We start from the raw sequence: 57,671 nt of genomic DNA, 5'->3' as shown, positions 1-57,671 counted from the left end.
GAACGGCAGTACTTCAATCCCTTAGACAACAAATTGTAGAGCATTTGTTAAACTTACCGATGAAGATTCATCAGGAAAAAGGCAATGCAGGACATTGGCTCACACAAACAATTGATGTAATGGAAATCACTTATACTCATCTAATGCCAAATGTGATGAAAGAAAAAATTAACTTGTTTCTAATTTTACTGTTGCTATGTTTAATCGAGTGGCGTGTTGCGATTCCGTTTGGCCTGCTCTTATTTTTTCTTTTTCGTTATCAAAAGAAAATTGAAAAGAAAATGCAATTTTACGGCACACAGCGAAAGCTTCATTTCGAACAAATTCGTAAACATACCTTGGAATATTTAGAGGGAATTGAATCGATATTTTGTCAGGGCACACCCGTTGTAAGAAATCGCTTAACTGCTAGCTATAAGGAATTTTATCAAACAAGCATTCAAACAGAACAGCAAGTTGCACCTTATTCTACACGTTTTTATATGGCCTTAACCTTTATGTATATTGGAAGTGTAGTTGCTGGATTTTGGCTTATTAGTCCTCAACAGCTTAGTAGTCTAGTTTTATATGAGATTATTCTTTTTTATCTGTTACATACAGCTCTTCAACTTAAGGAGGCAAGTGATGGTCTAGCTTACTTTACAGCCGTTGAGAAAGAATTAGCACAATGGCTAAAACAGCAAGTAGCTGAAGATAAAAATGGAACAGCTTTAGAAGCTGATGTTACATTATCTAGCTTTACATTCCAAAGAGAAAACTATTCGCTTCAACTTCCTATAGCAAGGCTATTAGGTGGTGATCATATTATGATTACTGGTGAAACTGGGGCAGGTAAAACAACGGTTTTCCAGTTAATTTATGGCTTGCTAGCAGATGCCAATATTTCTATTAACAATCAGTCAGTTACTTCGATTTCTCCAACGGTCAAAAGCAAAACAATCCATTTTGCATTGCAGCATATGCCTATTTACAGTGGGACTGTAAAACAATTACTTATTTGGGCGAATCGCGATGCAACAGAGGCGGAAATGATACAGGCTTTAAAAGCTATGAAGGTGGACTTTTTAGGTGACGATCCACTTGAAAAATGGATTGGAAAAGGGGGCAGGCAATTATCCGGTGGTGAGCAGCAACGGATTCGCTTAGCACAAGCTTATTTAAGCGGTGCAACGATTTATTTGATGGATGAAATGACGAGTGCATTGGATCAGGCTACAGAATTAGAGATACTAGAAGCATTTTTAACACATAAAAAGCTTGCGATAGTGTTATTTATCACACATCGTACAGCTATCAAACCTTACTTTAATCGTTTTTTCACTATTGAAGATGGAAAATTTCGAGAAAAGCAGGAATTGACTTTTTAATTGAAAATGATTATCATTATCGATTTAAAGACTAACTAGTAAATTAGGTGTAAAAAATGAATACTTCTATAATAGATGTTTATCTTCCACATTTTCCTATTTTAAGTGACAAAGAAGTGAAAGTGCTTACGATTCCAAATGAATATGGAAATGGTGAATTATTATTCTTCACATCTCTTAGTGGCTTTGAGGTGATTGTGTCGTCATTTAATTTTATGAAACCATACTGTTTTCCTTTTCACTGGTCGAATCAATTAATTGAGCTAGTCATCCCACTAAAAGGACAGCGAGAAGTGCAAATGCAAGACAAAATAATGCTCGTACCTTGTGACAACTCTTATTTAAATTATTTACAAGAGTTTGAAGGGGAGGCTTATTTAAATACGGGTGACTTTTTAAGTATATCAATTTGTATCCCTATTAAATGGTATGAGAATTGGGTTCAGAAGCAAGGATTCTCCTCGCTACAATTTCATGAGATGATCCAGCAGCAAATGATTTCACGTTTAGAAAATCCCATAACAGCCAGTTTAATCCGTCAGGCAAAGCATATTAAGCAGTTGCTATTTCAGCCTAGAATCGACGAATTAAAAATTGAAGTTGCCATTTTACAATTAATTGATATGTATTTTACACAGCAGTTCAAAATGCTACGCTCCATTGGTACCTTACGCGCAGATGAAGTGAAAAAAATTCAACTGGCCCAGGATATTTTGGTGAATTTAATGGATAATCCACCATCAATCGCCGTTTTAGCAAATCAGATTGAATTGAATGAACAAAAATTGAAGCAAGGTTTTAAAGAAGTTTATGGTCAAACACCATATAAACATTTAAAAGACGTACGAATGCAGCGTGCATATTACTACATTACAGAAAGGCATATGAGTGTGACAGAAACTGCTCTGACAGTTGGCTATCAAAATATTAGCTATTTTTCACAGCTCTTTTATGAATATTTTGGAGTCAATCCATCCCAATGCTTAAAGGAGAAATAGACAAATGAAAAAGTATTTATTATTCATCGTGTTAACGCTTATGTTAGCAGCATGTAAAACTAACGAAGCTAGCACTTCTGAGGCAACAACGGATACAAAAGCAGAGGAGACATCAGAAACACGGATTGTTGATTTATCAGGATCGACAGAGGAATTTCTAAAGTTAGGTGTAACCCCTGTTGCAAGTGGTAACGTAGATATGGCGGATCATACTCAGTTTGCTCCGTTAATTAGCGAACTGCTAAAGGACACAGTCAATGTAGGATGGTATGGTCAACCAGCTAGCCCAGAAGTCGTAAGTGGTACAGCACCAGATAAAATTTTTATTACTCAAAGACAAGAAAGTATAAAAGAAAGCTTAGAAAAAATTGCACCTGTAGTGGTTGTTCCTCATATGTACTATGAGTTTGAAGAGCGATTCCGTTTTATTGCTAAAGAGGTAGACAAGGAAGAAGAGATGGAAGCTTGGTATGCTAATTATAAAGAACAAGCGGCAGAGCTAGGTGACAAAGTAAAAGCTAAAGTTGGCGCAAATAAAACATTTATGGTAATGGAAGCAACAGCTAAAGAACTTCGTGTTTATGCTTCTGCCGGTTTAGCGGATTTATTATTTGAAGATATGCAACTTAAAGCAGACGAAAACACACCAGAACCAGATGGCTGGGGCGGTAAGGTTGTAAGCTTAGAAGTATTATCACACATTAACCCTGATTATATTTGGATGATGAAAGATAATCATGAAACGGTTATTGATGGATTAGACCTATGGAAAAATTTAAATGCCGTGAAAGCAGGAAATGTATATAGCATTCCGAGTTCACAAAACTATAATGAATCATTCAGTGCGTTCGGTCGTGAAAATCTATTAAAAGTAATTGAAGAGCAAATGTTAAAGTAAAATGTCTTGAAAGAGAGTGGTTTTTATAATGGCAGTACTTACGATAGATCATGTTGATATAGGCTATTCCTCATCCCCCATCGTAAAGGATTTAAGTGTTGAAATACCAAAAGGTAAAATTACTACACTAATTGGTCCTAATGGTTGTGGGAAATCCACATTATTAAAAGCAGTTGCACGATTGCTAAAAATCCAACAAGGTGCAGTGTATCTGGATGGGAAAGCTTTGCATGAAATGAATACAAAAAGTATCGCAAAACGTATGGCCATTTTACCACAGTCAGCGATAGCACCTGGGGGATTAACCGTAATAGAGCTTGTGTCATATGGTCGTTTTCCATATCAGAGTGGTATAGGGACATTACGTAAGGAAGATTACGATTATATTCACTGGGCTATTGAAGTAACGGGCTTGAAAGAATATCAAGATCGATCGATTGAAGCACTATCTGGTGGACAAAGGCAACGTGTCTGGATTGCGATGGCACTTGCTCAAGGAACCGATATTTTAATATTGGACGAGCCGACAACTTACCTCGATTTAGCGCATCAGCTAGATGTGCTATTACTTTTAAAAAAGTTAAACGAGGAAGAAGGGCGCACAATTGTCATGGTATTGCATGACTTAAACCACGCGTCACGCTTTTCAGATTTTATGATGGCGATTCGAGATGGACAACTTGTTGTTAGTGGGAGCCCGCACGAAGTCATGACAGAGGAAAATCTAAAAGAAATTTTTAATATTAAAGCATATATGGCCGTTTGTCCATATAGTAATAACCCAATATGTTTAACCTATCATACGGCCAAAATGTAAATTTGGTCCAGGTATAACTAAAAAGAGTGGAGTAGATTTATGGAAGTACCAAATCTTGAACAGACAAAAAACATACATAATCGAGCGTATCCATTGCGTGCAGTTACGGCATTGGTTGTCGGTATTATAGGGCTTGTGATAGTAATCGCTTTATCGATCTCATTTGGAGTAGCTGATATTTCAATTGAAACGGTTTGGCAGGCAATATTTTATTATTCTGCTGCGCTACCAGAGCATCAGGTAATATTTGATATTAGAATACCTCGGGTAATTGGTGCTGCATTAGTAGGTGCTAGCTTTGCAGTTGCCGGTGCAATTATGCAAGGGATGACTCGTAATCCATTGGCTGATTCAGGTTTACTTGGGCTAAATGCAGGAGCAACATTTATGTTAGCTATTTGCTTTGCATTTTTCCCTAATACCCCCTATATTTACTTGATTTTATGGTCGTTTTTAGGGGCAGGCTTAGGTGTAGCAATCGTTTATGGGATAGGCTCGTTATCAAAGGGCGGTTTAACCCCTATGCGTTTGGTACTAGCAGGAGCAGCTGTAAGTGCATTATTAGGTGCATTAGGCGAAGGAATAGCTCTTTACTTTCAAATTGGTCAAGATTTAGCATTTTTTTATGCTGGTGGAGTTTCAGCTACAAAATGGAGTAATCTCCAAGTACTGATTCCATGGCTTCTACTTGCCTTTATCGGAGCACTTATATTGTCGCGCTCAATTACCCTTTTAAGCTTAGGTGATGAAATTGCAGTTGGACTAGGCCAAAAAGTAGGTGTCGTAAAATTCTGGGGCCTACTTATTGTTTTAGTATTGGCTGGTGGAGCAGTTTCAGTTGTTGGAGCTGTAGCGTTTGTTGGATTAATCGTACCACATTTGACACGATACATTGTTGGCTATGATTATCGATGGATTATTATTTGTTCTATAGTTTATGGTGCGCTATTAGTCGTGTTGGCAGATTTTTTGGCACGGATTATTAACCAACCATATGAGGTGCCGATTGGTGCGCTCATTTCATTAATTGGTGTTCCATTTTTCCTTTATCTTTCTCGTAAAGGTGGGAAAGAACTATGAGACAACTTTATTTAACAGAGGGTCAGGAAGTGGCTAAAAAACGACATAGCCGTATAGTAATGTTTTTTCTAGTACTTATTATTATCGTTTTTATGATAAGTCTGAATGTAGGGGTATCAAAGCTTTCAGTAGGTGAGGTAGTTAAAACGCTATTTAATCAGGGAACTGCTCATCAAGAACTTGTTTTATTTGATTTTAGATTGCCTAGGATGCTAATCTCGATTTTAGTTGGAATGGGATTAGCAACAGCAGGTGCTGTTATGCAGGGAGTTTCCAGGAATGCTTTAGCTGATCCAGGGATTTTAGGGATTAATGCAGGTGCAGGACTTGCTATTATGCTATATATTTCATTTTTTCCAGCTACAGCAGATGTCCCTGTATTCGCTTTGCCCATTATCGCGATTATTGGAGCAGCAGGAACCGCTTTGATTATTTACATGTTGTCCTATAAACGACATGAGGGTATTTCACCTATGCGACTACTTCTAACAGGAATTGCAGTAGCAGCAGGGATTAGCTCGTTGATAATTGTCTTAACATTAACGCTTACCCCCGATAAGTATCAATTTTTAGCGACTTGGTTAGCTGGTAGTATTTGGGGGTCGAATTGGAAGTTTGTCATGGCGTTACTACCATGGATTTTGATTCTACTTCCACTCATTTATGTTAAGTCAAATGTGCTAAATGTCCTCAATCTAGGTGATTCACTTGCAACAGGATTAGGCACCTCAATCGAACGTGAGCGCAGATGGTTGTTATTAGCTGCTGTTGGTTTAGCAGCGTCTAGTGTGTCTGTAAGTGGTGGTATTGGCTTTGTCGGTCTAATTGCTCCACATGTTGCCCGACAATTAGTTGGTGCAAAACATCAAATTTTGTTGCCAGTTGCTGCTTTGGTTGGTGCATTATTAGTTTTAATTGCAGATACAATTGGTCGGGCAATTTTACAGCCTTCAGAGGTACCAGCAGGGATTGTTGTTGCAGTTATCGGTGCACCATATTTTCTTTATTTGTTAACTAGATTAAAAGAGTGATAGAAATGCAAAGTATAAGCGGGAGCGTCCAAAAGACAGACAGCTCCAAATATTTCTAGATAACTATCTGTTTAAGGATTTTGCTTCTCATTCGTTATTTTAGCAGGCTCTACCCGTAGTTCCTGTTACATTGAATATATGGTGGATATAGGCATTGTTAAAAATAAAAAGTCTCCTTATAATTAGAGCTAAGGTACGTAGTTCTGTCCATCACCTAATAACGAGGAGATAAGTTATGAATATAGTTCAAGCAAACACTATTTCACCAGCTATTAGAAAACTACTTTCTTTTGCAACTTCGGATGAAAAAGTTCAACAAGAGTATGAAAAATATATACTTTTATCGAATAGGACATTGTATAGCATTGAATTCGAAGGTGAAATTGCTGGTTGTATTGGTATAGAACAAATCAGCTTATCAGAGTGCGAGATTAAGCATATTGCTGTATTAGCTGATCAAAGAGGAAAAAACATTGGGAGTAAAATGATTAATTTTATAGCAAGTAAGTACCCATCAATTGTTGCTGAAACAGATTATGAGGCCGTAGATTTTTATCGACGCTATGGTTTTTTCATAACTAGCCTAGGAGAGAAATACCCAGGTGTAGAACGCTTTCTATGTCAATTTAATAAACAATGAAAAAACCTGCATTGCTTTTCCTAATGAAAAGCAATGCAGGTTTTTTATGATTTTGGATTAAAAACCTTTTGGTCAAGAATGTTTAATGCATTATGAATGTCATCTAAGTCTTTTTTAGATGCATGTTGAATAAGCTGTTGAAAACGCTCTTCTATACAGGCAAATGCTTCTCCCATTATTTTTTCTCCATCCTCTGTAAGGCAAACATAGTGCTTTCTTCGATCTTCGGTATCACTAATTTTTCCGATAAATTTTCTTTCCTGTAATTTACGTAATTCACGGCTTGTATTAGGTAAGGACATATGCTGACAATCACTAATTTCAGTAGGCGTAACTGGTTGGCTTACTTTTATATATTCTAGAATTTTATATTGTACAGGTGTAATATTATCGATTTTAACGTTTTGAGTTAGTTCATGTGTTACTTGATGTACCGCTGTTGTAAATGCTACAAACTGATTAAATAATTCTTTTTTGTCCAAACGTGACCACCTCTTATTGAAAAGATAACAAAAAACTTATCTTAAAACAATTATCATTTGACAACTAAAATCAGGCAGTTTATTATTTAGTTATCAAATGATAAGTAATGGAGGGTGCATGATGAACACATTAATTATTTATACATATCCCAATCATAAAAGTTTGAATTATGCTTTTTTACAGGAGGTTAAGAAGGGCTGTAATGACAATCCTTTCATAAAGGATATTCAAGTACTAGACTTATACGAGGAGCAATTTGATCCGCTTTTAGTATTCCATGAACATAAACGCCGTCGTGATATGTTTCGTGATCCAAAACTTGAGAAATATCGAGAACAAATTAGGTGGGCTGATAAAATCGTTTTTGTTTATCCGATATGGTGGGGAAGGCCACCAGCAATGCTTCTAGGGTATATTGATCAATTGTTTTCGGCCAATTTTGCTTATAAAGATAAAAAAGGACTATTTCCTGAGGGGCTTCTTAAAGGAAAATCAGTGGTGTGTATTTCGACAATGAAGGGGCCAACAAAATATCCACTATTATGGCTAAATAATGCTCATAAAATATTAATGAAAAGAGCGTTATTTAATTTTGTTGGCATTAAACAAGTGAAGTTTTTTGAATTTGGCAACATGGAGAGTGGGAAGGGGAGACAAAGCAGAAGACTCGAAAAAGTTTATCAATATTTTAGAAAAATAGTTTACTAGTTCATCTGCCTAATAGACTCGTGCGGACGAAGATTGAATCTTCTATTCGTTTGCACGAGTCTGATCTATTTCTACTGGCAGTGTTACAAAAAACGTTGTATATTCAGCAAGCTTGCTTTCAACAGTAATGGTTCCGTTATGCATATCGATGATTTTTTTCACAATAGATAGTCCTAAACCACTGCCGCCATTCTCAGCCGTCCTTGATTGGTCAGCCTTATAAAATCGCTCAAATACATGCTTTTGTTGTTCCGTTGTTAAACCGATACCATTATCACGAATGGCAATAGTGATCGTGTCCATTTGTTTTGTCATTGATATTGTAATAGTGCCAGTAGTTGGCGTGAATTTAATGCTATTGCTTAGTAAATTCATCCATACTTGATTCATTAAATCTTCATCAGCCATTAGCGAAATGTTTTCTAATTGCATATCGATGTCGATATTTTTAGCTAGCCAATTTGGTTCAAGTGCTAGTACGACATTACGCAATTGCTTATCAAGTCGGTAATGCCTTGGCTCGAAGGGGTGGTGTTGTGATTCTAACGACGTTAGCTTTAGTAAATTGTCACTAATTTTTGATAGTCGATTACTTTCCATCTCAATGATTGTTAAATAATGCTGTCGCTTATCCTCAGGGAGGTCTATGTTTTTCAATGCTTTAGCAAAGCCGTTAATAGATGTTAGAGGCGACTGAATTTCATGAGATACATTCGAAATAAATTCTTGGCGCATTCTTTCCATTTCGCCTAATTCGACTGCCATATGGTTGATGCCATGTATTAATTGACCAAATTGATCTTCGTCATCTGCTTTAAGATCTAATTTGACAGAGAAATCACCTTTAGCAATCCGGCTTAATGCATCTACAATCGTATTCCAATAGTTCCGTTGTCTTTTTAGCCCAATTAAAAAGGTGATGATGACTGAGCAAGCAAAGAGAACAAAAACACCAACTACGGTCCATAATTGAAGCCAGAAACCTTGTGGATGTTTGCCTAACCAATCATAAATCCAGGACGTTATGTGGTAGGAAATAAAGGCAAAGACGATGCTAATGATAAGAAGAAGCATTAAAGTTAAAAAAAGCTTTAAAAAATTTTTTAGTCTTCTCATGAAACAAGTTCCAATCGATAGCCTAGGCCGCGAATTGTACGAATAGAAAATCCGCTTGTTTCTTGAGGGAAACGTTGACGAAGTCTTTTAATGTGAACATCGACTGTTCGTTCATCACCTTCATAGTCGTATCCCCAAATTTCTTCGATTAGCTGTTCACGTGAAAAAGTTTTTCCAGCATAGCTTGCTAACGTAAATAATAGTTCAAATTCCTTTAAACGAAGTGTTAAAGATTCACCGCTATACAAGACTTCATGTGTATTACGATTTAACTTAATATTGCCGGCTTCCACAAGTTGAGATAGGGAAATATGGTATCTTTTAAGTATTGATTTCACACGGACGATCAGCTCTGCAGGCTCAAATGGTTTAACAAGATAATCATCTGTCCCAAGATGAAAACCCTTTACCTTTTGCGAGGTTTCTCCCTTTGCGGTTAACATTAAGATTGGTAGATTATCATTAAATGAACGAATTTCTTCGCATAATTCCCAGCCATCCATATTTGGCATCATAATATCCATAGTGGCAAAAACTGCCCTCGTGAAATTCGTGCAGGTAATGTTACTTGGAACATTTTCTTGCAAATGGTTAAAAACGCTGGTGCTGTACAACAACCTAATCCTATTACGGATAACAATAAATATCGTGTTTTAACAGGCACATACAGCACAATTCAAGCTGCAGAAAATGTACTTGATGTATTAAAGCATCGCTTTGGTTGGGTTGCGTATATTGAACCTGACGGCAAGTTATGGCGTGTTAAAACTGGTACATTTACAGGTGCCGAAGCTGCAAAAGCAGGAGTAAATAAAATAAAGACGGCTAAACTTGCCCAAATAGCAAATATTGTAGCTGCATAACGAAATAGACCAAGATAGCTATATGCCATCTTGGTCTATTTTCATTTCATTTAACATTTGCTTACGTTCTAAAATCAATTCCATAAACTCTTCTAAATCTTCTTCTAAAGCTGAAACCTTGATAAAACTACGTGCCCTAGAGCGGGAGGTATAGGGGCCGTACAGAGTATACCACAGACGGAAATACTTACTTAACCACAGGGGGACTTAGTGGACAGAAATTAGAGATTTTAAGAAGTGGCTTGATGATGGTGGTTGGCGGTAACAAGCGAAAAAATTGTGACAAAAAGGGTAATATTTGTATTTTATTTAAATAATTACAAATTTCGACAACATTTTCATTTTAATTTTGTTATGGTTATATTGTTCTATTAAATGCAACTTATTAATAGAGAAAACAAATGTAAAAGGAGAGTTAATTATGTTTAAATCAAAAATTGCAAAAATGGTGGGATCACTGGCTTTATCAGGAGCTATACTAATTCCTTCAGTATCAGCGAGTGCATGGACTGAGTATGTTTATGTTAAGGACTTATATCCGGATGCTGTAGATTTTATATTTGTAAATAATGGTTCAAATGACAAGTATGTTATAGTTCAAGAAAGAGGATATGATGGTAGAATATACGAAACAAAGGTAAAATGCGATAAAATGATTGGTAATAAGTGTCAAGTAGCAGTTGAAAGATAGTTCAAAATGTATTAAACATTTGAAGTAAAATATCTAGTGAGGAATGAGTTCTGTATTGTACAAACTCATTCCTTTTAATTTGGTTTGATAAAATGATACTAAGAGCCCCGTCACTAGATGGAGCTTTTAGTATTTATTAGAATGTATAAATGCAAAAAGCCGCATTGACTTATCTCGTTGTTGCCACAGCTGGTGAAGACACAGTGCTGACGTATGCTAATCAAGCACTGAAAACACAAGTTGAAAAATTATTATTAAGTCACCAAAATAAAGACCAGGCGCTCAATTGAAAGTGAGCACCTGGTCTTTTTTTGTTTAATATTCTCTTACTTCAAATGAAGCAATCTTATCATGTACGATATATTCGGTTACTTTTTTATAAGGAGAAATAGTTTTTGTGAATTTGAATGTCGAAGTACCTTGAGAACTTTCAAACCAATTTAAGTAATTGTTTAATACTGCATTAGTAACATCATATTCTTTGGTAATACCGTTCACCAAAGTGATACTAAGAATAGCACTTGATGATTCATTATTTGGTTTTTTAACGATAACTGTAGCAGTTGCAACTAATTCCGTATTTTCAACCTTAGCAGTGATAATTGCTTCGCCTTCACGAATAGCTGTTACAATACCGTTCTGGTCTACAGTCGCAATTGATTCATCACTTGAAGACCAGATTACTTTTTTATTAATAGTGTCTTCAGGCAGGACTGTAGCAGCGAAGGTAGTGGGGCCATTCGGTGTTGATTCATTTAAAACGAATATCTGCGATTGGTTTGAACGTGATGTAGAGGAAACTTTTGGACCGGATGATATGGAGTTTGAAATTGTTGGTCGAAAAGGATATGCCGGAACAATCGCTCAGTTTGAGGATGAGTTCGGTGATGGAACCAGGTACGGAGATAGCAAAGCTCACGAGGATACAAAAATAAGAGTCTTATTAGCTATACATCGTTATTTAGGACGTTATAGCCCACATATCGAAAAGGTAAGCTTTGTAACAGGTCAGCCAATAAAACGGCATAAACAGGCGGAGAAAGAATCGATATTGAAATGTTAAAAGGAAATCATGAAATAAAGGTGAATGGTAAACGCAGAAAAGTATTTATTGAACAGGTGGCCGTAGCTGCTGAAGGTAGTGCAACATTTTGGGCACAACCAAGGATGGTGTAATCCGAACAATCGATATTGGTAGTGGAACTGTTAACGCAGCTACAATAGTTGATAAAAGGCATATTAATAACGCTAGCACCACGTTTAACTTTGGTGTTGAAACAGTTGCAAATAAAAATGACATCCAAAAGATCGCTAGGGGAATCATACGCAATACAACCAAACTGAAATGGGATAAAAAAGACAAAATATTGATTTGTGGAGGTATTACAGAAGGAATCACACCATATATAATAGAACACTACAATAATGCAGAAATCATTAATCCAACAATACATCGTGGAAATGGGGTGACAACTTTACACCCTGTCTTTGCAAATGCTGTTGGGTTTTACGCAATAGCGAAGGGGGCATTTGGATGAGTAACGAAGGTAGGAAGAACAAACCTGTTAGCTTCAACATTACAGATGAACATGATCTTGCACTATTGAAACATGCTGAACAAATCAACCCACTGACTGAAAAACCGCGAAATTTTAGTAAGTATGTTAAAAGGCTAATTGAAGAAGATATGAAACGTGGTCCAGAGAGTGAAATAAGGATAGACAAAAATGAGCCAGTATTGCACGAAGATGAAACTTACTCCATTGAAACAAAAGAAGCTATGAACAGTTTTATATAAAAAAAGAAAGTCATTCATTAGAAAAATAATGAGTGGCTTTTTATGATTCATGTAAATATTAAGTGATTAGGTTTTACAAATTGCACAAATACTAAAGCATGGACATCGAGACATTACAGTTTATAGCTATTTCCTATTTCAAAAAAATCAAAACAAATTGTGACTTTATAAAAATAATCCATTACAAAGAAGAGAAAGGAAATTATGCGTTTTACGGCTTTTACAAATGTAAACGAGGGATTGGGTTAAAGAAAGTTATTTTAACTGAAGACGGAGATGTTATCGACATTTTTTCGCTCTAATATGGAGAATTCTGTCGTAAATTGTAGATACCTCGACATTCCAATATATTACTTCCAGTGCTACCATTAAAATAACAAAAAACCACATCCCAAGTTGCACCTTGAAATGTGGTAATATTCGAGTGACATTCACCCATAAACCAACATTAATTATAAATCAAAACAATTGTAATTAAAAGTGAATGTCTTCATTTTAGGGAGGCAAATGATGGAAATAACAACAAATGAACTACTAAACACATTAAAAACTTTTTCAGAAATATTTAATATACCACCACTTGATTCAAATGATATTGGGCTTTGGTGGGACCAAGTAGTAAATGATATAGAAGTAGAGTTGCTTTATTTATTGTATGAAAACAATGTATTAGGGCGTTGTGATAATGATGTCTTAATATTCATGAACAATCTACTTATAAATCGAATTAATGATCTAGAGATAGTGGTTAACTAAAAATTACATAAAAGTATAAAAAGTCACTCGCGAAAATAACGAGTGACTTTTTTCGTTTTAATGATGCCAAAACGATGCCTAAACTAATAGAAATGAACATAGATTGATAGATTTTAAGAAAGATACATCATGTTTTCAATTGATGTAACATATCAAAAATAAAAGAGTATATGCTGATAAAACCATATACTATATAATATCCATAATAATCATATCCACCTTATCGGAATCCAATTTGGACAGTGCATCCACACCGTCCGTAGCTTCAATTACCTCTAAACCTTCATTTTGTAAAAATACCTTAACTAATTCCCGAATATGCGCATCATCATCTACAACTAATAGTTTTGTCATGCTAACAAATCCCTTCGTTATTCCTCTTTAATACGTAATTGTTGCTTGGCAAACTCTCGATACATATCATGAGTCTCAAATAGAGAATCATGTGTGCCACTGCCCGTAATATGTCCTTTCTCCACAAAAAGTATTTGATCTGCATCTACTACTGTAGAAAGGCGGTGTGCAATTATAAGCGTTGTTCTACCTTGCATTAAATTATCTAATGCTTTTTGAACATAGATTTCCGATTTACTATCTAGACTAGATGTTGCTTCATCCAACATTAATATTTGAGGGTCACGCAAAAGTGCTCTAGCGATAGAGATTCGTTGTCGTTGACCACCAGAAAGCTTAATGCCTCGTTCTCCTACCTCTGTATCAAATTGCTCTGGTAATTCATTGATAAATTGATCGGCGTAGGCCATTTTAGCAACTCTATCAAGCTCTTCATCCTGCACTTCTCTGTCAATGCCATAGCAAATATTTTCACGAATCGTTCCAGATAGCAGCGCACTCTCCTGAGCAACGTAGCCGATTTGGCTTCTCCAAGAATGTAGGGAGTACGTGTTGATAGGGGTTTCTCCAAGTGTAATACTTCCGTTAGTAGGCTGATAATATCTTTCTAACAGAGAAAATGTTGTTGTTTTTCCTCCGCCACTAGGTCCGACGATGGCGGTAACTTTACCTGGTTCAATGGTAAAATTAATATTCGATAAAATTAGGTCTTCTCCATATGCAAAGTCAACATTTTTTACATAAATCGGTTGATCCACTTTTTCTAATGTGTTTCCTTCGAAAATATTTTCTTCCTCATGCTCAAGTAATGCACTAATTCGCTCAGTAGCACCCATTGCTTTTTGTAGCTGTGTAAAGAACATTGTTAATTGGGTCATCGGCATGATGATTTGGATTAAATATAAAATAAATGCCACCATGTCGCCAGCTGTAAGCTCTCCTGAAGAAACTCGTACACCGCCATAACCAATAATAGCCACAAGAACTGACATTAATACAAACGAAATGAGAGGCGAAATAAGAGCATGGATTTTAGACTCTTTTAAACCAAACGTAAAGAGGTTTGTAATGCCTTTCTTGCCACGCTCATATTCAATATTCTCGGCATTTGAAGCTTTTACTAAGCGCGTTTCAGGTAAAACTTGATTGAGAACAGCCGTAAATTTTGCTGTCTCATCTTGCATTCCTTTTGAAATGACAAACATTCGTCTTCCTAACAGCATTAAAATAACCATAGCAAGCGGAACAGCAATCAGCATGACTAAGGTCATTTTCCAGTCTAAGATTAATAGAATGATGGTCGATCCAATAATAGAAATAACGCCTGATAAACAGTTCGCAAGATGTTCCGTAATGAGATCCTTGACAACAGCTGTGTCATTCGTAACACGACTTAATGTTTCGCCTGTATCGTTCTCATCATAATAAGGAATTGGTAAGTGAAGTAGCTTTCTCCAAAGCTGATCTCGTAATTTCGCTACAACATGATGTCCGACACGGTTTAAATAATAAATGGAAAGTCCACCCGCAATAGCCTGCGCGATAAAAGCAATCCCTAATAAAAGTATTTGCCAATAATCAAGGGATGCTAATGAAAAGCCATCGACTAATTTTTTTGTAAATAACGGAACGATAAAGCCTACGCCCGTAGTTGCTAAACTCATTACTAATGCAATAATTAAAAGCCACATCGGCGGTTCAGCCTGTTTGACTAAGCGAACAAAGCGCCGCCATTCCTTCAGTTTTGTCGTATCTTTTGATGCCTCCCGCAAAGTAAATCCTCCTTTAATTTCATCAACAAAAAAATATGAATCTTTTATGTTACTAACTATAGCATGTCAATATGAACTGAATATGAAATGAGAAGGTAATGAGGATAGGTAGCAGGAACATAAAAAACCCACATCAGAAAAACGCGAGAAATCAATGTTTAAAATTGATTTCTCGCGCTTTTAAAAATTTCGACTAGCTAAGTCCTAGCCTCTTTTTAATAGTTATTCTCTTCGATAGAACCAAGTACAAACCCTAATATTCCAAATAAGACCATTAATACTACATATACAGCGATTGCAATCAGCCCCCATATTAAAGCGGATTTAGCGGCTTTAGGCTTATCATTTTTCCATACAAAGTACATAATAATCCCTAAGAGCGGTACACAACAAAAAGAAAGGATATTAATAGCTATATTTGGTTTATCCTCTTGGTAAGTATTATGTACACGAACACCACATTTTGGACAAATTTCTGCTTGTGCCGCAATTTCTTCACTACAGTGTGGACAAAACATATTAAATTATACCTCCTAAAATTAAAAAAATTCCCATTTTCCTACTACTTTTCTTTCATAGCATTTTTTTCCGATTAAATAAGCATCAATTAAAATAGGTAAACCAACAATAATGAATCCTAAAGGAAAAGGAATGAAAAAAATAATTATTGTAGATATAAATAAGCAAAGAAATCCCTTCCCCATTTGATTATTAATGATTTGGCCTACACCAGGTATTAGAAATGTAAGTAATGCAGGAACTAGTGGATGAGTACCTTTTGGAGATTTTTTTAAAATAATCCCGCATGAAGTACACATTTCTTGTAAAGCATTTAATTCATTCCCACAATTCTGGCAGTAATTATGTACTTTGAATTTTCTAACACCACAATTTGGGCAAATTTCTGCCTGTTCTGATAGATTGGATGCACAATAGGTACAAAACATTTTCAGTCTCCTTAGTTAAAAATTAATGAACCAATATATTCTCCTTTTTTATAGAGATAAATAGTTAGATTCCAAAATAAGAGAGCGGCGTGTAAAATCATAAAAACAATACCTATTCCACCGAGTATTCCTGTTACTAATCGCCGATAGTTAGTACTAAGCCATTTATTAAATAATTGTCCCGTTCCGTCTATAATCATAGGAATTGTTAAAATAAGAGCATAAAAAAAAGGTAAAACTTTAAATAACGCCAATATAATGCCAATTACATATCCAATACAAATTCCTGTGCAACGTGCGCAAATCGGAAATTGAACACCTCTATAAAAAAAAGATCGGCTTGGTAATCTATGGCAAAGGAACAAAAATTGAAAATATCGATTCACGAAATCACCTATTTAATCAAGTTTTTCAATAAAAGGAAACAACGAATATAATATACTATAAAAAGGAATATTGGAATGATAAAAATTAATTTTAACATAATTTAGTATAAAATAGTATAAAATGATTGAATAGATAGGGATTTATTCCTATGGAAAATTTCCTGGATTTATCAAGAAGAATGTTTAAAATAAGTTCCTTTTTTTGGAGGGATATCATATAATATTGTAAACCGACAGTCGGTCTATTGGTGTGGTATCTCATTCTATTTGAAAAGTATAAAAGTCACCATGTTGACTTTTGGGGAATCGTTATGTATCATTTGGTAAACATGGTGACTAAATAGAGAGGTGCTACATATGGATTTAAATCTTTTATTGAAGGAATTGCATTTTATGCAGCAAAGTTATGCGACATTGTTTTCAGTTGTCAATAAAGTTCAAATAAGAGGAGATGAATATTTAGAGGTATTAACTTCGAGACAACATATGGCTCTTATTGCCATTGCCCATTTACCAGTAGAAAATACAACGCTCGTAAATATCGCTAAAAAGCTTGGGACAACAAAGCAAACTGCGAATAAGTTAATAACGAGTCTTGTGAAAAAAGGATATGTCCAAACGATACCAAGTAAATTAGATAAAAGATCGATCAATGTCGAGATTACTTCAGAGGGAAAAAAAGCTTTGATTGTTTGTTCGGAGAAGTCTACTTACTTTTTAGCAGATATCTTTAAAGACTTTAAAACTGAGGAAATTGAAACATTGTGGAAGTTATTGCAAAAACTTTACCGTTTTGATGGTGAGGAACTAGATGGGTATGAAGAAACGGTAAATATGGAGATTGAGGAACCAGAACAGATTTCGGACTTCCAAGAGCGAGTTTTAACTGAGTTATTAAAACGACGATATGGAGATGAAGATCGCCATGATTAAAGGAGATAAACCATTTTTTTATCCTCAAAAAGCAAAAGATACTAAGCAGAATTTAACAGAAAAAGTTTATCTTATGAAACGTAAAATAAAGAAATCTGCGTATGAAGTTAAGGAAAAATTTTATCGGATTTCAAAAATTAGTCGTACTGGAAATTATGTATCCATTATCGTGGGGTTCTTATTGCTAATAATGTCTTGGAGTACGCAAATGGAGTGGCTCATTTGGTTAAGTACTATAAGTATTTTTAGTAATGTCTTTCTTCTTACAATACAATTTCTACACTTTCAAAAGGGTCATGAATGTTAAAGGAAGGGGTCTAATGAATGGAATCACAGATTAATAGAAAAGGCTTTTCAACAGATTTTAACCTTATGGTGATTGGGCAAATTATTTCTATTTTAGGGTCTGCGCTTTTAAGGTTTGCCTTATCACTTTATGTACTAGATATTACAGGACGTGCAGATCTTTTTGCAGTACTATTTGCGATATCGAGTGTCCCGATTTTACTAGCACCTCTTGGAGGAGCAATAGCTGATAGGTTTAATCGACGCAATTTGATGGTGATTTTCGATTTTACGAGTAGCATAATTGTGTTTAGTTTCTTCGCAATGCTAGCGATTGGTAATAGTTCCGTTTGGCTTATTGGTGTTGTGATGGTACTGCTTTCCTTTGTTAGTGCTATGTATGCACCTGCAGTGATGGCAAGTATTCCAGTACTTGTAGAAGAGGAAAAGCTTGAGCAAGCAAATGGAATTGTCAATGGTATTCAATCATTGTCTAATGTAGCTGCTCCTGTATTAGGTGGAATACTGTACGGTATGATTGGCTTAAAAGTACTTGTCTTGGCAAGTGGTGTGTTCTTTTTCCTTTCTGCCATATTAGAAATGTTTATTCATATACCATTTATCCGACGAGAGAAGAGCGGACATATTATTCCGACGCTTGTAAATGATTTGAAAGAGGGCTTTAGCTATGTAGTGAAGAAATCTTTTATATTCAAATGTATGATTTTAGCGGCATTATTAAATTTATTATTAACACCGTTGTTTGTCGTGGGGGTACCGATTATTCTCCGTGTTACAATGCAAAGTAGTGATACTCTGTATGGTGTAGGGATGGGGCTAATCGATTTTGCTACAATTTTAGGAGCTTTATCTATGGGATACTTTGCGAAAAAAATGGGTATCAATAATTTATACTTTTGGGTGTTTATCACCGCTTTATTGATTGTTCCAATGGCTCTAGCAGTTACGCCACTCATGCTTCATCTAGGTTTCTATCCGTCTTATACTTTATTTGTTGGTAGTGCGCTTATCATCGCTATGATTCTGACCGTTATTTCAATATATGTTATTACACTTGTACAAAAAGAAACGCCTAATGAAAACTTAGGGAAGGTCATGGCTATTATCATTGCCGTTTCACAATGTATGGCACCAATTGGGCAAATATTGTATGGTTTATTATTTGAAGCGTTTAGTGTTAAAGTCTACGTTCCTATTTTAATGATTAGTATGGCCATGGTAGTGATGGCAATTGTAACAAAGAGAATTTTACGATTTGAAAAGAGCGAGGTAGCAGAATGATTGAAAAGAAATCTGCTACTCTATGTTTTACTCTTCAATAATTCTAAACAAAATTAAATACTGACGATCATTTTCAAATGATTAACCTTTGAGTCCCTTAAAGCACAGCAAAAGGGGCTCTTTTTTATAGATAAAAAAATAGGTGTATTGCTTTGAGGAAATATAGGCATATTTTTGACCGATTAAAGGATCTTTTTGTTGATATTTTACTTATGTGTACCTATTTTTAGTTGATTGTAGCGGAAATCAGCGTATTCTAATCAATTTAAAAGTGGATAAAAATGGTTACTTTAATCCCCTAATAATATATTAATATGGTAAATAATACTTGACCTTCAAGTTAGTTGAAGGTTTACATTGGAGTTAAGAGAGGTGTAATGATTTGAAAAAATATATGACAATTCAAGAATTCTCTGAAAGAACAGGTGTAGCCAAAAGTACATTACGATTTTATGAAACTAAAAATTTACTGTTACCGGAGGAAAGAAGTTCAAATGGCTATCGAGTTTATGCGGATAGTCAAATTGCAACTGTAAAGTTAATATCCACGTTGCGATTAGCAGATGTACCTATACATGAAATTCAAAATTACTTACACGAGCAGGATGAAACGACTCGCCAGGAAATGATGAAAACGTGGATTCAACATATGAAACAAAAACGAGAACTGTTGGATATTAGCTTACGCTATTTAGAAAGTGACCCCATTCGAGATGATATCTATTTGATTGATAAAAATGATGAAAAAATTATTTGGTATACAGCTCAATCCACAACGGGTAAATTTGGAGCTCATTTTGAAAACAGAGCAAATGAATTAAAACAATTAAATATTAGCATTAAAAGTTATTATTTAAATTATTTATCAGGCCAAGATGTAATCAAAGCTCAAATTGGCTTTGGTGTTCCAGCAAATACAAACATAAATGATATAGCTGAAAGTGATTTTATTGAACATATGCCTTCTTGTATATGTCTGGCATTGCCATTTAAAGAACAAATGTCAACGATCAAGGACGGATACGTAAAATTACTTCAATACGCGCTTCAACATAAATGGGTACCGACACGCTCCATTCTTGAGTGGTATCGAGGTGATGATTTTACTCAACTAGATTTATTGTTACCTGTTATACAAATTGAGTAGGGATAAAAGGACTGGGGATAGTTTGAGGGAGGAGCAATATGAAACGATTCATCCGCTTTTGTATGAAAAATACTTTAACAATGATATTAGTAATACCTCTTATTATTGTAGGAGGAATTTATTCATTACAAACATTACATAGTGAGAAGTACCCGAATATTGATATTCCATATTTAACAGTAGTTATTCCTTATCAAGGAGCTTCACCTGAACAAGCGATGAATGATATAGGGGAGCAAATGGAAAGGGAATTTAAGAAGCTAGAAGGGAGAAAAAATGTTTATACAAACGGTGTAGCCAATGCCGTATATTCAACTATTGAATTTGAAATGACAATGAATATGAAGGAAGCGGAGCAGCTCGTAAGGAGAAGTGTAGATAAATTACAGTTGCCTAAATTTGCAGGGGAACCGAGGTATGAATTAACTAAACCTGGTGGAAACCCAATAATTTTCTCAATGGGTATATATGCTTCAGATAAAAATGACGAAGTTGAAACTTATGTAAAGAATACTATAATTCCACAACTTTCTGTAATAGAAGGTATAAGTGATATAGAAATTAGTGGAACAACGGAAAAGTTTGTCATTATTCAACTCCTGCCACATCAATTGATGACAAGAGGAATTTCTTTAAACGATGTTCGAGAAGCTATTTTGGCAAATAATCTTTCAATGCCGACTGGAGACATCTCCATTTCAAATGAAGTATTGCCAGTACGAATAAATAGCGAGCTAAAATCTATTGAGGACATTAAAGACATAAAGCTTTTTACTAAAGAAGTAAATTCGCAAAATATTACAACCACGAATTTAGGCGAAATAGCTGAAATTTCATATGAAAGTGATTACACAAACAATATGACACGCATTAACGGAAAACCTGGCGTAAGTTTCAGCATTATTCCTGAAGGTGGTGCTAATACAGTAGCAATCGTTGATCAAGTGAAAAAAGAAATAAATAATTTAGCGATTCCGGAAGATTATAAAGTCGAAATCTTACGTGATCAATCCATCGAAATTAATCAATCGGTCCATTCAATGCTACGTGAAGTATTTTTAGGGGCATTAATGACAATCATCATCACCTTATTATTTTTAAAAAATATCCGTTCGACCATTATTGCCGTCATCTCCATTCCGGTCTCAATTTTTGCATCTTTTCTTTTGTTGAAAGCAATGGGATATACATTAAATATTATGACACTTGCTGGTATTGCTGTAGCAGTTGGGCGAGTTGTAGATGATTCAATTGTCGTCATTGAAAATATATTTAGAAGAGTAAGAGCTTCAAAAGAAAGAAATGTAGAATTAATAGAGCAGGCTACAAGTGAAGTAGCATCTGCGATTACTTCTTCAACGATCACAACTGTTGCTGTTTTCTTACCACTTGCCTTTGTGCCAGGAATAGTAGGAGGTTTTTTTAAGCCACTTGCATGGACTATTGTTATTTCATTGTTGATTTCATTAATTGTTGCTGTAACCGTTGTTCCAATATTGTCCAAGATCTTTTTATTAAAAATTACGCCTAAAGAATCAAGTGAAAATAGACTTCAAACTTGGTATCGCAACAGTTTGACTTGGGTTTTACATCATCGTTTAGTTACTTTAACCGTCGCAATATTAATTTTGATAGGTTCTATTTTCATTATTGCACCGAGGCTAGGGACAACCTTCTTGCCACAAGAGAAAGTGAATGATTTCAAGGTCGACATCACAATGGCAAAAGGAACTGCTCCAATGAAAACAGCTGATGTCGTAAGTAGAGTAGAAAATATATTATTAGATCGAAAGGACATCAACCTTATAAATACTAATATTGACGGACACTCTGGAAGTGCGACGATTTCATTCGTTGTCAATGATTCTGTTGGAAATTTGACCGACTATGTAAATGACGTTCGCCTACAATTAACAACGATCTCTGAACCAGAGGAAATGACAGTATCAGGTATCGGTGGAATTATAGGAGGGGAAGAAAGCAGATACACCCTAGTTGTAAACGGGGCGGATTTTGAGGATATTAAAAAAGCAAGTGAGCAGATTACAACGGCTTTAAAAGAAGTACAAGGGATGAAGGATGTTACAACATCTTTAGAAGGAGAAGTACCTGAAATCGTTTTCGATTTGGATGATAAAAAACTTGCTGCAAAAGGATTAACTCCAGCTATAGTTGCACAAAGCCTTCGAACACTCATTAATGGTGATGTAGTAACGACCATGAGACTTGAAGAGGAAACGAGAGAAGTGAACCTAGGTTTGAAAATGGATGAGGTTACATCTCTTAAAGATTTAGGACAGCTCCAAATCAGTAATGCAATGGGAATGCCTGTCTTTCTTCATGAAATAGGAGAACTGAAGAGGGTTAATAATGTAACTTCAATTACTCATCTAAATGGCAATGAATATATCATGGTGTATGGAACTATTACTGATGAAAAAGTAGGAGATGTAACTGCAAAAGCAGATAAGGTACTTAATAACTTACGGCTTCCTGAAAATATTAGCTATTATAAGGAAGGTGTATCTGCATCGATGGATGATGGTTTCAAAGATTTGTCGATTGCCATAGCAATTAGTGTTATCTTAGTTTATTTGGTTATGGTTTTTACCTTCAAAGAAGGAAAAGCACCGTTTGTTATCTTGTTCGCTATTCCATTTTCTATTATAGGTGCATTAATTGGACTTTATATTATGAAGGAACCAATCGGTATGCCAGCAATGATCGGTTTACTAATGCTAAATGGAATTGTCGTAACGAATGCTATCGTTCTAGTTGATAAGGTGAAGCAATTTGAAAGATGTGGAATGACCAAGCAAAAAGCTTTAATTGAAGCAGGGGTCGTACGTATTCGCCCAATTTTGATGACTGCAATTGCAACAATGGGTGCATTAATCCCGATGGCTATTTCGAATGAAACTGGGATGATATCGAAGTCTCTTTCTGTTGTAGTTATAGGAGGGCTATCTACTTCTACTTTTTTAACATTGTTTATCGTACCTATTCTTTATAGTCTATTTAAAAAGAATTAAAATCATAGAGAGGTAGGGACATAAGTATATTTTCAAGAAAAGAATTTCTTTACATCAGAAAAGCGCGAGAAATCAATGTTTCTAAAATTGATTTCTCGCGCTTTTTAAGAGTTGCCCAGTTTTGTCCCAGCCTTTTTAACATTAGTACCATCTTCTCCGACGCCTAACAGGTATCCTTTGCCGAGGCAGAGACTCAGCAGACGGGAAGATTGGTTGGGGGATGCTTTCAATATCAGAACGAACAATTTGGTGTTCCGGGGGTTCTACTTTTGAAAAAGTGATATTTTGAGTATTGTTCAAGAGTGGAGAAGATTGCTGATTATATTCCACATTGTCTTCTAAATGAGTTGTTTCAGTAGAGTGAGTAGTGTTTTGAGTACTAGTTAAGAGAGGGATAGTTTGCGGAGTATATTCTATTTCGTCTTCTAAATACGTTGTTTGCATTGAAGCTTGAGAGTATTCAGTTGGCGTGATGTGTGCAGTAGTGTTCAAGAGTGGTACAGTGTGCTCATTATTGCCCATAACAATAGTAGAGTCGTCATGATGCTGTTCTTGCGAATGCTCTATTTCATGTTGGATTTCAGCATGTGGCTCTTGCACAGGGTGAACATCCTCCATGACAAGTATTGGTCGCATCATGTCATGATCTTCATGCTCTAGGAAATGGCAATGCCACATATAATGACCGGCATGATCTTTCCAATGCATAATAATTTTCGTAACTTTCCCTGCTTCCGCTTTTACAGTATCCTTCCAACCTTGCTCATAGTTATGCGGTTTTTCAGGGGGACCTGTAAATTCCAGTCTACCTTCATTTTGATATAGCTCCATATCGAAAGGGCGTCGTTCTAGTATTTTAAATTGAATTAAATGTAGATGAATAGGGTGAACAAACTGCGTGGCATTGATAAAATTCCAAATCTCTATACTATCAAGTGCAGGCTTTTCGGTAGTAGGATCATGATACATACGATTATTTAATAATAACATTGGTCGACCAAAATCGTCTGTCGTAGCAGTTAATGGTAAGTGTCTCTCGATATGTGCATCGTGTGAATGTAAATCCATTGATACTGCGAGTCTTTCGGGTATTTCACTAGTATCCTCACATTTTAGAGGAAGACACACGTTAAACTGCATGATTACTCGTGTATGTTCATCAATGAAATCTTCATCAGAATTGACTAACGTTATTTCCTGACCTTCACATGATGAAAAATCGACAATAACATCTGTTCGTTCTGCCGGCAATAATTCTACAGATTGAATTTCTTGAGGGGCTGTTAAAAAGCCTCCGTCTGTTCCGATTTGTATCATAGGCTCATCGTTTGAAAGGCTAATGACATAACCTCTTCTATTCGAACCATTGAGAAAACGAAATCTATACTTACGAGGCTCGACATTTAAATAAGGCCAGACCTTGCCGTTTACAACGATGGTATTACCAACAAAACCAGGTGTAATAGATGGATGAACGGGAACTGGAAATGGTGGTTCATCAGGATAGAAAAGTGAGCCGTCTTCATTAAACGATTTATCTTGTATTAAAATAGGATACTCATAGTCACCACAAGGTAGGTTAGAACGCTCCTCAAGCGAGTCTCGAAGTAAATAAAAACCGGCTAATCCAGCATACACATTTAAACGAGTTAGCGCCATTGCATGATCATGATACCACAGTGTTGTGCCTGGTTGATGATTAGTATATTCATGTATTTCTTTATTGAACTTTGGACCTGTTTGCGCATAATCTCTTGTATACCATGCATCGGGATGGCCGTCACTCTCCCAATCTACATTTGCGCCATGTAAATGTGTAACAGTTCTTACTTCCTTTGAATCGTTTGCCACATGAAGTGAAAAATCAACGGGTAAAAAGTGGTTTAAGGGCAATTGATTTTTATATCTAACATAAATGCTTTTGTCTTTTGTAGCCTCAATTGTCGGTCCGGGATAAAGCCCGTTATAGCCCCATATGATTGATTTTGGGAAATCTTTATGGAAAGAATGCTCTGCTTGCATCATTTTAAGTTCATAATAGTTTTTTCTCTGTTGACCTTTATAATATTTAGGTTTAGCGGTAACCGGTTTTGGCAGCTCATCCACAAATTTAGGTATTGTTGCTGGATCTGTAGGATTAACTTCTTTAGTCAAAACATCACGTCCCTTTTCAATTCTTAAAATTGCTCATTACCTTATCATATGGGTAAAAACAATAGGCAACTAGGACAATAATGGAGATAATTGTTCTTAATAAAAAAATATCTACATTTAACTGTGCTATTTGTGAATTATTATAGGTTTTTTAGTGGCAAATTTTACTTCCTCTTTGCAATTGTGAATAGGAATTTTTAAATTGAAAGGGTTATTATTTTTATGGGTTGCACTAAAAAGAAAAAAATTACTACCCGAATCATTTGAAAACGTTATTCTATCAACGTACAATATATGAAATTAAGAAACACGACAGCACAAAATTGTTGTATAATGTTGTGGTATGAGGAAAGAAAGCAGGTTGACAAAAATGGAAAGCAAAATGAATGTATACGCAGTTATAAACATACAAAAGCATCAGGCATTGGGGTTAAAGAATATGCTAGATGTGAAACATAAGGTGAATATATGAAAAACTGGTTGATTTTCATTTCTGTCTTTATGGTTTCGTTGTCACTTGTCATTAGTATTTTAGTACTCTGGAAAGCCGAGGCTCCATTCCATTCAATTGAAGATCAGGCTGAACAGTTGGCACTCGATGCCAAAGCCCTCGCAATTGTCTCGGAGTCTTACACATATAATGGCAAACATTCGTATGTCACTGTGTTCGGGGTAGATGAATATGGTGATAAAAAAGCTGTCTTTGTTCCGACGAATCTAAAAGCTGATTCAATTAAGGAAGTACTTTTAAAAGATGGTATTACGGAAAAGCAGGCATTATCGGTTTTGAAAAAAGAAGGCAATGTACAAAAAGTCCTTAATATCAAATTAGGCTATGAGGAGCCAGGTGCTGTTTGGGAAATTACATACCTAAACGATCACGATAAGCTCAACTATGTCTATATTATGTTTAAGGACGGCGACTGGTGGAAGCGCATTACGAATTTATAAGAGGAGTAGATCCCGTATGAAAAATTTATTAGCAAACCGTGTAAAAACTTTAACACCTTCTTCAACTTTAGCAATTACTGCGAAAGCAAAGGAATTAAAAGAGCAAGGTATTGATGTTATTGGTCTAGGTGCTGGTGAGCCTGACTTCAACACGCCACAAAATATTTTAAATGCTGCTATTGACTCGATGGAAAAAGGTTTAACAAAATATACACCTGCTGGCGGTCTTCCAGTACTTAAGAAAGCGATTATCGATAAACTTCAACGCGACAACAATCTTACATACAAGCCGAATGAAGTAATTGTAGGTGTTGGAGCAAAACATATTCTTTATACTTTATTCCAAGTTATTTTAAACGAGGGCGATGAAGTTATTATTCCAATTCCTTATTGGGTATCTTATCCTGAGCAAGTAAAATTAGCGGGCGGTGTACCTGTTTATGTGGAAGGCACACGTGAGCAAGGCTATAAAATTACTGCGGATCAATTAAGAGCTGCTGTGACAGATAAAACAAAAGCGGTTATTATTAACTCTCCTAGCAACCCATCAGGTATGATTTATTCTCGTGAAGAGATTGCTGAAATTGCTGCTGTTGCAGAAGAAAAAGATATTTTAATCGTGTCAGATGAAATTTATGAGAAGCTTGTATACAATGGTATTGAGCATTTTTCAATTGCACAGCTATCTGATGCAGTGAAAGCACGTACAATCGTTGTAAATGGTGTTGCAAAATCTCACTCTATGACAGGTTGGCGTATCGGGTATGCTGCAGGGGATGCGGACATTATTAAATCAATGACCGATCTTGCATCACACTCTACATCAAACGCAACAACAACTGCACAATATGCAACAGTGGAAGCGTATAATGGACCACAAGACGCTGTAGAAGAAATGCGTCAAGCATTCGAATCTCGTCTTGAAAAAATTTATCCACAGGTAAGTGCAATTCCTGGCTTCAACGTTTTAAAACCTCAGGGTGCATTCTATTTATTACCAGATGTAGCGGAAGCTATGGCTCATACTGGCTATGATTCAGTAGATGCATTCGCTTCGGATATTTTAACGGAAGCAAACGTAGCAGTGATTCCAGGTTCTGGATTTGGTGCACCAACTACAATGCGATTATCTTATGCTACATCTTTAGACTTATTAGAAGAGGCAGTCCGTCGAATTGATACATTTGTAAAATCAAAATGGCAAGACTAATCCTTTTAACCAACTTTGGAGGATTTCTATGAAAAAAATTATGATTCAAGATATGCCAAAGCATATCGGCGAAACAATCAAGCTAGGTGCTTGGTTAGCGAACAAACGATCAAGTGGTAAAATTGCCTTTTTACAACTACGTGATGGTTCTGGCTTTGTACAGGGCGTTGTTGTAAAAGAAGAAGTAGGCGAAGAAATTTTTGCCATTGCAAAAGGTATGTCCCAAGAAACTTCTATGTACATTACAGGAGAGGTTAAAGCAGATGAGCGTTCAAGCTTTGGTTGTGAGCTTGTTGTAACTGGTATTGAAGTGCTTCACGCTGCAACAGATTTTCCGATTACGCCAAAAGAACACGGTCCTGAGTTTTTAATGGATAACCGTCACTTATGGCTACGTTCTCGTAAGCAACATGCGATCATGAAAATCCGTAACGAAATTATTCGTGCAACTTATGAGTTTCTTAACAACACTAGCTTTACAAAAATGGACCCGCCAATTTTAACTGGATCATCTCCTGAAGGTACTTCTGAGTTATTCCATACAAAATATTTTGATGAAGATGCATTCCTTTCACAATCTGGTCAGCTTTACTTGGAAGCGGCTGCGATGGCTTTAGGTAAAGTGTTCTCATTCGGCCCAACATTCCGTGCTGAAAAATCTAAAACACGTCGTCACTTAATCGAGTTTTGGATGATTGAGCTGGAAATGGCGTTTGTTGAATTTGAAGAAAACTTAGAAATGCAAGAACAATACGTGGAGCATATCGTGCAATCAGTTCTGGCAAATTGCAAATTAGATTTAGAGCGTCTTGGCCGTGATACATCTAAACTTGAAAATATTAAAGCACCATTCCCTCGTATTTCTTATGACGATGCCATTAAATTATTACATGAACAAGGATTTGACGATATTGAATGGGGCGATGATTTCGGTGCACCACATGAAACAGCAATTGCTAATTCATATGACAAACCTGTATTCATCACATGCTACCCAGTAGGCATTAAGCCGTTCTACATGCAACCACATCCTGACCGCGATGATGTAGTATTATGTGCAGATTTAATTGCACCAGAAGGTTATGGTGAAATAATTGGTGGTTCTGAGCGTATCCATGACTTTGATTTATTAAAATCTCGTCTTGAAGAACATCATTTATCTTTAGATGCTTATGCATGGTATTTAGAGTTACGTAAACAAGGCTCTGTGCCACATTCAGGCTTCGGTCTTGGATTAGAACGTACAGTAGCATGGATTTCTGGCACGGAGCATATTCGTGAAACAATCCCATTCCCACGTTTATTAAACCGCTTATACCCTTAAGCAATTTAGGTTTTGAAAGTGTAAAATTAAAAAAGTCGCGTAGTGATATGTCTACGCGGCTTTTCTACTTACGATGGAAAAGGAGTCAAGTATAATATGAGCGCAAATAATAATCGACTCCGTACATGGACTGAGCAGAGAATGATTCAAATTCCTCAGCTTTTTTTTCAGTTTTATAAGGAGTTAAATATTGAGGATGATGAGGCACTTATTGTTATGCATTTACTTGCATTCAATATAGAGGGGAATGATTTTCCAACGCCTAATGATCTAATGAATCGTCTAACAATGCCTAGCAATGACATTACTTCACGTCTACAGCGATTAATGCAAAAAGGTTTCCTAGGAATAACAAGCGACGTCGATGCAAGTGGCAAACTATATGAAAAATACTCGGTATACCCACTGTGGGAGCGTATTATGCAGATAATTGAAATGAAGGAACATCAAAAATCCGCAACATCACTTCGACAAGAAGAGGGGGAGGTTTTCCGATTATTTGAAGAGGAAATGGGGCGTCTTTTATCTCCTTTAGAGCTAGAAAAAATCGGATTTTGGTTAGATGAGGATAAGCACAGTCCGGCGCTTATTAAGGAGGCGCTTAAGGAGGCTGTGTTTGCTGGCAAGCTAAGTATTCGTTATATTGATCGAATATTACTGGAGTGGAAAAAGAAAAATATTACGACACCTCAGGCTGCACAGAAGCAAAGCGAGCAGTTCCGTGAAAAACAAACATTTAACCGACCGCCAGTCCGAACAGTGCAGCAAGAAACGCAGTCGACAAATAAAGTACCATTTTATAATTGGTTAGAAGAAAGAGAATAGGGGGCTTCCAACATGTTAACAAAAAAACAATGGGAGCATTGTCTAGCGGAAATGGATCGTATGTTTCCTGATGCACATTGTGAATTAGTACATGACAATCCGTTTGAACTAACTATTGCCACGTTATTATCGGCACAGTGTACAGATGTACTTGTAAACAAAGTAACGAAAACATTGTTTCAAAAATATAAAAAGCCGGAAGATTACTTAGCTGTATCTTTAGAAGAGCTGCAACAGGACATTCGCTCCATTGGTTTGTATCGAAATAAGGCAAAGAATATTCAAGCATTATGTCAAAGGCTATTAGAGGAATACGAGGGAGAAATACCTGCAAGTCGAGAAGCGCTAGTCACATTGCCTGGAGTTGGTCGTAAGACGGCTAATGTCGTGTTGTCTGTTGCTTTTGAAATTCCTGCCCTTGCAGTGGATACACATGTAGATCGCGTCTCTAAACGATTAGGGCTATGTCGCTGGAAGGATTCAGTGCTTGAAGTCGAAGAAACAATTATGAAAAAAACACCGATGGACAAGTGGTCGAAAACACATCATCAACTAATTTTCTTCGGTCGTTATCATTGTAAAGCTCAAAACCCTAACTGTCACACTTGCCCTTTACTTAATGACTGTAGAGAAGGGCAAAAGCGTTTAAAGAAAGGGTTGGTGAAGGAAGCGTGAATGTAGAGGCACTTGAAAAGGAAAAAGTAGATGCCTGGTTTGCAGAGTGGGTGGAACTCGAAGGCAAAATTCATGCAGCTCATGATGCAAGAAATGGTGAAGCAAAAGGATTGATGGACATGGCCATTCTATTGTTTAAACGCTTAGTGCAAGAAGTAGGGGATGAAGTGTTGCCTATTAACGGTGTCGAACGATTAACCTTTATAAAAGCAAAGCCTGGCCAATATGCCTGTTATCGTCAGCTCGATGAATTATTTAAGGAAACAAAAAAACGAGCAGCACGGCTACGCTTGCAGGCTGCAAAAAAGTAATACAACAAATAAACACAGAAATATAAAAAGAGGCTGGTACATAACTGGTCAAAACCTTAAAAGCGCGAGAAATCAATTAATGTTGATTTCTCGCGCTTTTCTGTGGTCAAAGTGTTGAGCCATTTCCACAGTCTATCGCTACGTTTTCGCGCAAAAAAAGTAACTTTTGAAGTTTCAAATTATCACTAGCCATGCCAAAGAAACATTCTATGTGATGTGGTTGATTGGAGTGGAGGCTGGGCGACTCCTTGGGGATTAGCAATAGAGGAACGAAGGCTAAGACCATCACATCTGTGATAACGCCTTCGTGGCCAACATCGGTGCTGCTGCCGCTGCGTTAGCACTACGCTTTCGCGCAAAAAACATCTGTTGGCCCGAGACCCTGGAGCGAAGCGAAGCGGCTCATCGGACGCCCCCAGGAAGCTTTGCTCTGTGCGAAAGCGAAGCGTCAGCGACAAAGCGCCCAGGCCGGAACGGAAATCAACCTCTCGTTTTGCTGAAGAGTCATACTTTATTATGACACTTTGACTTATAGACATATAGTTTTCCAACAACAAAAAAGCAGAGTAGCGTTATGCTACTCTGCTTTTTTTTATTCAGTACTACCGGTACCATCATCCGGTGCGGTTGGTTCAGTTGGCGTTGTTGGTGGCTTACTACCATTATTGTTGCCATTGTTACCTGGGGGGGTACCGTTATTTCCTGTATTACCGTTGTTACCATTCCCACCAGCGTTACCATTCCCACCAGTGTTAGCATTGCCATTATCATTACCATTGTTGCTGTTATTGCCATTGTTACCATTTCCGTTACCATTGTGGTTACCGTTGTCCCCGTTGTTGCCATTTTGATCAGGTGCTGTTGGCTCCTCAACATCAGGTTGATCCGGAGTATCTGGCTCTTTATCTTTATCTTTATCTTCTTCATCAGTCGTACCGGTTACTTGGAAGGTAGCTGTACCTGGTTTACTGCGTGTACCATCAACAACTGCTACGACAGAAATCGTGTAATTGCCATCTTCCAGTTGTTTGCTACTAACTGTTAAGCCTTTTTTATCCGTTTTACCAAGAGAAATAGTCTCTCCACCTTCTCGTTTAGCAGATACCTCGAAGGTAGTTGGTAGTGGTTCATCTGTTTCCGGATTAAGCATGGCATCATGCTCCCAAGAAATATTGATAGATTGACCTTCTATATCAAGGCTTGCACTTACATTGTAAGGTGTAGATAGTTCTGGCACTGCGTATTCATTTGAAACTTCCTTAGGCTCTGTACCACGTACAAATAGCTCTGTTTGACGTTTCTCACTTGGAGTGAAATTACTTGCTAATTTAAGTGGCTTTGTGCCTACTTCAATTGTAGCTTCCACAACTGAGTTTGGTTTTTTGAAACGTGGTGTTTCAACGTTCGCCGAAATCTCTTTCATAATTTGTTTAAATAAATGTTGTGGTAAACGACGTTCATCCCAAGTTGTAATAGGATCAAAGTGTCCTTCATAACCACTCCAAATAGCGATTGAATAGTTTGTAGTGTACCCAGCAAACCATGAATCCGGTACACTTGTATCCGGTAAATTATGCTTGCTAAAATCAGCAGCTGCGTAGTTTGTTGTACCTGTTTTACCTGCGATATCTAATCCAGGTACATTTGCTGCAGTACCTGATGCATCAGGCTTATTGCCGACAACGTCACGTAACATATCAGTCACCATATAAGCTGTATAATCACTCATTGCTACATTTGGCTCTGGTGTGTAGTCTTTTGTTGTTTTACCGTCACGGTAAACGATTTTTGTAATTGCATAAGGATCAGTGTAAACACCGTTATTCCCAAATGCTGCAAAGGAAGCTGCCATTTGAGTAGGAGACATTGTAATATCCCCACCACCAATTGCATCTGATTCCATAACGCTTTCAGTATTAATACCTAAACGACTAGCAAAATCTTTAGCTTTATCAGGACCGACTTCTTTAAATGCTTTAACAGCCGGAACGTTGCGTGAAGCATACAAAGCTTTACGTGCTGTTATTGCACCCATATATTTATTATCCCAGTTCCTGATCGTTTGTTTTCCTCCTGAGTAGGTCATAGGTTCATCTACAATTGTTTGACCAGTTGACCATTTTAAATTTTCAACTGCTGGTCCATAATCTAGTAATGGCTTCATCGTTGAACCTGGTTGATGTTTTAAGTCATATGCATAGTTCCAACCGCGTTCAGTCCCATAATTGCGTCCGCCACCGATTGCTTGAATTTGACCAGTTTTCGTATCAATGACTGACACACCCGATTGAATCTCTTTTGTTGGGAAGTTACTGTCATCGTTCATAATGTTTTCAACAATTTGTTGTGCTTTTGGATCAAGTGTTGTATATACTTTAATTCCTTCAGCCATTGCACTACCATCACCGTTTTGCTCTAGCTCATTTATAACGACATCAAGGAAGGCATCGTATTTAGAGCCAGAAAATTTTTGACGTGTTGCATCGTCAGCTAGGCCAGCTTGAACGTCTACTTTCTTAGCTTCTTCCATCTGAGCTTTTGTAATTTTACCATGTTGATACATTAATCCTAGAACTGTATTACGACGTTTTTCTGCAAGTTCAGGATTTTTCAATGGATTGTAAGCATTTGGACGTTGTACTAAACCTGCAAGTAATGCTTCTTCATCTAAAGTTAAATCTTTTAGTTCTTTACCATAGAAATATTGGGCTGCTGTACCGAAGCCATAAACACGACCTGACATCAGCATTTTGTTAAAGTACATTTCAAAAATTTCTTCTTTTGTATATTTACGTTCTAATTGGAAGGAAAGCCAAGCTTCCTGTGCCTTACGTTTTAATTTTTTTTCATTTTGTAAAAATGAGTTTTTAACAACTTGTTGTGTTAATGTCGAAGCCCCTTGTGCCCCGAAGCCATCACGGAAGTTAGCGAGTATTGCACCACCAAGGCGATAAAAATCCATACCACCGTGTTCGAAAAAGCGTACATCTTCCGTTGCAAGGATCGCGTTAATCATATCCTGTGGTATATCTTCATATTTTACATATTTACGGTTTTCTGCACCAATCGTTGCAAATAAATCACCGTTTTTATCATAGAATTCTGAGGAAACTGGGTCCTTCAGTAAGTTCTCATCTAGTTCAGGTGCGCTACTTGCATAATAGGCGAATAACCCCGCACCTCCAATAAAACATGCAGCTATAACAGCTACTATTGTTAATGTAATGCGCTTAAACCATTTTTTCTTCGATGGTTTCGGAGCGCTTTTTTTATTTTTTTGAGCGAGAGCCTTTTGATGCTCACCGCGTGTCGGACGACGTTCAGTCATTCTACTATCTCCTCACTTTCAGAACCATGGCTTTTTGCTTCAATTAGCTTTTGGACAATCGGTAAATAATCGATCCGTGGATAATAGCTTGTAGGAATTTCAAAAGCTTCCTTTTCTATAGTTGAAAAGGGAATCGATTTACGTTCACCGTTTTCCATCGCTAGCCAGGCCTTTTGTAAAACATCGTATGGCACGATAAAATATCGTTCAAAAGCTGAGAAACGAACGATAATAAAAGCCACACCATTTTGTTCCGTCACTTGCTGCATATGTGTCATTTGATGTACGTGAATATTCTTTAGTGGAAAACTGGTCTTTGAAGCAGTTTCCTTTGCATCAAAATCAATATAATGCCCATTCCAAACACCATTGTAATCTGTTGTCGACGGTGTCCGGAAATAAGCCTCACGAATAACTGCAGCACTTCGTGATGGGTACTCTACTTTGACGATTTGCACGGGAACAGGTTTCTTATGAATGATAGCAAGTCGCCTTTTTACATAATAATCGTTTGCTTCATTAATTTCATCTTCTAGTGTTTTCCCTCGATTACTAAAAGAAAAATCCTTGTCCTTTCCCTTTTTGGCTGTTTTTTGAACAGTTGGATTAGGGGAATATAATTTCCCATTCGGATAACGAATTGTCACGTAGTTCACCCTCTATAATACTGCTATTATACAATAGTTTACCATGATTAAGTAGCAGTTCTCCACTTCTATTAATAGTATGATTGATGCTAGATTAACTATGGTTTAAATTACCATTAAATAACTGATCTTTGGGCAATTTTCGCCTCTTAAAGTCGAAAAATATCATGTGATATAACCCGCGAATCGTCAAATTAACTGATGAAATTTCCAAACGAATTTATAGAAAAAACTGGTCTCTACGTTAGTTTCTATACTTGATAGACGATTTTGAAGACTACGAAAATAGACTAGTTCAATTAAATTTTATCGAAATACTTCTTCTTTCAGCTAACTTACGCTTATTTTGTCACGCATGAAGGTAATTTTATACATGCGAGGAATACATAAATTAAAGCAAAGGAGGCGTTATTTTGAACAAGTTAAAACAATTAGTTGCGCAGTTGGATCTGGTCAATCAATTACTGTTAACGAGAGTGTCTTTGGAAAACAACGCACAGAGCATGAATTTTTTTATGCAGCTCAAATCTGTTAGCCAGAAAGTAAGCTTAGCAGAAAAGAACTGGCAAGTAAAGAATGCTTGTTCGCCTATTAGTAGTGAAAAATGATAGACTTTGGTACACTTAACTCATATGCAATATAAATAACCCAATATGAGTATTTTTCATACATTATCTACCACGATGAGTGGTGTACCTTGAATAGGACTCATCACCAAAAGCTAGGGATGTCATTTTCTTGAAAGATATGCCATTTATATGGGCTGATTGGTGTGAAGACTGGGTAACGCTCTAGTCACTGGTGAGGCCAGAGAACGAGTCAGTGGTGGGACAAAGGCTAAAAGCATTACGTCCTGTGCTAACTCTTTTGTGGTCAACATTGTACGCTGTCGTTGCACTTTCGCACAGTCGAAACGGAAATGCATCTCAAGTTAAGGTGATGAGCCAAGCTTTAAAACATCATTGGTAGTAAAATTACTCATATAATATAAATTATTTTGTAGACTAAGATAGAACGAATTTTAAAATAGTAGGTTCGCTGCTTTCATGTAAATGCAGATGAATCTTCATTTTAAGGATGGTTACCTAAATAAGATAAAATTTTAAGGTTCATCACCAAAAGTTGTGTTGAAACGTGTGACATGTAATAGGTTAAGGCTTGAAGGACCTCAGTTGTTGCTGTCGCTCCGCTTTCGCACAGAAGAACCCCTTTTGTTCCTAAGCGACTATTGGACGCCTTCAGGAAAGTGCGCAGTCGGAACGGAGTCAACCCTACTTTATGGTGATGAACCTTCATTAATGAGATGAGGTGCGAAATTGTTGTTAATGCAGCAAACTTCCCAATTGATAGATGAATGTGAAAAATGTGTTTCACGCTTTTGGAAAATGCGTGAGGAGAATCGTACTCCTGACTTTTTTGTGGAGGTTAAGCCACACGCTGATGTCATTCACCAGCTTTTAAAGGAATGGCAGCAGGAGGCGAATGAGTGGATTCAAAAAAATAAGCCAAAATATATGCATACACAGCAAATTGCTTCAGCAGTGGAATCGATGGAGCAATTTGTTGTGCAATCCTTTTTTAAAGAAACAAGTAAAAAGCGTTTTTTAGATGCGATTCATTCAACCTCTTATACGTTAAAAATTTTTGAAAGGCTAGTGAAGGAGATAGAAACAGATGTTATCGAAAAAAAGGACCATTAGTGAACTATTAAACGAGTGGAGATATGATGAGGAGTTAAAGGAACGTATTTTACACTGGCAAACGCTTGAAGGGCGTGAAGCTAAATATGCACCTTTTCCAGAGAATTTACATCCTTCACTTGTAAAGGCTCTTCGAACAAGAGGGATAGAACAACTGTATACCCATCAACGTCAGGCGTTTGATTACGCGATGGAGGGTGTTTCCTTTACTGCCGTTACACCAACAGCGTCTGGAAAATCATATTGCTACCATTTACCGGTACTACAAAAAATATTAGAAGATAAAAATTCACGCGCGATTTATTTATTTCCAACGAAAGCTTTAGCGCAGGATCAGAAAAATGATTTAAATGAACTAATCGAACAAAGCGGTGAGGAAATTTTAAGCTATACGTACGATGGGGATACCGCGCCTGGCATTCGCCAAAAGGTTCGTAAGGCAGGGCATATTGTGATGACAAATCCTGATATGCTTCATTCGGGGATTTTGCCACATCATACGAAATGGGTTTCGTTATTTGAAAATTTACAGTATATCGTCATTGATGAGTTGCATACATATAAAGGTGTGTTTGGCTCGCATGTTGCGCACGTTATTCGAAGATTAAAGCGTATTTGTGAGTTTTATGGCAGTAAGCCGATTTTCATTTGTACATCAGCAACCATTAAAAATCCAAAAGAGTTAGCAGAAGCTTTAACGAATGAAAGCCATGCCTTAATCAGCGATTCTGGAGCGCCAGTTGGGAAAAAGACATTTCTTTTTTATAATCCACCTATCGTCCATAAAACATTTGGCGTGCGTCGAAGTGCTGTTTTAGAGGTGAGCGATCTCGCGAAAAGATTATATACAGCAGGTATTCAAACCATTATTTTTGCTAAAAGTCGTGTGCGAGTAGAAATGATTGTAACGTATTTAAAGGAGCTTACACGCAATAAGCTTTTAGATGAATCGGTGCGAGGTTATCGGGGTGGTTATTTACCATCTGAGCGACGTGTTATTGAACGAGGGCTTCGTGATGGTACTATTCAAACTGTGGTTAGTACAAATGCGCTGGAATTAGGGGTTGATATTGGCCAATTACAAGCATGTATCATGACAGGATACCCGGGAAATATCGCTAGTGCTTGGCAGCAAGCTGGTCGTGCTGGTCGTCGTCAGGACGAGGCGCTAATCATTTATGTAGCACAATCGGCAGCACTTGACCAGTACGTAGTGAACCATCCACTTTTTTTACTTGGCAGTGCACCAGAGGAAGCGCGTATTTATCCTGAAAATATGTTGATTTTAATGGATCATTTGAAATGTGCAGCGTTTGAACTACCATTTTCCGTACATGATACTTATGGTGAATATGAGATTCAGGAGTTACTGGAATATTTAGCGGAAGAAGGCGTTGTTTTTAAAACGAGTGAGAAGTGGCATTGGATGAGTGACCGTTTCCCAGCACATGACATTAGTCTTCGTTCTGCTTCACAAGAAAATGTTGTGATCATTGATATGACTGTTCCTGCACAAACAAAAGTTATCGGTGAAATGGATCGCCATAGTGCGATGACATTGCTACATGAAGAGGCTATTTATTTGCATCAGGGCATTCAATTTCAAGTCGAAAAGCTAGATTGGGAAGAAAAGAAAGCCTTTGTACGAGAAGTAGATGTCGATTACTATACTGACGCTAATTTAGCGGTCGAGATGAAGGTGCTAGAGGAAGATCGGAGCCGAGATTATCAGGGTGGAGTTATTGGCTTCGGTGATGTTGGTTTAGTCGCGCAGGCAACGATATTTAAAAAAATTCGCTTTGGTACACACGATAATATCGGCTCTGGCCCTATTCATTTACCACCAGATGAAATGCACACAAGCTCTTCGTGGCTATCATTCTCTGCACTAGAAAAATGGTCGGAGGCGGAGCTAACGGATGCTATGACAGGAGTTGCATATGCGATGAATGCGTTCATACCTTTGTTTATTCAATGTGATAGTAGTGATGTAGCAGTTGTTCCACAGGTAAAGGCAACTCATAATGAGCAACCGACGTTTTTTGTTTATGATAAGTATCCTGGTGGTATTGGTCTAAGTGAAAAAGTTTATGAACTGTGGGAAGAGCTATTATCGAGAACACAGCACCATGTAGTGAGCTGTGCTTGTGAGTCTGGCTGTCCATCTTGTATTGGGGCTCAAGATAGCTTGCAGCAGGGGAAGAAAAAAGTAATAGAGCTGCTTCAAATTTTAAATTAGAGTACAAAGAGGGTTTGATAGGGAAAAGTCTAATACTATTCCTTTAAGCCCTCTTCTTTCATGCGTATAAGTTTACGGTTGCTCTATTTGTAGCGAAAAATATACTCTCGATTATCAGAAAAAGATTTCAATTATTATATAAGGTGTGTTGATTAACTTTATCCACTAAATCCACCCGTACTCTACGACGAAAGTAAAGCGACAAGAGCACTTGTCCAGCCCTTCTGAAAATCGCCTCCTTTTTGTGCAATGGCTAAAAGTTGCACTATGATTACTATAGGTTATACTTGTGGTAAAAACTCAAAATAGTTTACAGCAAGCGAAGAAAAACGTACTACAAGTTTTAGCAATTTTACATGCAGAAAATGAGTGAAGTAAATGTCTTACGAAAATAAAATTTTACAAATGAAAAAAATGCTCGGTAAAAAAACGACAACAACTATAAAAAAAGAGGAAAAACCTGCTTATCAAAAACCTATTGCTCCAAGCTATACTGAGCAGTGGAAAAAGGCGGGCCTGACAGTTGTAGAAAATGATTTCGGTATTGTTTTTAAACGACAAGTGCGTTATCCTTTTAGTTTTCAACATGGTCATTATAAGTTGCAGTCATATTTTGATGCATTAGTAAAATGGCAAGAGGCAAAGTTCGAACATCCATATGCGTTAGAAATGAATGAAAAGGTATTGTTTTTTGATACAGAAACTACTGGCTTAAAGGGTGTAGGTACACAAATTTTTCTTCTGGGCTTTTTAGAAGTGTCAAAAGAAGATGGAAGCTTTATTTTAACTCAATATATTCTAGCCGATCCCGCACATGAGGCCGCGTTACTTTTTGAATCAAAGCTTTGGCAAAAAACAGCAACGGTTATTACCTACAATGGAAAAAGCTTTGACTGGCCGCAACTTGAAACACGTTGGACACTCCACCAAAAAGAATTACCTAAATTGCGTACACAGCGGCAAATTGATTTGTTGCATAGTTCAAAGCGTTTATGGAAAAATGATATGGAACGAATGAAATTAAAATCTGTGGAAGAAGAGAAGCTTGGTTTTTCACGCATTGGAGATATACCTGGATATCTTGCACCAATTATTTATTTAGATGCAATTAAAAGCGGTGTTCCAGATGCGCTTATGAAAGTCCTTCTTCATAATGAATGGGATTTACTTTCACTGATTACGCTTTATGTCCATTCTACAAATTTGCTATTTGAAGAGACAAGCGAAGAATCGGCAAAAACGTTTACAAATATCGGAAAATGGTATGCTGATTTAAAAGAGGGTTCACAAAGCGTAAAAGTTTTGGAAAAGGTAACGACCCAATTTGATGCACTTGAAGCAGGCAATGCACAATATTATTTAGCAATCCAGCATAAAAGAAATAAAAAGTTTAGTGAAGCAATCGATGCATTTGTGGCTGCTCTCCATTTCGTTGATCTACGAAAAAAGTTGCATGTATTAGAACAGCTCGCTATGATATATGAGCATCAAATGAAAGATTATGATCAGGCCATTTATTATACGCAAGAGGGCATAAAATTAATTAAGAATGAGCAATGGAGAGTAGAACAAAAACAGAAATGGGAAATTTCGTGGGAAAAGAGGTTACTCAGGTTAGGAAATAAGAAATAATTTCCCATGTAAACGCAAGAAACGACAAGTTTAGCCTTACATTTGATGTTTTCAGACGATATAATGTGATGAAGTATGCTATAATGTAACGCATGTAGTGTGAGGAAGGGCGATGTGAATGGATATTAAATTAACGTCAAAAATGATCCTTGAAAAGGAATTTAAGAAAAATTTTAAAGGCTACAATGTAGAAGAAGTCGATTCATTTCTTGATGAGATAATACAAGACTATGAAGCGTTTGAAAAAGTGGTGGCCCAACTTCGTGAAGAAAATAAACAGTTAAAAGAAGAAATTGATAATACTCCTAAGAGACAACCTGTCGCATCGGCTACTGGTACGACAAACTTTGATATTTTAAAACGTCTTTCGAATTTAGAGAAACACGTATTCGGAAGTAAGTTGTACGAATAATTTTTTGTCAAATATATTGTATTTATCATAAAACTCTAGTATAATCTTTTTATCATCATGAAATTCTGGTAATCGCTGCGGCGCTAGACGTCGTAGAGGAAAGTCCATGCTCGCACGGTTCTGAGATGACCGTAGTGTTCGTGCTTACTGAAAAAATAAGGTAAGGCAGCTGTAAAGGCTGACGGCGGAAGGAAAACCTAAGTCTTAATGATATGGTTGAAACTTCCTGAAAGTGCCACAGTGACGTAGCTTGCTTGGAAACATGCAAGGTGGAACGAGGTAAACCCCACGAGTGAGAAACCCAAATTATGGTAGGGGCACTCTCTTGAAGGAATTGAACGGATAGAGGGACAGAGTTCGCTCTGTAGATAGATGATTACTACCCGGCCGTACGAGGCGATAGCTGTTTGAGTACTCGGGAACAAAACATGGCTTATGGAATTTTTTGATGCTTATTTATGAAATGACAAGCGCTCTCCAATTTGGTGGAGAGCTTTTCTTTTGAATAAAGTAAGAAAAAGTTACTTGTTAATCATGTCTAGGCATGCGCGATATACGTTTGAGAATAAGGCTGTACACTGTTGGTCATGCCTCTGTCGCTACGATTCGAAACATAAACATCTAATAAACTGTTATCGCAACGATGTACATATTGTCTACATACGAGTAGACTGGCGCAAAAGCGCTTTTCTAAAAAATGAGGGTAGTAAAGAGAGATAGGATGGAGCAGAAACATGAACGGTGTGAACGATAGTCTGGAGAAGCTAAATTCGATTTCCAAATATCCTACTGCATTAATGACAAAAATCTTCGAAAATGTATCTGAAGGCATCATGATTACGGATAAAGAGAAAAGAATAGAATTGGTCAATCCTGCATTTGAATTTGTTACCGGCTATAAGCGTAATGAAGTGATTGGAAAAACGCCAGCCGTTCTACAGTCAGGTGTTCATGAATTGCAATTCTATTTAGATATGTGGCAAAAGATACGACAAGAAGGCAATTGGCAGGGGGAAATATGGAATCGCCGTAAAACCGGAGACGTATATCCAGAATGGTTAACAATTGTTGGTGTAGCCAATGATGAGGGAGAAATTACAAATTACTGTGGTATTTTCTCAGATTTGTCTGAAAGAAAAATAGTAGAAAATGAACTAGAAAAGCGTTTATTAACTGACTCATTAACGGAAGTATCAAATCGATTTGCATATATTGAAAGAATGGATAATCTATTAGAATCAACTTCTACTATTTCTCATTCAGTACAGCATGCAGTCTATTTTTTAGATTTAGATCGATTTAAGCAAATTAATGATACGTTAGGTCATGCAGTCGGAGATACCATTCTAGTCGAAGTGGCGAAACGCTTAAAAACATTGTTAAAAAATAAAGATATCATTGCTAGATATGGCGGTGACGAATTTATTATTACGTTAACAAACGTGAAGAATGCTAAAGAAGCCGCAAATTTTGCTGAACAAATTATTGGGATTATTGAACAGCCTTTGGATATTAATGGTCAAGATATTTTTATTTCTACGAGTATTGGTATCAGTATGTATCCATTAGATGGTGAAGCAACGGAGCAATTGATTCATTGCGCTGACAAGGCAATGACTTATTCAAAAAAGAATGGGCTTAACGACTATGCGTTTTATTTTGATGAATTGAAGACTGACTCTCAGCGTGTTTTATTATTAGATTCAGAACTACGAAGAGCCATCGAAAACCGAGAATTTGAGCTGCATTTCCAACCTAAAATATCTATGGAAAATGAAGAGATTCAAGGATTAGAGGCACTTGTTCGTTGGAATAGTGAAAGATTAGGATTTGTCTCTCCAGCAGAATTTATTCCTTATGCAGAGGAAACAGGATTAATCATTCCTTTAAGTGAAGTGATCATAGAAAAAGCTTGTGAGGCAGTTATAGAGATGCGTCAAGGTGGCTACAAAACGCCAGTTGCTATTAATATTTCAAGCATTCACTTTAAGCAACAAAACTTTTTAGACTCTGTTCAGTCAATATTAGAGCGTTATAACACACCTGCTAACAATTTTGAAATCGAAGTTACAGAACGTACTGTGATGAACAGTGCCAATGAAACGGTTAGCAAGCTTGTGCAACTGAAGAAAATGGGCTTTAAAATTTCTATTGATGATTTTGGGACAGGTTATTCGTCTCTTAGTTATTTAGTTCGCTTCCCCCTTGATTATTTAAAAATCGATCGCAGCTTCATTCAGCATATTGGCTCACTCGATGAAAAACAGGCAGTAGTGGATGCGATAATTCAAATGTCGCATCGCCTAAAAATGAAAGTTGTTGCTGAAGGTGTAGAACAAGCACAACAAGTGGATATACTACGTAAAATGAACTGTGATATAATTCAAGGTTATTATTACAGCAAACCGTTGCCACTTCACGAACTTATTGAGTTTATGGAGTATTGGGAAATTGAACATCAAGGAAGGAATTAGTGTATGGCAAACTATAAATTAGTAGCAACTGCTGCAATGGGATTAGAGTCGATTGTAGCACAAGAGGTACAGGCATTAGGTTATGAAACAACAGTCGATAACGGTAAAGTGTATTTTGAAGGTGACGAGACGGCCATTGCACGAACAAACTTATGGCTACGTGTAGCTGACCGAGTAAAAATCGTTGTAGGACAGTTTCCTGCTAAATCTTTTGAACAGTTATTTGAAAGTGTAAAAGCTCTACCTTGGGAAAAATACTTACCAGTTGATGCGGCTTTCCCAGTATCGGGGAAATCTGTTAAATCCAAATTATTTAGTGTACCCGATTGTCAGGCAATTACTAAAAAAGCAATTGTAGAGCGCATGAAACAACATTATAAGCGTTTAGGATTTTTAGATGAATCTGGTGCAACTTATAAAATTGAAGTTTCAATTTTAAAAGATGTGGCTACACTTACTATTGATACTTCGGGTGCGGGCTTGCATAAGCGTGGTTATCGTCAAGCACAGGGCGAAGCACCATTAAAAGAAACATTAGCAGCGGCACTTGTACAAATTTCAAAGTGGAATCCGAATCGACCATTTGTTGATCCATTCTGCGGTTCAGGTACAATTGCATTAGAAGCAGCAATGTTTGGACAAAATATTGCACCGGGCTATAATCGTGAATTTATATCAGAGCATTGGCCATGGATGAAGGCAAAAATTTGGGATGCAGTGCGAGATGAAGCGGATAGCTTAGCGAACTATGATCAGCCATTAGAAATTATCGGGTCTGATATAGATCATCGTATGGTGAGTATTGCACAAGAAAATGCACTAGAAGCAGGTTTTGGTGATATGATGACGTTCAAGCAAATGCAAGCACGTGATTTTACAACACTGCTAACAGATGGTGTTATGATTGGTAATCCACCATATGGAGAGCGTATTGGCGACATCGAAGTCGTGGAACAGGTAATTCGTGATTTAGGAAAAGTTATGAAAAACTATCCGACTTGGTCTGTATACATGTTGTCTTCAATGAAAAACTTTGAGGAATTGTACGGTCGTCAATCGACGAAGAAGCGTAAATTATTCAATGGCTTTATTGAAACGAATTATTACCAGTTCTGGGGACAAAAGTCTAAAAGAGATTAACAAACGGTAACGGAAGATAAGAATTTTTCTTATCTTCCGTTTCGTCGCGTATAATAGGAACAGATAGTTAGAGGGGGAACGTCAATTGCGTAAATCTTTACCATTTGTATTAACGAAGGACCGCTCATTTTTTGAGTCATTAGGTGACTGGATGGGGGACGTCCTTTACGATGAATTACCTGAAAAGGGCTTTGAATGCCGTGATGAACAAATTTTTATGGCATATCAAATTGAGCAGGCCTTAAAAGAGAAAAACGTGCTTTTTGCAGAGGCAGGTGTAGGGACTGGGAAAACAATTGCCTATTTACTACCTGCAGTATCTTATGCACGCTATACTGGAAAACCAGCTCTGATCGCATGTGCTGATGAAACCTTAATCGATCAGCTAGTAAAAGAGGGCGGCGATATTTATAAGCTACAAAAAACGTTAGGTCTTGAAATTGATGTTCGCTTAGCAAAGTCACGAGACCAATATTTATGTTTAAAGCGTTTTGAGGAAGCTGAAAAAGTAGTGTCCGATGAATGGATCGACGATATTGCGTTTTCTATACCTGATGGAGTATATGCACAAGGCTCGATGATTGCTATACAACCTTATGGTGAACGTAGTGATTATCCAACTGTCAGTGATGAAGATTGGCAAAAAGTAAACTACAACTCGATTATGCAGTGTTCAGTATGTGACCTACGTAATCGATGTGGTCAAACATTACATCGTGCACATTATCGTAAATCGGCGGATCTCATTATTTGTTCACAAGATTTTTTAATGGAGCATTTAGCTACAAAGGATTCTCGTGAACGTGAAGGGCAATTAGCTTTATTACCTGAAGTGTCAATGATGGTGCTAGATGAAGGCCATTTATTAGAATATGCCGCACAAAAAGCAATGACGTATAAAGTACAGGCGACAACAATTGTTACATTGTTAGAGCGTTTAATGGTAGATGGTGTGCGAGAACGTACATTATATGCGATGGAAAAATTACAAGATGACCATGAGTTATTTTTTGACCAGCTACGAGATGATCTAGTAGCTTCTGAAGAAGAGCGTAAACGTATTAATAAATCGCCAAATTTATTGAAATACGGTAAACAACTTATTGCTGATGTTGAAACATTACTCGAGGAACTTGTCTTTGAATCTGAAATGTATATGATTCCAGAGTATGAATTAAATATGGCAGAGGAGTATTTAGAACAATACGAGGCTTCCTTACGTATTTTCATAGCGCAGGGAGATGCAGTCGATTGGTTAGAGGAAACTGATGGAGAGGAAACGCTCGTAATTATGCCGCGTCTCATCACAGAAGTTTTAGAAGAAAAATTATTCTCTAAAAAACTTCCAATAATATTCTCTTCAGCAACTTTATCAGTCAACAAAGATTTCTCCTATATTGCTTATAGCTTAGGAATTCGTGATTATCAATCGTTCTCTGTTCCATCTCCATTCGATTATGAAGAAGTTATGCGAATTTACTTACATGAGCTATCTCAAAAGGGGAAAACGGCGCGTGTTCAACAGCTATTACGTGACGGTGAAAAAACATTAATTTTGTTTAAATCAAAACAAGCAATGTTAGATTTCAAAGCAGAGTTACCTCTTATGGAACGGATGTATGTAGCGTTTGAGGGGGACCGTGAACTATCAGGAATTGTTCGTGATTTCCAAGAAGGCACCATCAAAACATTATGCTCCTATCATTTATGGGAAGGTCTAGATTTGCCGGAGGAGGCATTAACACGAGTTATTATTTATGATTTGCCTTTCCCACCACATGATCCATTATTTGATGCGAAACGTACATTTGCAGAAAATCCATATGAAGAAGTGGAATTACCGTTTATGCAACTTCGTTTACAGCAAGGAATGGGGCGTTTAATTCGTACTTCAAACGACCATGGAGATATTCATATCTTGTTAAATGAAGAAGAAGCAAAGCAACGTGAAACATTTGAAAATATATTAGCCGTTACACCAGAAATAAAGTAGAAAAAAGCGAGTTTGCAGCTGTTGCAATCTCGCTTTTTTTATATATTAATATAATATTTATATCGTGAGATAATGATGAGATTGAAAAAAAGTGTTGAATATTTCTCTTTTAAGCTATATAGTTCTTTGTAATGTAACGAAAATTATTAAAATAAATTATTTTTTATATTGAAAATAATTTTGCAAAAGGTTTATAATGATGACAAGAAATTTCAAGAATAATCAACGTTAATTTTTGATTATTCTATGATAGGGGGTTTGAGCCTGTCGAACATTCAATCGCTGTGCCAAAAATTTACGAGCTTATCTGCAACAGATGTAGAAAAGTTAATAGAAATAGAAGCTACATTATCGTATTATGCTGAGTTGACAGATTGTTATATGTTCATAGATTGCATGCTGGAAAACTTACCACATGCAATTGTTGTGGCAGAAGCTTTCCCAAAAACAGAAAGAGGCTTATACGAAAAATCTGTAATTGGCAAATTTGTCTTTGAAAGCTTCGAGCCAGCAGTATTTGCTGCTTTTAAAAATAAAGAAAAATCATCAATTACTAGAGCAATCACTCAGGAAGGTATAACGGTTGAACAAAACGTTGTCCCTCTCTTTAATAACCACCAACAGGTTATTGCAGTGTTAATCCAGGAAAAAAAGGTGGAAATGCAAACAACACCTCAAGATGATTTTCGTCATATGCCTTTTGCATTAATTGAGCATATTGTAGAGCCAAATTCTCAACCGATTCCAGTAGTTTCTGATTTGCTAGTTGAATCAATTATTCTCACAAATCATGAAAATAAAGTGATCTATAGCAATCCTGCAGGTTACCGATTTATATCGGAACTAACAGGGCTAGAACGTTTTGACAACGTTGCATTGAATAAGATTTTACCTTTTTTACAGGAGGTCTATGATAAAGGCGATGATGTCTTTTTCTTAGAAATTACGATTGATCGTAAATCCTTTATTGTAAAGAAAATTCCTATTCGTGATCAAAACGATAGAGTGACACTCCTCATTATTCATGATCTTACAGAGCTTAAGCTAAAAGAAAATGAACTAATGATGAAAACATTTGCTATACGAGAAATTCACCACCGAGTGAAAAATAATTTACAGACAGTTACAAGTCTATTGCGCTTGCAAATGCGAAATGACTTGTCAGCTTCAAGTGCAAGTGCTTTTCAAGAGGCGTTAAATCGAATATATAGTATTTCATCAGTTTATGAACTTATTTTAGAAAATGAGGATAACGCTGAAGAGAAAGTAGACGTTATCGCGTTGGCTAAAAAAATTGGACATAAAATGGTTGGGACATCCAACACACCATCTATTCAGTTGACTTTTCATGATGATAATGTACAGTTATTTTGTCATTCTAAAAAAGCTGTTTCGCTCGCGTTAATCATTTGTGAGCTACTGCAAAATGCACTGAAATATGCTTTTACTGGTCGTGAGGAGGGTACAATCAATATTCAATTTCAACAGGATGCTTCCACTATTTCACTTTATATTTCTGACAATGGCGTTGGAATGCAAGAGGTGAAGGCATCATTTGGAATGGAGATTATTACAAGGCTTGTTGAATATGATTTAGCTGGCACATTTTCAATTATCCCTAGTGAACAAGGTACACATACTCAAATTCAGTTCCCTGTAAGTGAGGAGGTATTTATCCTAAATGACTAGGAAAGTTATGATTGTCGAAGATGAGTCACTTATTGCCATTGATTTGAAGTTTATGCTAGAAGATAACGGCTACGAAGTGGTAGCACAAGCGAATAATGGAGAATCGGCAATTGAGTTGGCTTTTACACATAAGCCACAGTTAATCTTAATGGACATTAAAATGCCAAAGCTAGATGGTTTGAAGGCAAGCAAAATTATTGAACAGCAGCTCGGTATACCGGTGCTATTTATATCAGCTTATAGTGAAAAAGAATTGTTACTGTATATGAAGCAGGACAATATTTTAGGCTATGTTATGAAACCGTTTTCTGAGAGGAATGTCCTTCCGGCGTTGGAAGTGGCATTTCACCAGATTGATAAGTTCAACCGTCTAAACGGGGAATTGCTGCATAAACAAACAGAATTAGAAAAGCGAAAAATAATCGAACGAGCAAAAGGTTTGCTAATGCAGTCAGAGAACCTTAGCGAGGACGAAGCTTATAAAAAAATTCGCAATGAGAGTATGCAGACTCAACAGGAAATGGCGCTTATTGCAAGGCGCATTATAAATACCTTACAAGTAAATAGTTAAAGCAAAGACGCTTTAAAGAGAATTCCTCTTTAATGCGTCTTTTTTTATCTTCATTCAGAGATGTTTTCTGTGGCGAAAACAAAGCGCCAGCCACAAGTGTTTTCTGTGCGAAAGCGCAGCGACAGCAACAAGTGTTTTCTGTGCGAAAGCGCAGCGACAGCAACAATTACGCCAAGGCGAAATTGATAAATAGAAAAATTAAAGGGGGGATGAGTAGGATGGCAATGGTAGGAACGGTGATCGTTTATATTATTATGACCTGTGCAGTTTTAGGGGCAATCGGAGCAATTCGAGATGCTGAATATGGAATCGGGAAAGAGTTTATGAATGGTATTCATACGGTTGGACATATTTTTGTACCTGCTGCAGGGATCATGGCTGCTATACCTTACTTAACGTGGTTTATAAGTCATTTTATTAGTCCGATTTTTGAATTGATTGGTGCAGATCCAGCAATTGCAGCAACGACAATTTTAGCCTCGGACATGGGAGGATACCAATTAGCGAATGCGTTAAAAGAGTCTTATGAAGGATGGGTTATGGCTCTAGTTGTCGGATTTATGTCAGGCGCAACAATCGTGTTCTCTATTCCGATGGGACTTGCCATGTTAGATAAGCGTGATCATAAATATATGGCTTTAGGTATTATGGCGGGTGTTTTAACAATTCCGATTGGAGCATTTATTTCTTCCATCATGATTGTGACGTTTAATACAGATGTTCGTGAAGTGATTAGTACAACAGCTGCACCAACATACGTGTTTGCCATTTCTGTTTTACAAATATTAATTAATTTATTGCCTTTATTTATTTTCGTAGTGTTAATTGCGCTAGGTCTTAAACTAATTCCGAATGGCATGATCAAAGGTTTCATGATTTTTGGACGCGTGATGGATGCTGCTATCAAGCTTGTGCTAGTGTTCTCGATTGTAGAAATATTCACAGGTGTTTTCACCAAAATTTTTGGTGCGTGGGGCTTTGATCCGATCATGGCAGATGAAATCGATCAATTCCGGGCATTAGAAACAGCAGGGTATATCGGTATTATGTTATCGGGTGCATTCCCAATGGTGTACTTAATAAGAAAATATGCATCGAAACCTCTAGAAGCAGTAGGTGGAAAATTAGGCTTATCATCAGTAGGAAGCGCAGGTCTTTTAGCGACGATTGCCAATATTTTAGCCATGTTTACACTCGTTCGACATATGCCGCCGAAAGATAAGGTTATTAACATTGCCTTTGGTGTTTGTTCAGCATTCCTACTAGGAGATCATTTATCGTTTACGGCTAATTTCCAGCCGACAATTATTTTACCTGTTATTACTGGTAAGTTTTTAGCGGGTGTAATCGCTATTATTTTAGCCTATAAATTATCTGTTCCAACAGCTCTAAGGCTAGAACAAGAGGATCGCAAGGCAGGCATTATTAAAGAAGGTGAATATTTAACAGATAAAAATCTTGAAAGGAGTGATGATGTGTGAGTGAAGAAAAGAAACGCTTTATTCAGGAGTTTGTGCCAGGAAAGCAACTAACATTGAGTCATCTAATAGCAAATCCTGATCCTGAGATGTTTCAAAAGCTCGGCATTCAAGAAGCCGGTGCACTAGGCATCATGACTTGTACACCGAGTGAAACAGTTATTATCGCAGGAGATTTAGCAACAAAGGCAGCCAATGTAAGACTAGGATTTTTAGATCGCTTTACTGGCAGTCTCGTTATTGTTGGTAGTGTTTCCGAGGTTGAAATGGCGATGTTAGAGATTAATCGTTTTCTATCAGAGATGCTAGGCTATACGCCATCAAAAATAACCAAGTCATAGGATGTGCCATATGAAAAATCGAGTAATGATCATAGGTGGTGTGCAAGCAGGTAAGTCGACACTGATGAATGCGTTATTGGGGAAAGATAGACAAGCCAATAAAACACAGGCGCTCGTTTATGATGACTGGATTGTTGATACACCAGGAGAATATATAGAAAATCCGATGTATTACAGAAACATTATGGCAACATCGCTTGAAGTGACACATGTGATTTATTTGCAGGATGCCACCTCATCAAAGAGTGTTTTTCCTCCGCAATTTAGCTTAGGAATTCCTAAAATACAAATTGGTGTCATTACAAAAATTGATGCACCCCTTGCAGATGTAGAAAGAGCAGTATCGCTATTACAAAATGTCATGACGCATGGTCCTATTGTGAAAACCTCTTCGTGGCAAAAGCTAGGTATTGAATTTATTGCACCACTTATACAGCTCAGTACTGAGGAAGAAATTCGTCAATTTGTGAAGAATCGTGATAGTCCTTATCTCATGTATTGCCCGTAGTGGCGAGAGGGGAGAGTAAATTGAAGACAGAAAAAATTTATAGTGCAGGCATTGATATTGGTACAAGTACAACAAAGATGGTTGTCAGTAGTTTTCTGTTGAAAAACGTTGCAGGTGTAACGCATGTGCCACGCATAGAAATTATTGAAAAAACGATTTTGCATCAAAGTCCAATTATTAGAACACCGTTTATCAATAAAGAAATTATCGACATGGAAAAAATCGAGCAATTTATTTTTCAGCAATATCAATTGGCTCACATTTCACCGGCAGATATTTCAACAGGTGCCATTATCATAACAGGCGAATCTGCCACAAAGGAAAATGCCAGCGAGGTTGTTCATGCGATTGCAGATACAGCCGGGCACTTTTTAGTTGCTACTGCTGGACCTGATTTGGAAGGGATTATTGCGGCAAAAGGCTCAGGTACATTACAGCAATCTAAAAATACTGCCAAAGTTATCGCTAACATCGATATCGGTGGTGGTACAGCAAATATTGCGGTAATGCAATTCGGAGAAGTAATGGGTACGTGTACATTGCATGTCGGTGGAAGACTTATAGAATTTCAGAATGGCATTGTTCAATCGATTTCACCACCCATTATGAAACTAATGGAGAAATGGTCAAAGCCATTAACGGTTGGTGATTCAGCAGAAGATGTACGTGTCATACAACTAATACAAGAAATGGCGGATATAGTAGCGATGACGCTAAGCGGACAATTAACAGAAGAACAGCATCCTTTATTGCTAGGACATTTGCCAACTTGGGATAAACCAATTGATGCAATCGTTTTTTCTGGTGGGGTAGCTGCCTGTATTTATGAAAATGAATGTATAAATCGACAGTATGATGATATCGGTGAAAAATTGGCAAAAAAGCTTTTACAGCATGAACAGCTACAATCCTTTTTATGGTTAAAACCAGAGGAAACAGCGAGGGCAACAGTGACTGGTGCGGGTACGCAAACAACTGAGATTAGTGGTGCAACGATTCAGGTAGATGCGGAAGTATTGCCTTTGAAAAATGTGCCTGTTTTCAATTGCCATATGGATACGCACAGCAAAGAATTCGACTATGCGGTGAAAACAGCTGTTGCACGAGCTGATGCTCTCTTTTCTATACAGGAGAATCGTTCTCCGTTTGCACTTTATTTTAGTCATTTACCCTATTTAAGCTTCCAGGATGTCCATATATTATGTGAGGCCATTTTGAAGCACTTAGCTATGAGAAGCTCCAAGGAAATACCAATTATCATAGTCATTCAATCAGATTATGCAAAGGTTATTGGGCAAACGATACGAGCAATCAATCAAACAGTTCCCATCATTTGCATCGATCAAATCAAAGTAGAAACAGGTGATTATATTGACATTGGGGAAGTACTACCATCTGGTGTTGTCCCAGTCGTTGTAAAAACACTTGCTTTCCATTCAAAGTAAGGAGGATGAATGTGAATCTATCGGTGATATTTGGTGGAGAAAAATATAATTTTAATTCATTAAAAGATGTAATGGCTAAGGCCAATGAAGAAAAATCAGGAGATCAGCTAGCTGGAATCGCGGCTGAATCTGTACAGCAACGAATTGCGGCAAAGGCCGTTCTCAGTGAGCTGTTAGTGAAGGATATAAGAGAAAATCCATTAGTTCCTTCTGAAAATGATGAAGTATCACGCATTATTGAAGGTGATATCAATGAGCAAATTTATGGAGAAATTAAAAACTGGAGTATCGAGCAACTAAGAGAATATATTTTATCCAACGAAACAGGCGACCGGGAATTAAAACGCTTAAGCAAGGGCATGAATTCAGAAATTATTGCGGCCGTTACTAAGCTAATGTCTAACTTAGATCTCGTCCATGCTGCCAATAAAGTAGAAATACTGTCAACTTGTAATATTACGATCGGACAAAAGGGCACACTTTCCTCAAGATTACAGCCGAATCATCCAACAGACAATATTGACGGGATTATTGCCTCATTAAAAGAAGGATTGTCCTATGGTATTGGCGATGCAGTCATTGGAATTAACCCAGTAGATGACTCAGTTGAAAGTGTGAAAAAAGTATTGCAAGCCACAAAGGAATTTATCAATGATTGGTCGATTCCTACACAAAACTGTGTGTTAGCACATATTACAACACAAATGAAAGCTATTAAACAAGGGGCGCCAGCCGATATGATTTTCCAAAGTATTGCTGGAACGGAAATTGCCAATCGCTCGTTCGGCATTTCTGCTGACTTAATAAGAGAAGCAGAAGAGCTTGTTAAAAAGCAAGGAACAGGAACAGGTCCGAACTTATTCTATTTTGAAACTGGACAAGGTTCGGAGCTATCTGCTGAGGCACATATGGGTATTGACCAAGTAACACTTGAATCGCGCAATTACGGCTTTGCTAGACACTTTAATCCGTATATTGTGAACACGGTTGTTGGCTTTATTGGACCCGAGTATTTATACAATAACAAACAGGTTATACGTGCAGGACTAGAAGATCATTTTATGGGCAAAATGCACGGCATCCCAATGGGCGTTGATATTTGTTACACAAACCATATTAAGGCAGACCAAAATGATGTTGAAGATTTAAGTGTTTTACTAACAGCAGCTGGTGTCAATTTTATTATCGCTGCACCTATGGGCGACGATATCATGCTGAATTATCAGTCCATGAGCTTCCATGATGTCGCTACATTACTTCAAACATTTGGTAAAAAACCAGCACCTGAATATCTAGCGTGGTTAGAAAAAATGGGCATTTATGAAAATGGTCGTCTATCTGCAAGAGCTGGCGATTTATCTATATTTGAAAGGTAGGTGAGTCCATTGAATGACCAACTAGTATCGATGATTACTCAGCTCGTAATGGAAAAGATGGGCAATAATGCGTTAGACAAATCTTCTCATGACATAGAAGTGCTAACAGAAGACCAAAAGGAACCACTTATTAAGTTTCACGATACAGTAGCTAATGCTAAGTATGCTGATGAAGTAGCAAGTCCGAGCGTAACAGAACAATCTAATGAACCACTAATTAGACTTTATCATACTGAATCAAGTAATCATGAACAATCATATTACAGTGCAAGTAATCATGAATCGACTTACACCTCAGTACCTATCACAGCTTTTAAATTTGAAGAGGATGAAGTGTCTGAAAGTGTTCAAGCTGCAAAAAAGCATACACCAGCAAGAATAGGTGTTGGCAGAGCTGGAACAAGACCTAAAACAAAAACTTGGCTAAAGTTCCGACTCGATCATGCGGCAGCAGTAGATGCAGTATATGGAGAAGTGACAGAAGGGCTACTACAAAAGCTCGATGTCTTTCAAGTAACATCAAGAGTGACAGATAAGGAAGAATACATTACTAGACCGGATTTAGGTCGTCGTTTATCAGATGAAGCAAAGACACTTATTCAATCGAAGTGTAGAAAAAACCCAAAGGTACAAATCATTATTTCTAACGGATTAAGTGCAAGTGCGATTGAAGAAAATGTGCAAGATGTTTACTTAGCGTTACAGCAAAGTCTTAGTAATTTAAATATTGAAATAGGAACTACTTTCTATATTGATAAAGGGCGTGTTGCTCTTATGGATGAAATTGGTGAGCTTTTACAAGCAGAGGTGATCGTTTATTTAATAGGTGAGCGCCCTGGACTTGTATCAGCTGAGTCGATGAGTGCCTATATATGCTATCAACCTAGAATGGGCACTGTAGAAGCAGATCGAATGGTCGTTTCGAATATTCATAAAGGTGGTATCCCGCCATTAGAGGCAGGTGCATATTTAGGAACAGTCGTTCAAAAAATATTGCATTACAAGGCAAGTGGAGTAGGTCTTGTGGCAAAAGAAAGTTAGGGGGCCAAACAATGAATCCTCAAAAAATTATGGCAGAAATTTTGGCAATGCAAATCATTCCGAGAGTGAATAATGAATTAGCAGAGCAATTAGATTTAAAGCCATATCACAATAGCATTGGACTCGTAACTCTAACAATAGATGATGTTGGATATGTAGCGCTGGACGAGGCTACGAAAAAAGCAGATGTTGATGTTGTTTATGCAAAAAGCTTCTATGCTGGAGCGGCACACGCATCTGGGCCATTATCTGGTGAGGTCATTGGCATCATTGCTGGTAGCTCGCCTGATGAAATACGCAGTGGTTTCGATGCGATTCAGCAGAAAATCCAGTTTGATACGTATTTTGAAGCCATTCTTCAAAATGAAAGCCACGCTCTTTTTGCACATACTGTAGCGAGCTGTGGTACGTATTTGGCAGAGCTAGCAAACGTAAAGGTTGGAACAGCCCTTGCATATTTAATTGCACCGCCACTTGAGGCTGTAGTTGGTTTAGATGCTGCATTAAAAGCGGCAGATGTAGAGTTAAAGGTTTTCTTTGGTCCACCATCTGAAACCAATTTCGGTGGCGGTTTAGTAAGTGGTAGCCAATCTTCCTGCCAAGCTGCTGCTAATGCTTTTAGAGAAGCTATTGAAATTTTAGCGAGAAACCCAGTTGTTTAGAAAGGAGGGGCTTTAGTGGCCACACTAGATAAAGATTTATTAGCAATTCAAGAAATGAGAGACGCCGTGAGACATGCCAATATTGCACAGGCTGCTTACATGCAGTATTCACAGCAGCAAGTTGATCATATCGTCAAGGCTGTTGCAGATGCCGCATTTAAAGAGGCAGAACGTTTGGCAAATATGGCCGTTCAAGAAACAGGAATGGGCATACCTAATCATAAAAAAATGAAAAATGAGGTAGCCTCTAGAGATGTCTATGAAGATATTAAAGATTTGAAGACTGTTGGTGTCGTTGGTGTCGATCGAATGAAAAAAGTGACAGAGATTGCTAGTCCGTTTGGAGTCATCGCGGGCATTGTACCAACGACAAATCCAACATCAACAGCAATCTTTAAAACACTTATCTCATTGAAAACTAGAAATGGTCTCGTACTAAGCCCACACCCATATGCGGTTAATTGTACAAAGGAAGCTTTAGAGATTTGTAGAGTAGCTGCAGAACAAGCAGGAGCACCAGAAGGATTGCTACACTGTTTAACAATGTCTTCTATGGAAGCTACGCAGCAATTAATGAAGCACCCAGATATTCACTTAATTTTAGCGACTGGTGGTGGTGCACTAGTAAAAGCAGCCTATAGTTCAGGCAAACCTGCTTATGGTGTAGGACCAGGAAATGTGCCAGCTTACATTGAAAAATCGGCGAATATATCCAAATCTGTTCGCCAGCTTGTCCAAAGTAAGTCTTTTGATAACGGTACAATTTGTGCTACAGAACAATCGATTATTGTAGATAAAGTCATTGCCGAACAAGTTTTAACAGAGCTAAAGAAAAACAACGCTTATATTTTGAGTGATGAAGAGAAGGTGAAGATGGAGAAGTTGATTTCTCCTATCCCTGGGAAGGTAAATCCTCAAATTGTAGGTAAGTCAGCAGCTTGCTTAGCTGATTCTATTGGTATTACCGTGCCGGAAGATACAAAAGTACTTGTTGGTATGGAAACGATGATTGGCAAAAACATTCCATTTTCACTGGAAAAACTATCACCGATATTTGCGTTATACACTGTCGAGGACAGTACAGAGGCAAAACAGGTGATGATTGATTTATTAAACATAGGTGGACGCGGGCATACATGCTCGATTCATACAGAAAATACAGCTTTAGCTGAGCAGTTTTCAGTTGAATTACCGGTGTCTAGAATTGTTATTAATACATTATCATCCATCGGCGCTGTTGGTGGAACTACTGGATTGGCCCCATCCTTTACATTAGGGTGTGGTACGTTTGGTGGCAATATTACGTCCGATAACATTACAGCGAGACATTTATTGAATATTAAACGAATGGCTTACGGCATTAAAGATGTAGAAGTGCCAAAACCAGAATTTTTAGCAAAACCAGTAGTAGAGAATATCAAGGCACAAGATCCATCTTTGGATACAGCAGTAGTTCAACAAATTGTTGATCAAGTATTAAAACAAATAACATTACAAAATAAATAATTTGGAGGAATGACAAATGAGTACAGCATTAGGAATGGTAGAAACAAAAGGATTAGTAGGAGCAATTGAAGCAGCAGATGCAATGGTGAAGGCTGCTAGTGTTAATTTAGTAGGAAAAGTACATGTTGGTGGCGGTATTGTCACTGTATTAGTTCGTGGTGATGTCGGCGCAGTAAAAGCAGCTACAGACGCAGGTGCAGCAGCGGCCCAACGTGTTGGAGAACTTCTATCAGTTCATGTAATCCCACGCCCACACCATGAATTAGAATTAATTTTACCAAAAGCAGAAGCTTAATTTTATTTCTGTCCAGACAAGGGCGACGGAAAGAAAAAGTCGGAGTGACGGATAGAAGTCAAAGCGACGGAATGAAGATCCGAGGCGACGGAAGGTAGTCAAAGCGACGGAAAGAAGATCCGAAGCGACGGAAAGAATCAACGAAGTGACGGATAGAAAAGCCGAAGCGACGGAAAGAAGTGCCGAAGTGACGGATGGAAGTCAAAGCGACGGAAAGAAGAGCCGAACCGACGGAAAGAATCATCGAAGTGACGGATAGAAAAGCCGAAGCGACGGAAAGAAGTGCCGAAGTGACGGATGGAAGTCAAAGCGACGGAAAGAAGAGCCGAACCGACGGAAA

General features: G+C 37.3%; 56 protein-coding genes, 1 other RNA gene and 1 pseudogene (1 of these 58 only partly in view). 45 read left to right on the top strand and 13 right to left on the bottom strand.

Features of this window, described 5'->3' with window-relative positions:
* The 7 genes from ACMZ42_RS01625 to ACMZ42_RS01595 all read left to right on the top strand — a co-directional run.
* On the top strand, positions 1-1,367 hold the 3' portion of the coding sequence (locus ACMZ42_RS01625) for an ATP-binding cassette domain-containing protein (RefSeq protein WP_415730332.1). It extends 208 nt beyond the left edge of the window; only the last 1,367 of its 1,575 coding nucleotides appear in the window; the start codon falls outside the window, past its left edge; the stop codon is at positions 1,365-1,367.
* A gap of 56 nt (positions 1,368-1,423) precedes the next feature.
* Complete coding sequence (locus ACMZ42_RS01620) at positions 1,424-2,365, top strand: helix-turn-helix transcriptional regulator (RefSeq protein ID WP_415730331.1); 942 nt, start codon at positions 1,424-1,426, stop codon at positions 2,363-2,365.
* A 4-nt stretch (positions 2,366-2,369) separates the two neighbouring features.
* On the top strand, positions 2,370-3,263 hold the full coding sequence (locus ACMZ42_RS01615; RefSeq protein WP_415730330.1) for an ABC transporter substrate-binding protein: 894 nt from the start codon (positions 2,370-2,372) through the stop codon (positions 3,261-3,263).
* Positions 3,264-3,291: 28 nt separating this feature from the next.
* Complete coding sequence (locus ACMZ42_RS01610) at positions 3,292-4,080, top strand: ABC transporter ATP-binding protein (RefSeq protein WP_415730329.1); 789 nt, start codon at positions 3,292-3,294, stop codon at positions 4,078-4,080.
* Between the two features lie 39 nt (positions 4,081-4,119).
* Positions 4,120-5,160, top strand: a complete 1,041-nt coding sequence (locus ACMZ42_RS01605) for a FecCD family ABC transporter permease (protein WP_415730328.1) — start codon at positions 4,120-4,122, stop codon at positions 5,158-5,160.
* Positions 5,157-6,191: a FecCD family ABC transporter permease gene (locus ACMZ42_RS01600; RefSeq protein WP_415730327.1), complete on the top strand. Its 1,035-nt coding sequence runs from the start codon at positions 5,157-5,159 to the stop codon at positions 6,189-6,191. The genes ACMZ42_RS01605 and ACMZ42_RS01600 overlap by 4 nt, the downstream gene beginning before the upstream one ends.
* A gap of 235 nt (positions 6,192-6,426) precedes the next feature.
* A complete protein-coding gene (locus ACMZ42_RS01595; RefSeq protein ID WP_370082254.1) occupies positions 6,427-6,831 on the top strand; it encodes a GNAT family N-acetyltransferase in 405 nt (134 codons plus the stop codon).
* A gap of 44 nt (positions 6,832-6,875) precedes the next feature.
* Here the strand turns inward: ACMZ42_RS01595 and ACMZ42_RS01590 are convergent, their stop codons facing one another.
* Entirely contained in the window at positions 6,876-7,313 is a 438-nt protein-coding gene (locus tag ACMZ42_RS01590; protein WP_415730326.1) for a MarR family winged helix-turn-helix transcriptional regulator, read from the bottom strand.
* 121 nt (positions 7,314-7,434) lie between these two features.
* On the opposite strand from ACMZ42_RS01590, the gene ACMZ42_RS01585 reads away from it, so the two are divergent.
* Positions 7,435-8,022, top strand: a complete 588-nt coding sequence (locus tag ACMZ42_RS01585; protein WP_415730325.1) for an NAD(P)H-dependent oxidoreductase — start codon at positions 7,435-7,437, stop codon at positions 8,020-8,022.
* 42 nt (positions 8,023-8,064) lie between these two features.
* Here ACMZ42_RS01585 and ACMZ42_RS01580 read toward each other — a convergent pair whose 3' ends face one another.
* Both ACMZ42_RS01580 and ACMZ42_RS01575 read right to left on the bottom strand, forming a co-directional pair.
* Positions 8,065-9,138 (bottom strand): ATP-binding protein, encoded by a 1,074-nt coding sequence (locus ACMZ42_RS01580; RefSeq protein WP_415730324.1) that lies wholly within the window; start codon positions 9,136-9,138, stop codon positions 8,065-8,067.
* Positions 9,135-9,785: a response regulator transcription factor gene (locus ACMZ42_RS01575; protein ID WP_415730430.1), complete on the bottom strand. Its 651-nt coding sequence runs from the start codon at positions 9,783-9,785 to the stop codon at positions 9,135-9,137. The genes ACMZ42_RS01580 and ACMZ42_RS01575 overlap by 4 nt, the downstream gene beginning before the upstream one ends.
* On the opposite strand from ACMZ42_RS01575, the gene ACMZ42_RS01570 reads away from it, so the two are divergent.
* The 3 genes from ACMZ42_RS01570 to ACMZ42_RS01560 all read left to right on the top strand — a co-directional run bounded on the left by ACMZ42_RS01570 (position 9,726) and on the right by ACMZ42_RS01560 (position 10,982).
* A complete protein-coding gene (locus ACMZ42_RS01570) occupies positions 9,726-10,001 on the top strand; it encodes an SPOR domain-containing protein (RefSeq protein ID WP_415730429.1) in 276 nt (91 codons plus the stop codon). The genes ACMZ42_RS01575 and ACMZ42_RS01570 overlap by 60 nt on opposite strands.
* Positions 10,002-10,422: 421 nt before the next feature.
* Positions 10,423-10,692 (top strand): hypothetical protein, encoded by a 270-nt coding sequence (locus tag ACMZ42_RS01565; protein WP_415730323.1) that lies wholly within the window; start codon positions 10,423-10,425, stop codon positions 10,690-10,692.
* Between the two features lie 149 nt (positions 10,693-10,841).
* On the top strand, positions 10,842-10,982 hold the full coding sequence (locus ACMZ42_RS01560; protein WP_415730433.1) for a hypothetical protein: 141 nt from the start codon (positions 10,842-10,844) through the stop codon (positions 10,980-10,982).
* A gap of 25 nt (positions 10,983-11,007) precedes the next feature.
* On the opposite strand, the gene ACMZ42_RS01555 is transcribed toward ACMZ42_RS01560, so the two are convergent.
* The gene (locus tag ACMZ42_RS01555) at positions 11,008-11,373 is read right to left on the bottom strand and encodes an Ig-like domain-containing protein (RefSeq protein ID WP_415730428.1); all 366 of its coding nucleotides are present in this window, start codon (positions 11,371-11,373) and stop codon (positions 11,008-11,010) included.
* A 470-nt stretch (positions 11,374-11,843) separates the two neighbouring features.
* Here ACMZ42_RS01555 and ACMZ42_RS01550 point away from each other — a divergent pair, with 470 nt between their 5' ends.
* The 3 genes from ACMZ42_RS01550 to ACMZ42_RS01540 all read left to right on the top strand — a co-directional run bounded on the left by ACMZ42_RS01550 (position 11,844) and on the right by ACMZ42_RS01540 (position 13,246).
* Positions 11,844-12,230 (top strand): hypothetical protein, encoded by a 387-nt coding sequence (locus ACMZ42_RS01550; protein ID WP_415730322.1) that lies wholly within the window; start codon positions 11,844-11,846, stop codon positions 12,228-12,230.
* Positions 12,227-12,490, top strand: coding sequence for a hypothetical protein (locus ACMZ42_RS01545; protein WP_415730321.1), 264 nt, complete (start codon positions 12,227-12,229; stop codon positions 12,488-12,490). The genes ACMZ42_RS01550 and ACMZ42_RS01545 overlap by 4 nt, the downstream gene beginning before the upstream one ends.
* A 510-nt stretch (positions 12,491-13,000) precedes the next feature.
* The gene (locus tag ACMZ42_RS01540) at positions 13,001-13,246 is read left to right on the top strand and encodes a hypothetical protein (RefSeq protein ID WP_415730320.1); all 246 of its coding nucleotides are present in this window, start codon (positions 13,001-13,003) and stop codon (positions 13,244-13,246) included.
* A gap of 192 nt (positions 13,247-13,438) precedes the next feature.
* Here the strand turns inward: ACMZ42_RS01540 and ACMZ42_RS01535 are convergent.
* The 5 genes and pseudogenes from ACMZ42_RS01535 to ACMZ42_RS01515 all read right to left on the bottom strand — a co-directional run.
* Positions 13,439-13,600, bottom strand: a pseudogene (locus tag ACMZ42_RS01535) (response regulator); the annotation flags it as partial.
* Positions 13,601-13,617: 17 nt separating this feature from the next.
* Positions 13,618-15,372: an ABC transporter ATP-binding protein gene (locus tag ACMZ42_RS01530; protein WP_415730319.1), complete on the bottom strand. Its 1,755-nt coding sequence runs from the start codon at positions 15,370-15,372 to the stop codon at positions 13,618-13,620.
* Positions 15,373-15,587: 215 nt separating this feature from the next.
* Complete coding sequence (locus ACMZ42_RS01525; RefSeq protein ID WP_415730318.1) at positions 15,588-15,890, bottom strand: zinc ribbon domain-containing protein; 303 nt, start codon at positions 15,888-15,890, stop codon at positions 15,588-15,590.
* A 21-nt stretch (positions 15,891-15,911) separates the two neighbouring features.
* On the bottom strand, positions 15,912-16,319 hold the full coding sequence (locus ACMZ42_RS01520) for a zinc ribbon domain-containing protein (RefSeq protein WP_415730317.1): 408 nt from the start codon (positions 16,317-16,319) through the stop codon (positions 15,912-15,914).
* Positions 16,320-16,330: 11 nt separating this feature from the next.
* Positions 16,331-16,705 carry a DUF2085 domain-containing protein gene (locus ACMZ42_RS01515; protein WP_370082238.1) on the bottom strand — a complete coding sequence of 125 codons (375 nt, stop codon included), beginning with the start codon at positions 16,703-16,705 and terminating at the stop codon, positions 16,331-16,333.
* Between the two features lie 357 nt (positions 16,706-17,062).
* On the opposite strand from ACMZ42_RS01515, the gene ACMZ42_RS01510 reads away from it, so the two are divergent.
* The 5 genes from ACMZ42_RS01510 (at position 17,063) to ACMZ42_RS01490 (ending at position 23,404) form a co-directional block, all read left to right on the top strand.
* Positions 17,063-17,638 (top strand): MarR family winged helix-turn-helix transcriptional regulator, encoded by a 576-nt coding sequence (locus ACMZ42_RS01510; RefSeq protein ID WP_415730316.1) that lies wholly within the window; start codon positions 17,063-17,065, stop codon positions 17,636-17,638.
* Positions 17,631-17,945: a hypothetical protein gene (locus tag ACMZ42_RS01505; protein WP_415730315.1), complete on the top strand. Its 315-nt coding sequence runs from the start codon at positions 17,631-17,633 to the stop codon at positions 17,943-17,945. The genes ACMZ42_RS01510 and ACMZ42_RS01505 overlap by 8 nt, the downstream gene beginning before the upstream one ends.
* A 17-nt stretch (positions 17,946-17,962) precedes the next feature.
* On the top strand, positions 17,963-19,225 hold the full coding sequence (locus ACMZ42_RS01500) for an MFS transporter (protein ID WP_415730314.1): 1,263 nt from the start codon (positions 17,963-17,965) through the stop codon (positions 19,223-19,225).
* A 382-nt stretch (positions 19,226-19,607) separates the two neighbouring features.
* On the top strand, positions 19,608-20,372 hold the full coding sequence (locus ACMZ42_RS01495; protein ID WP_415730313.1) for a MerR family transcriptional regulator: 765 nt from the start codon (positions 19,608-19,610) through the stop codon (positions 20,370-20,372).
* A gap of 38 nt (positions 20,373-20,410) precedes the next feature.
* Positions 20,411-23,404 carry an efflux RND transporter permease subunit gene (locus ACMZ42_RS01490; RefSeq protein WP_415730312.1) on the top strand — a complete coding sequence of 998 codons (2,994 nt, stop codon included), beginning with the start codon at positions 20,411-20,413 and terminating at the stop codon, positions 23,402-23,404.
* Between the two features lie 141 nt (positions 23,405-23,545).
* On the opposite strand, the gene ACMZ42_RS01485 is transcribed toward ACMZ42_RS01490, so the two are convergent.
* Entirely contained in the window at positions 23,546-25,558 is a 2,013-nt protein-coding gene (locus ACMZ42_RS01485; RefSeq protein ID WP_415730311.1) for a multicopper oxidase family protein, read from the bottom strand.
* A 468-nt stretch (positions 25,559-26,026) separates the two neighbouring features.
* Here ACMZ42_RS01485 and ACMZ42_RS01480 point away from each other — a divergent pair, with 468 nt between their 5' ends.
* The 6 genes from ACMZ42_RS01480 (at position 26,027) to ACMZ42_RS01455 (ending at position 30,854) form a co-directional block, all read left to right on the top strand.
* On the top strand, positions 26,027-26,509 hold the full coding sequence (locus ACMZ42_RS01480; protein ID WP_370082224.1) for a DUF5590 domain-containing protein: 483 nt from the start codon (positions 26,027-26,029) through the stop codon (positions 26,507-26,509).
* Positions 26,510-26,525: 16 nt separating this feature from the next.
* On the top strand, positions 26,526-27,719 hold the full coding sequence (locus ACMZ42_RS01475) for a pyridoxal phosphate-dependent aminotransferase (protein ID WP_370082222.1): 1,194 nt from the start codon (positions 26,526-26,528) through the stop codon (positions 27,717-27,719).
* A gap of 28 nt (positions 27,720-27,747) precedes the next feature.
* Entirely contained in the window at positions 27,748-29,043 is a 1,296-nt protein-coding gene (gene asnS / locus ACMZ42_RS01470) for an asparagine--tRNA ligase (protein ID WP_370082220.1), read from the top strand.
* 96 nt (positions 29,044-29,139) lie between these two features.
* Positions 29,140-29,868 (top strand): DnaD domain-containing protein, encoded by a 729-nt coding sequence (locus ACMZ42_RS01465; RefSeq protein ID WP_415730310.1) that lies wholly within the window; start codon positions 29,140-29,142, stop codon positions 29,866-29,868.
* A 12-nt stretch (positions 29,869-29,880) separates the two neighbouring features.
* Positions 29,881-30,543 (top strand): endonuclease III, encoded by a 663-nt coding sequence (gene nth / locus ACMZ42_RS01460; protein WP_415730309.1) that lies wholly within the window; start codon positions 29,881-29,883, stop codon positions 30,541-30,543.
* Positions 30,540-30,854, top strand: a complete 315-nt coding sequence (locus tag ACMZ42_RS01455) for a YpoC family protein (RefSeq protein ID WP_415730308.1) — start codon at positions 30,540-30,542, stop codon at positions 30,852-30,854. The genes nth and ACMZ42_RS01455 overlap by 4 nt, the downstream gene beginning before the upstream one ends.
* Before the next feature lie 592 nt (positions 30,855-31,446).
* On the opposite strand, the gene ACMZ42_RS01450 is transcribed toward ACMZ42_RS01455, so the two are convergent.
* Together ACMZ42_RS01450 and recU are read right to left on the bottom strand one after the other, a co-directional pair.
* Entirely contained in the window at positions 31,447-34,182 is a 2,736-nt protein-coding gene (locus tag ACMZ42_RS01450) for a PBP1A family penicillin-binding protein (RefSeq protein ID WP_370082212.1), read from the bottom strand.
* A complete protein-coding gene (gene recU, locus ACMZ42_RS01445) occupies positions 34,179-34,829 on the bottom strand; it encodes a Holliday junction resolvase RecU (RefSeq protein WP_370082210.1) in 651 nt (216 codons plus the stop codon). Before recU ends, ACMZ42_RS01450 begins: the two co-directional genes overlap by 4 nt.
* A 413-nt stretch (positions 34,830-35,242) precedes the next feature.
* Here recU and ACMZ42_RS01440 point away from each other — a divergent pair, with 413 nt between their 5' ends.
* The 20 genes from ACMZ42_RS01440 (at position 35,243) to ACMZ42_RS01345 (ending at position 57,331) form a co-directional block, all read left to right on the top strand.
* Positions 35,243-35,437, top strand: a complete 195-nt coding sequence (locus ACMZ42_RS01440; protein WP_053482465.1) for a hypothetical protein — start codon at positions 35,243-35,245, stop codon at positions 35,435-35,437.
* A 717-nt stretch (positions 35,438-36,154) separates the two neighbouring features.
* Entirely contained in the window at positions 36,155-36,529 is a 375-nt protein-coding gene (locus tag ACMZ42_RS01435; protein ID WP_370082256.1) for a YppE family protein, read from the top strand.
* Positions 36,504-38,768: a DEAD/DEAH box helicase gene (locus ACMZ42_RS01430; protein ID WP_415730307.1), complete on the top strand. Its 2,265-nt coding sequence runs from the start codon at positions 36,504-36,506 to the stop codon at positions 38,766-38,768. Before ACMZ42_RS01435 ends, ACMZ42_RS01430 begins: the two co-directional genes overlap by 26 nt.
* Before the next feature lie 378 nt (positions 38,769-39,146).
* The gene (locus tag ACMZ42_RS01425; RefSeq protein ID WP_370082206.1) at positions 39,147-40,400 is read left to right on the top strand and encodes a ribonuclease H-like domain-containing protein; all 1,254 of its coding nucleotides are present in this window, start codon (positions 39,147-39,149) and stop codon (positions 40,398-40,400) included.
* Between the two features lie 118 nt (positions 40,401-40,518).
* The gene (gpsB, locus tag ACMZ42_RS01420) at positions 40,519-40,812 is read left to right on the top strand and encodes a cell division regulator GpsB (RefSeq protein ID WP_370082204.1); all 294 of its coding nucleotides are present in this window, start codon (positions 40,519-40,521) and stop codon (positions 40,810-40,812) included.
* Positions 40,813-40,872: 60 nt separating this feature from the next.
* An RNA gene (gene rnpB / locus ACMZ42_RS01415) (RNase P RNA component class B) lies at positions 40,873-41,253 on the top strand.
* A gap of 293 nt (positions 41,254-41,546) precedes the next feature.
* Positions 41,547-43,286, top strand: coding sequence for an EAL domain-containing protein (locus ACMZ42_RS01410; protein WP_370082202.1), 1,740 nt, complete (start codon positions 41,547-41,549; stop codon positions 43,284-43,286).
* A 3-nt stretch (positions 43,287-43,289) separates the two neighbouring features.
* Positions 43,290-44,426 (top strand): THUMP domain-containing class I SAM-dependent RNA methyltransferase, encoded by a 1,137-nt coding sequence (locus ACMZ42_RS01405; RefSeq protein ID WP_415730306.1) that lies wholly within the window; start codon positions 43,290-43,292, stop codon positions 44,424-44,426.
* An 85-nt stretch (positions 44,427-44,511) separates the two neighbouring features.
* Positions 44,512-46,419 (top strand): ATP-dependent DNA helicase, encoded by a 1,908-nt coding sequence (locus ACMZ42_RS01400; RefSeq protein ID WP_370082198.1) that lies wholly within the window; start codon positions 44,512-44,514, stop codon positions 46,417-46,419.
* A gap of 258 nt (positions 46,420-46,677) precedes the next feature.
* Entirely contained in the window at positions 46,678-48,108 is a 1,431-nt protein-coding gene (locus tag ACMZ42_RS01395) for a sensor histidine kinase (protein ID WP_415730305.1), read from the top strand.
* Positions 48,101-48,679 (top strand): ANTAR domain-containing response regulator, encoded by a 579-nt coding sequence (locus tag ACMZ42_RS01390; RefSeq protein ID WP_370082194.1) that lies wholly within the window; start codon positions 48,101-48,103, stop codon positions 48,677-48,679. The genes ACMZ42_RS01395 and ACMZ42_RS01390 overlap by 8 nt, the downstream gene beginning before the upstream one ends.
* Before the next feature lie 218 nt (positions 48,680-48,897).
* The gene (eutH, locus tag ACMZ42_RS01385) at positions 48,898-50,160 is read left to right on the top strand and encodes an ethanolamine utilization protein EutH (RefSeq protein WP_370082192.1); all 1,263 of its coding nucleotides are present in this window, start codon (positions 48,898-48,900) and stop codon (positions 50,158-50,160) included.
* A complete protein-coding gene (eutS, locus tag ACMZ42_RS01380) occupies positions 50,157-50,498 on the top strand; it encodes an ethanolamine utilization microcompartment protein EutS (RefSeq protein ID WP_053482454.1) in 342 nt (113 codons plus the stop codon). Before eutH ends, eutS begins: the two co-directional genes overlap by 4 nt.
* 10 nt (positions 50,499-50,508) lie before the next feature.
* Positions 50,509-51,006: a EutP/PduV family microcompartment system protein gene (locus tag ACMZ42_RS01375; protein ID WP_415730304.1), complete on the top strand. Its 498-nt coding sequence runs from the start codon at positions 50,509-50,511 to the stop codon at positions 51,004-51,006.
* 20 nt (positions 51,007-51,026) lie between these two features.
* The gene (locus ACMZ42_RS01370; protein ID WP_415730303.1) at positions 51,027-52,451 is read left to right on the top strand and encodes an ethanolamine ammonia-lyase reactivating factor EutA; all 1,425 of its coding nucleotides are present in this window, start codon (positions 51,027-51,029) and stop codon (positions 52,449-52,451) included.
* Positions 52,452-52,456: 5 nt separating this feature from the next.
* Positions 52,457-53,827, top strand: coding sequence for an ethanolamine ammonia-lyase subunit EutB (locus ACMZ42_RS01365; RefSeq protein ID WP_415730302.1), 1,371 nt, complete (start codon positions 52,457-52,459; stop codon positions 53,825-53,827).
* 9 nt (positions 53,828-53,836) lie between these two features.
* Positions 53,837-54,868 (top strand): ethanolamine ammonia-lyase subunit EutC, encoded by a 1,032-nt coding sequence (gene eutC / locus ACMZ42_RS01360; protein WP_415730301.1) that lies wholly within the window; start codon positions 53,837-53,839, stop codon positions 54,866-54,868.
* 11 nt (positions 54,869-54,879) lie between these two features.
* Positions 54,880-55,530: an ethanolamine utilization microcompartment protein EutL gene (gene eutL, locus ACMZ42_RS01355; RefSeq protein WP_370082183.1), complete on the top strand. Its 651-nt coding sequence runs from the start codon at positions 54,880-54,882 to the stop codon at positions 55,528-55,530.
* A gap of 15 nt (positions 55,531-55,545) precedes the next feature.
* A complete protein-coding gene (locus tag ACMZ42_RS01350) occupies positions 55,546-57,036 on the top strand; it encodes an aldehyde dehydrogenase family protein (protein WP_415730300.1) in 1,491 nt (496 codons plus the stop codon).
* 16 nt (positions 57,037-57,052) lie between these two features.
* Entirely contained in the window at positions 57,053-57,331 is a 279-nt protein-coding gene (locus ACMZ42_RS01345; protein WP_053482447.1) for a BMC domain-containing protein, read from the top strand.
* A 137-nt stretch (positions 57,332-57,468) separates the two neighbouring features.
* On the opposite strand, the gene ACMZ42_RS01340 is transcribed toward ACMZ42_RS01345, so the two are convergent.
* Positions 57,469-57,671: hypothetical protein (locus tag ACMZ42_RS01340; protein WP_415730299.1), on the bottom strand; the 203-nt coding region annotated here is incomplete at its 5' end.

The organism is Lysinibacillus sp. NPDC056185, from assembly GCF_047737915.1.
Lineage (GTDB): Bacteria > Bacillota > Bacilli > Bacillales_A > Planococcaceae > Lysinibacillus.
This window is presented reverse-complemented; position numbering and strand designations above follow the sequence as displayed.

Excerpts from the sequence above, each read along its gene's own strand:
- ACMZ42_RS01500 (WP_415730314.1), top strand. The coding sequence starts at position 17,963 with ATGGAATCACAGATTAATAGAAAAGGCTTTTCAACAGATTTTAACCTT.
- ACMZ42_RS01510 (WP_415730316.1), top strand. The coding sequence starts at position 17,063 with ATGGATTTAAATCTTTTATTGAAGGAATTGCATTTTATGCAGCAAAGT.
- ACMZ42_RS01585 (WP_415730325.1), top strand. The coding sequence starts at position 7,435 with ATGAACACATTAATTATTTATACATATCCCAATCATAAAAGTTTGAAT.
- ACMZ42_RS01525 (WP_415730318.1), bottom strand. The coding sequence starts at position 15,890 with ATGTTTTGTCCACACTGTAGTGAAGAAATTGCGGCACAAGCAGAAATT.
- ACMZ42_RS01435 (WP_370082256.1), top strand. The coding sequence starts at position 36,155 with ATGCAGCAAACTTCCCAATTGATAGATGAATGTGAAAAATGTGTTTCA.
- ACMZ42_RS01600 (WP_415730327.1), top strand. The coding sequence starts at position 5,157 with ATGAGACAACTTTATTTAACAGAGGGTCAGGAAGTGGCTAAAAAACGA.
- ACMZ42_RS01615 (WP_415730330.1), top strand. The coding sequence starts at position 2,370 with ATGAAAAAGTATTTATTATTCATCGTGTTAACGCTTATGTTAGCAGCA.
- asnS (WP_370082220.1), top strand. The coding sequence starts at position 27,748 with ATGAAAAAAATTATGATTCAAGATATGCCAAAGCATATCGGCGAAACA.
- ACMZ42_RS01595 (WP_370082254.1), top strand. The coding sequence starts at position 6,427 with ATGAATATAGTTCAAGCAAACACTATTTCACCAGCTATTAGAAAACTA.
- eutH (WP_370082192.1), top strand. The coding sequence starts at position 48,898 with ATGGCAATGGTAGGAACGGTGATCGTTTATATTATTATGACCTGTGCA.
- ACMZ42_RS01480 (WP_370082224.1), top strand. The coding sequence starts at position 26,027 with ATGAAAAACTGGTTGATTTTCATTTCTGTCTTTATGGTTTCGTTGTCA.
- ACMZ42_RS01610 (WP_415730329.1), top strand. The coding sequence starts at position 3,292 with ATGGCAGTACTTACGATAGATCATGTTGATATAGGCTATTCCTCATCC.
- ACMZ42_RS01545 (WP_415730321.1), top strand. The coding sequence starts at position 12,227 with ATGAGTAACGAAGGTAGGAAGAACAAACCTGTTAGCTTCAACATTACA.
- ACMZ42_RS01465 (WP_415730310.1), top strand. The coding sequence starts at position 29,140 with ATGAGCGCAAATAATAATCGACTCCGTACATGGACTGAGCAGAGAATG.
- ACMZ42_RS01475 (WP_370082222.1), top strand. The coding sequence starts at position 26,526 with ATGAAAAATTTATTAGCAAACCGTGTAAAAACTTTAACACCTTCTTCA.
- ACMZ42_RS01450 (WP_370082212.1), bottom strand. The coding sequence starts at position 34,182 with ATGACTGAACGTCGTCCGACACGCGGTGAGCATCAAAAGGCTCTCGCT.
- ACMZ42_RS01505 (WP_415730315.1), top strand. The coding sequence starts at position 17,631 with ATGATTAAAGGAGATAAACCATTTTTTTATCCTCAAAAAGCAAAAGAT.
- ACMZ42_RS01520 (WP_415730317.1), bottom strand. The coding sequence starts at position 16,319 with ATGTTTTGTACCTATTGTGCATCCAATCTATCAGAACAGGCAGAAATT.
- ACMZ42_RS01620 (WP_415730331.1), top strand. The coding sequence starts at position 1,424 with ATGAATACTTCTATAATAGATGTTTATCTTCCACATTTTCCTATTTTA.
- ACMZ42_RS01565 (WP_415730323.1), top strand. The coding sequence starts at position 10,423 with ATGTTTAAATCAAAAATTGCAAAAATGGTGGGATCACTGGCTTTATCA.
- ACMZ42_RS01375 (WP_415730304.1), top strand. The coding sequence starts at position 50,509 with ATGAAAAATCGAGTAATGATCATAGGTGGTGTGCAAGCAGGTAAGTCG.
- ACMZ42_RS01405 (WP_415730306.1), top strand. The coding sequence starts at position 43,290 with ATGGCAAACTATAAATTAGTAGCAACTGCTGCAATGGGATTAGAGTCG.
- ACMZ42_RS01390 (WP_370082194.1), top strand. The coding sequence starts at position 48,101 with ATGACTAGGAAAGTTATGATTGTCGAAGATGAGTCACTTATTGCCATT.
- ACMZ42_RS01410 (WP_370082202.1), top strand. The coding sequence starts at position 41,547 with ATGAACGGTGTGAACGATAGTCTGGAGAAGCTAAATTCGATTTCCAAA.
- gpsB (WP_370082204.1), top strand. The coding sequence starts at position 40,519 with ATGGATATTAAATTAACGTCAAAAATGATCCTTGAAAAGGAATTTAAG.
- ACMZ42_RS01345 (WP_053482447.1), top strand. The coding sequence starts at position 57,053 with ATGAGTACAGCATTAGGAATGGTAGAAACAAAAGGATTAGTAGGAGCA.
- ACMZ42_RS01425 (WP_370082206.1), top strand. The coding sequence starts at position 39,147 with ATGTCTTACGAAAATAAAATTTTACAAATGAAAAAAATGCTCGGTAAA.
- ACMZ42_RS01490 (WP_415730312.1), top strand. The coding sequence starts at position 20,411 with ATGAAACGATTCATCCGCTTTTGTATGAAAAATACTTTAACAATGATA.
- ACMZ42_RS01580 (WP_415730324.1), bottom strand. The coding sequence starts at position 9,138 with ATGAGAAGACTAAAAAATTTTTTAAAGCTTTTTTTAACTTTAATGCTT.
- ACMZ42_RS01605 (WP_415730328.1), top strand. The coding sequence starts at position 4,120 with ATGGAAGTACCAAATCTTGAACAGACAAAAAACATACATAATCGAGCG.
- ACMZ42_RS01430 (WP_415730307.1), top strand. The coding sequence starts at position 36,504 with ATGTTATCGAAAAAAAGGACCATTAGTGAACTATTAAACGAGTGGAGA.
- ACMZ42_RS01570 (WP_415730429.1), top strand. The coding sequence starts at position 9,726 with ATGGTTAAAAACGCTGGTGCTGTACAACAACCTAATCCTATTACGGAT.
- ACMZ42_RS01365 (WP_415730302.1), top strand. The coding sequence starts at position 52,457 with ATGAATGTGAATCTATCGGTGATATTTGGTGGAGAAAAATATAATTTT.
- ACMZ42_RS01540 (WP_415730320.1), top strand. The coding sequence starts at position 13,001 with ATGGAAATAACAACAAATGAACTACTAAACACATTAAAAACTTTTTCA.
- ACMZ42_RS01560 (WP_415730433.1), top strand. The coding sequence starts at position 10,842 with ATGCAAAAAGCCGCATTGACTTATCTCGTTGTTGCCACAGCTGGTGAA.
- eutL (WP_370082183.1), top strand. The coding sequence starts at position 54,880 with ATGAATCCTCAAAAAATTATGGCAGAAATTTTGGCAATGCAAATCATT.
- nth (WP_415730309.1), top strand. The coding sequence starts at position 29,881 with ATGTTAACAAAAAAACAATGGGAGCATTGTCTAGCGGAAATGGATCGT.